68 protein-coding genes (1 of these 68 cut by a window edge) are annotated in these 54,403 nt (G+C 51.5%); 52 read left to right on the plus strand and 16 right to left on the minus strand.

Annotation, left to right across the window (positions count from 1 at the left end; genetic code table 11):
- Positions 1-191: EF-Tu C-terminal domain-related protein (locus tag ABWV76_RS20595; protein ID WP_502914819.1), on the plus strand; the 191-nt coding region annotated here is incomplete at its 5' end.
- A gap of 147 nt (positions 192-338) precedes the next feature.
- On the opposite strand, the gene ABWV76_RS20600 is transcribed toward ABWV76_RS20595, so the two are convergent.
- Positions 339-848, minus strand: a complete 510-nt coding sequence (locus ABWV76_RS20600; RefSeq protein WP_353377119.1) for an aminoacyl-tRNA deacylase — start codon at positions 846-848, stop codon at positions 339-341.
- Positions 849-990: 142 nt separating this feature from the next.
- Here ABWV76_RS20600 and rpsJ point away from each other — a divergent pair, with 142 nt between their 5' ends.
- The 30 genes from rpsJ (at position 991) to ABWV76_RS20750 (ending at position 16,229) form a co-directional block, all read left to right on the plus strand.
- Complete coding sequence (rpsJ, locus tag ABWV76_RS20605; protein WP_010133849.1) at positions 991-1,302, plus strand: 30S ribosomal protein S10; 312 nt, start codon at positions 991-993, stop codon at positions 1,300-1,302.
- A 110-nt stretch (positions 1,303-1,412) separates the two neighbouring features.
- Positions 1,413-2,048, plus strand: a complete 636-nt coding sequence (rplC, locus tag ABWV76_RS20610) for a 50S ribosomal protein L3 (protein WP_353377120.1) — start codon at positions 1,413-1,415, stop codon at positions 2,046-2,048.
- Between the two features lie 18 nt (positions 2,049-2,066).
- Positions 2,067-2,681: a 50S ribosomal protein L4 gene (gene rplD / locus ABWV76_RS20615; RefSeq protein ID WP_020411385.1), complete on the plus strand. Its 615-nt coding sequence runs from the start codon at positions 2,067-2,069 to the stop codon at positions 2,679-2,681.
- Positions 2,678-2,974 carry a 50S ribosomal protein L23 gene (rplW, locus tag ABWV76_RS20620; RefSeq protein ID WP_020411386.1) on the plus strand — a complete coding sequence of 99 codons (297 nt, stop codon included), beginning with the start codon at positions 2,678-2,680 and terminating at the stop codon, positions 2,972-2,974. The genes rplD and rplW overlap by 4 nt, the downstream gene beginning before the upstream one ends.
- Positions 2,975-2,988: 14 nt before the next feature.
- Positions 2,989-3,813 (plus strand): 50S ribosomal protein L2, encoded by an 825-nt coding sequence (gene rplB, locus ABWV76_RS20625; protein ID WP_020411387.1) that lies wholly within the window; start codon positions 2,989-2,991, stop codon positions 3,811-3,813.
- 37 nt (positions 3,814-3,850) lie between these two features.
- Positions 3,851-4,129, plus strand: coding sequence for a 30S ribosomal protein S19 (gene rpsS, locus ABWV76_RS20630; RefSeq protein ID WP_020411388.1), 279 nt, complete (start codon positions 3,851-3,853; stop codon positions 4,127-4,129).
- 15 nt (positions 4,130-4,144) lie between these two features.
- Positions 4,145-4,477, plus strand: a complete 333-nt coding sequence (gene rplV, locus ABWV76_RS20635) for a 50S ribosomal protein L22 (RefSeq protein WP_020411389.1) — start codon at positions 4,145-4,147, stop codon at positions 4,475-4,477.
- Between the two features lie 19 nt (positions 4,478-4,496).
- The gene (gene rpsC, locus ABWV76_RS20640) at positions 4,497-5,177 is read left to right on the plus strand and encodes a 30S ribosomal protein S3 (protein WP_020411390.1); all 681 of its coding nucleotides are present in this window, start codon (positions 4,497-4,499) and stop codon (positions 5,175-5,177) included.
- An 11-nt stretch (positions 5,178-5,188) separates the two neighbouring features.
- Positions 5,189-5,602 carry a 50S ribosomal protein L16 gene (gene rplP, locus ABWV76_RS20645; protein ID WP_020411391.1) on the plus strand — a complete coding sequence of 138 codons (414 nt, stop codon included), beginning with the start codon at positions 5,189-5,191 and terminating at the stop codon, positions 5,600-5,602.
- Positions 5,602-5,793: a 50S ribosomal protein L29 gene (gene rpmC, locus ABWV76_RS20650; protein WP_020411392.1), complete on the plus strand. Its 192-nt coding sequence runs from the start codon at positions 5,602-5,604 to the stop codon at positions 5,791-5,793. Before rplP ends, rpmC begins: the two co-directional genes overlap by 1 nt.
- Positions 5,794-5,795: 2 nt before the next feature.
- Complete coding sequence (gene rpsQ / locus ABWV76_RS20655; RefSeq protein ID WP_020411393.1) at positions 5,796-6,059, plus strand: 30S ribosomal protein S17; 264 nt, start codon at positions 5,796-5,798, stop codon at positions 6,057-6,059.
- Positions 6,060-6,105: 46 nt separating this feature from the next.
- Entirely contained in the window at positions 6,106-6,474 is a 369-nt protein-coding gene (rplN, locus tag ABWV76_RS20660) for a 50S ribosomal protein L14 (RefSeq protein WP_020411394.1), read from the plus strand.
- A gap of 20 nt (positions 6,475-6,494) precedes the next feature.
- Positions 6,495-6,806 (plus strand): 50S ribosomal protein L24, encoded by a 312-nt coding sequence (rplX, locus tag ABWV76_RS20665; RefSeq protein ID WP_020411395.1) that lies wholly within the window; start codon positions 6,495-6,497, stop codon positions 6,804-6,806.
- Between the two features lie 31 nt (positions 6,807-6,837).
- Positions 6,838-7,377, plus strand: coding sequence for a 50S ribosomal protein L5 (rplE, locus tag ABWV76_RS20670; RefSeq protein ID WP_020411396.1), 540 nt, complete (start codon positions 6,838-6,840; stop codon positions 7,375-7,377).
- Between the two features lie 9 nt (positions 7,378-7,386).
- Positions 7,387-7,692, plus strand: a complete 306-nt coding sequence (gene rpsN / locus ABWV76_RS20675; protein WP_020411397.1) for a 30S ribosomal protein S14 — start codon at positions 7,387-7,389, stop codon at positions 7,690-7,692.
- Between the two features lie 40 nt (positions 7,693-7,732).
- Entirely contained in the window at positions 7,733-8,125 is a 393-nt protein-coding gene (gene rpsH / locus ABWV76_RS20680; protein ID WP_020411398.1) for a 30S ribosomal protein S8, read from the plus strand.
- Between the two features lie 13 nt (positions 8,126-8,138).
- Positions 8,139-8,672, plus strand: a complete 534-nt coding sequence (rplF, locus tag ABWV76_RS20685) for a 50S ribosomal protein L6 (RefSeq protein ID WP_353377121.1) — start codon at positions 8,139-8,141, stop codon at positions 8,670-8,672.
- Positions 8,673-8,685: 13 nt separating this feature from the next.
- Positions 8,686-9,036 carry a 50S ribosomal protein L18 gene (gene rplR / locus ABWV76_RS20690; RefSeq protein ID WP_020411400.1) on the plus strand — a complete coding sequence of 117 codons (351 nt, stop codon included), beginning with the start codon at positions 8,686-8,688 and terminating at the stop codon, positions 9,034-9,036.
- A 10-nt stretch (positions 9,037-9,046) separates the two neighbouring features.
- Entirely contained in the window at positions 9,047-9,553 is a 507-nt protein-coding gene (gene rpsE, locus ABWV76_RS20695; RefSeq protein WP_020411401.1) for a 30S ribosomal protein S5, read from the plus strand.
- Between the two features lie 38 nt (positions 9,554-9,591).
- Positions 9,592-9,777: a 50S ribosomal protein L30 gene (gene rpmD, locus ABWV76_RS20700; protein ID WP_020411402.1), complete on the plus strand. Its 186-nt coding sequence runs from the start codon at positions 9,592-9,594 to the stop codon at positions 9,775-9,777.
- A gap of 1 nt (position 9,778) precedes the next feature.
- Positions 9,779-10,213 carry a 50S ribosomal protein L15 gene (rplO, locus tag ABWV76_RS20705; protein WP_020411403.1) on the plus strand — a complete coding sequence of 145 codons (435 nt, stop codon included), beginning with the start codon at positions 9,779-9,781 and terminating at the stop codon, positions 10,211-10,213.
- An 11-nt stretch (positions 10,214-10,224) separates the two neighbouring features.
- Positions 10,225-11,571: a preprotein translocase subunit SecY gene (gene secY / locus ABWV76_RS20710; protein WP_353377122.1), complete on the plus strand. Its 1,347-nt coding sequence runs from the start codon at positions 10,225-10,227 to the stop codon at positions 11,569-11,571.
- Between the two features lie 41 nt (positions 11,572-11,612).
- On the plus strand, positions 11,613-11,729 hold the full coding sequence (gene rpmJ, locus ABWV76_RS20715; RefSeq protein WP_010133825.1) for a 50S ribosomal protein L36: 117 nt from the start codon (positions 11,613-11,615) through the stop codon (positions 11,727-11,729).
- Positions 11,730-12,070: 341 nt separating this feature from the next.
- Positions 12,071-12,427 (plus strand): 30S ribosomal protein S13, encoded by a 357-nt coding sequence (rpsM, locus tag ABWV76_RS20720; RefSeq protein WP_020411405.1) that lies wholly within the window; start codon positions 12,071-12,073, stop codon positions 12,425-12,427.
- An 87-nt stretch (positions 12,428-12,514) separates the two neighbouring features.
- Complete coding sequence (rpsK, locus tag ABWV76_RS20725) at positions 12,515-12,904, plus strand: 30S ribosomal protein S11 (protein ID WP_020411406.1); 390 nt, start codon at positions 12,515-12,517, stop codon at positions 12,902-12,904.
- Between the two features lie 15 nt (positions 12,905-12,919).
- On the plus strand, positions 12,920-13,540 hold the full coding sequence (gene rpsD / locus ABWV76_RS20730) for a 30S ribosomal protein S4 (protein ID WP_020411407.1): 621 nt from the start codon (positions 12,920-12,922) through the stop codon (positions 13,538-13,540).
- A gap of 44 nt (positions 13,541-13,584) precedes the next feature.
- Complete coding sequence (locus tag ABWV76_RS20735; protein ID WP_026304886.1) at positions 13,585-14,589, plus strand: DNA-directed RNA polymerase subunit alpha; 1,005 nt, start codon at positions 13,585-13,587, stop codon at positions 14,587-14,589.
- Between the two features lie 123 nt (positions 14,590-14,712).
- On the plus strand, positions 14,713-15,099 hold the full coding sequence (rplQ, locus tag ABWV76_RS20740; protein WP_020411409.1) for a 50S ribosomal protein L17: 387 nt from the start codon (positions 14,713-14,715) through the stop codon (positions 15,097-15,099).
- A 74-nt stretch (positions 15,100-15,173) separates the two neighbouring features.
- Positions 15,174-15,428 carry a YeaC family protein gene (locus ABWV76_RS20745; RefSeq protein ID WP_353377123.1) on the plus strand — a complete coding sequence of 85 codons (255 nt, stop codon included), beginning with the start codon at positions 15,174-15,176 and terminating at the stop codon, positions 15,426-15,428.
- Positions 15,429-15,593: 165 nt separating this feature from the next.
- Positions 15,594-16,229: a hypothetical protein gene (locus tag ABWV76_RS20750; RefSeq protein WP_020411411.1), complete on the plus strand. Its 636-nt coding sequence runs from the start codon at positions 15,594-15,596 to the stop codon at positions 16,227-16,229.
- A gap of 57 nt (positions 16,230-16,286) precedes the next feature.
- Here the strand turns inward: ABWV76_RS20750 and ABWV76_RS20755 are convergent, their stop codons facing one another.
- From ABWV76_RS20755 to uvrA, 7 genes are all read right to left on the minus strand, one after another.
- On the minus strand, positions 16,287-17,741 hold the full coding sequence (locus ABWV76_RS20755) for a pectin acetylesterase-family hydrolase (protein WP_020411412.1): 1,455 nt from the start codon (positions 17,739-17,741) through the stop codon (positions 16,287-16,289).
- A gap of 408 nt (positions 17,742-18,149) precedes the next feature.
- Positions 18,150-19,127, minus strand: coding sequence for a 5-oxoprolinase subunit C family protein (locus tag ABWV76_RS20760; RefSeq protein WP_353377124.1), 978 nt, complete (start codon positions 19,125-19,127; stop codon positions 18,150-18,152).
- Positions 19,124-19,888 (minus strand): 5-oxoprolinase subunit PxpB, encoded by a 765-nt coding sequence (gene pxpB / locus ABWV76_RS20765; RefSeq protein ID WP_282951740.1) that lies wholly within the window; start codon positions 19,886-19,888, stop codon positions 19,124-19,126. Before pxpB ends, ABWV76_RS20760 begins: the two co-directional genes overlap by 4 nt.
- Positions 19,885-20,634 carry a 5-oxoprolinase subunit PxpA gene (pxpA, locus tag ABWV76_RS20770; protein ID WP_020411415.1) on the minus strand — a complete coding sequence of 250 codons (750 nt, stop codon included), beginning with the start codon at positions 20,632-20,634 and terminating at the stop codon, positions 19,885-19,887. The genes pxpB and pxpA overlap by 4 nt, the downstream gene beginning before the upstream one ends.
- A gap of 56 nt (positions 20,635-20,690) precedes the next feature.
- Positions 20,691-21,299: a hypothetical protein gene (locus ABWV76_RS20775; RefSeq protein WP_020411416.1), complete on the minus strand. Its 609-nt coding sequence runs from the start codon at positions 21,297-21,299 to the stop codon at positions 20,691-20,693.
- Between the two features lie 141 nt (positions 21,300-21,440).
- Positions 21,441-21,725, minus strand: a complete 285-nt coding sequence (locus ABWV76_RS20780; RefSeq protein ID WP_282951738.1) for a hypothetical protein — start codon at positions 21,723-21,725, stop codon at positions 21,441-21,443.
- A gap of 127 nt (positions 21,726-21,852) precedes the next feature.
- Positions 21,853-24,678: an excinuclease ABC subunit UvrA gene (uvrA, locus tag ABWV76_RS20785; protein ID WP_353377125.1), complete on the minus strand. Its 2,826-nt coding sequence runs from the start codon at positions 24,676-24,678 to the stop codon at positions 21,853-21,855.
- Positions 24,679-24,837: 159 nt separating this feature from the next.
- Between uvrA and ABWV76_RS20790 the strand changes: the two genes are divergently transcribed.
- The 4 genes from ABWV76_RS20790 (at position 24,838) to ABWV76_RS20805 (ending at position 29,130) form a co-directional block, all read left to right on the plus strand.
- Positions 24,838-26,244, plus strand: a complete 1,407-nt coding sequence (locus tag ABWV76_RS20790; protein ID WP_353377126.1) for a mannose-1-phosphate guanylyltransferase/mannose-6-phosphate isomerase — start codon at positions 24,838-24,840, stop codon at positions 26,242-26,244.
- Between the two features lie 90 nt (positions 26,245-26,334).
- Positions 26,335-27,516, plus strand: a complete 1,182-nt coding sequence (locus tag ABWV76_RS20795; RefSeq protein WP_353377127.1) for an MFS transporter — start codon at positions 26,335-26,337, stop codon at positions 27,514-27,516.
- A 147-nt stretch (positions 27,517-27,663) separates the two neighbouring features.
- A complete protein-coding gene (gene ssb, locus ABWV76_RS20800) occupies positions 27,664-28,272 on the plus strand; it encodes a single-stranded DNA-binding protein (protein ID WP_020411420.1) in 609 nt (202 codons plus the stop codon).
- A 9-nt stretch (positions 28,273-28,281) separates the two neighbouring features.
- Positions 28,282-29,130 (plus strand): sugar nucleotide-binding protein, encoded by an 849-nt coding sequence (locus ABWV76_RS20805; RefSeq protein ID WP_282951732.1) that lies wholly within the window; start codon positions 28,282-28,284, stop codon positions 29,128-29,130.
- 50 nt (positions 29,131-29,180) lie between these two features.
- On the opposite strand, the gene fabB is transcribed toward ABWV76_RS20805, so the two are convergent.
- Positions 29,181-30,404 carry a beta-ketoacyl-ACP synthase I gene (gene fabB, locus ABWV76_RS20810; RefSeq protein WP_020411422.1) on the minus strand — a complete coding sequence of 408 codons (1,224 nt, stop codon included), beginning with the start codon at positions 30,402-30,404 and terminating at the stop codon, positions 29,181-29,183.
- Positions 30,405-30,472: 68 nt separating this feature from the next.
- Positions 30,473-30,997 carry a 3-hydroxyacyl-[acyl-carrier-protein] dehydratase FabA gene (gene fabA, locus ABWV76_RS20815; RefSeq protein ID WP_020411423.1) on the minus strand — a complete coding sequence of 175 codons (525 nt, stop codon included), beginning with the start codon at positions 30,995-30,997 and terminating at the stop codon, positions 30,473-30,475.
- A gap of 274 nt (positions 30,998-31,271) precedes the next feature.
- On the opposite strand from fabA, the gene galU reads away from it, so the two are divergent.
- The gene (gene galU, locus ABWV76_RS20820) at positions 31,272-32,120 is read left to right on the plus strand and encodes a UTP--glucose-1-phosphate uridylyltransferase GalU (protein ID WP_020411424.1); all 849 of its coding nucleotides are present in this window, start codon (positions 31,272-31,274) and stop codon (positions 32,118-32,120) included.
- Positions 32,121-33,470 (plus strand): phosphohexomutase domain-containing protein, encoded by a 1,350-nt coding sequence (locus ABWV76_RS20825; protein ID WP_020411425.1) that lies wholly within the window; start codon positions 32,121-32,123, stop codon positions 33,468-33,470.
- 1,004 nt (positions 33,471-34,474) lie between these two features.
- Here ABWV76_RS20825 and ABWV76_RS20830 read toward each other — a convergent pair.
- A complete protein-coding gene (locus ABWV76_RS20830) occupies positions 34,475-35,437 on the minus strand; it encodes a polyprenyl synthetase family protein (RefSeq protein ID WP_353377128.1) in 963 nt (320 codons plus the stop codon).
- Between the two features lie 252 nt (positions 35,438-35,689).
- Here ABWV76_RS20830 and rplU point away from each other — a divergent pair, with 252 nt between their 5' ends.
- The 4 genes from rplU (at position 35,690) to proB (ending at position 38,924) form a co-directional block, all read left to right on the plus strand.
- Positions 35,690-36,001, plus strand: a complete 312-nt coding sequence (gene rplU / locus ABWV76_RS20835; protein WP_020411427.1) for a 50S ribosomal protein L21 — start codon at positions 35,690-35,692, stop codon at positions 35,999-36,001.
- 17 nt (positions 36,002-36,018) lie between these two features.
- Positions 36,019-36,276, plus strand: coding sequence for a 50S ribosomal protein L27 (gene rpmA / locus ABWV76_RS20840; protein ID WP_020411428.1), 258 nt, complete (start codon positions 36,019-36,021; stop codon positions 36,274-36,276).
- 192 nt (positions 36,277-36,468) lie between these two features.
- A complete protein-coding gene (gene cgtA, locus ABWV76_RS20845) occupies positions 36,469-37,674 on the plus strand; it encodes an Obg family GTPase CgtA (protein WP_020411429.1) in 1,206 nt (401 codons plus the stop codon).
- 113 nt (positions 37,675-37,787) lie between these two features.
- Positions 37,788-38,924: a glutamate 5-kinase gene (gene proB / locus ABWV76_RS20850; protein WP_353377129.1), complete on the plus strand. Its 1,137-nt coding sequence runs from the start codon at positions 37,788-37,790 to the stop codon at positions 38,922-38,924.
- Between the two features lie 65 nt (positions 38,925-38,989).
- On the opposite strand, the gene rpsT is transcribed toward proB, so the two are convergent.
- From rpsT to ABWV76_RS20875, 5 genes are all read right to left on the minus strand, one after another.
- On the minus strand, positions 38,990-39,256 hold the full coding sequence (rpsT, locus tag ABWV76_RS20855) for a 30S ribosomal protein S20 (protein ID WP_020411431.1): 267 nt from the start codon (positions 39,254-39,256) through the stop codon (positions 38,990-38,992).
- A 143-nt stretch (positions 39,257-39,399) separates the two neighbouring features.
- Positions 39,400-41,433, minus strand: coding sequence for an ATP-binding protein (locus ABWV76_RS20860; RefSeq protein ID WP_353377130.1), 2,034 nt, complete (start codon positions 41,431-41,433; stop codon positions 39,400-39,402).
- A gap of 41 nt (positions 41,434-41,474) precedes the next feature.
- Positions 41,475-42,164 (minus strand): proteobacterial dedicated sortase system response regulator, encoded by a 690-nt coding sequence (pdsR, locus tag ABWV76_RS20865; protein WP_020411433.1) that lies wholly within the window; start codon positions 42,162-42,164, stop codon positions 41,475-41,477.
- 219 nt (positions 42,165-42,383) lie between these two features.
- Positions 42,384-43,070, minus strand: a complete 687-nt coding sequence (locus ABWV76_RS20870) for an OmpA family protein (RefSeq protein ID WP_020411435.1) — start codon at positions 43,068-43,070, stop codon at positions 42,384-42,386.
- Between the two features lie 161 nt (positions 43,071-43,231).
- Positions 43,232-43,369 carry a hypothetical protein gene (locus ABWV76_RS20875; protein WP_157533299.1) on the minus strand — a complete coding sequence of 46 codons (138 nt, stop codon included), beginning with the start codon at positions 43,367-43,369 and terminating at the stop codon, positions 43,232-43,234.
- Between the two features lie 175 nt (positions 43,370-43,544).
- Between ABWV76_RS20875 and murJ the strand changes: the two genes are divergently transcribed.
- The 11 genes from murJ to ABWV76_RS20930 all read left to right on the plus strand — a co-directional run.
- Positions 43,545-45,155 carry a murein biosynthesis integral membrane protein MurJ gene (gene murJ / locus ABWV76_RS20880; protein ID WP_020411437.1) on the plus strand — a complete coding sequence of 537 codons (1,611 nt, stop codon included), beginning with the start codon at positions 43,545-43,547 and terminating at the stop codon, positions 45,153-45,155.
- Positions 45,156-45,192: 37 nt separating this feature from the next.
- Positions 45,193-46,257 carry a bifunctional riboflavin kinase/FAD synthetase gene (ribF, locus tag ABWV76_RS20885; RefSeq protein ID WP_353377131.1) on the plus strand — a complete coding sequence of 355 codons (1,065 nt, stop codon included), beginning with the start codon at positions 45,193-45,195 and terminating at the stop codon, positions 46,255-46,257.
- Between the two features lie 33 nt (positions 46,258-46,290).
- Entirely contained in the window at positions 46,291-49,095 is a 2,805-nt protein-coding gene (ileS, locus tag ABWV76_RS20890) for an isoleucine--tRNA ligase (protein ID WP_282951724.1), read from the plus strand.
- Positions 49,088-49,615, plus strand: coding sequence for a signal peptidase II (lspA, locus tag ABWV76_RS20895; protein WP_020411440.1), 528 nt, complete (start codon positions 49,088-49,090; stop codon positions 49,613-49,615). Before ileS ends, lspA begins: the two co-directional genes overlap by 8 nt.
- Positions 49,616-49,621: 6 nt before the next feature.
- Positions 49,622-50,062 (plus strand): FKBP-type peptidyl-prolyl cis-trans isomerase, encoded by a 441-nt coding sequence (gene fkpB / locus ABWV76_RS20900; protein WP_020411441.1) that lies wholly within the window; start codon positions 49,622-49,624, stop codon positions 50,060-50,062.
- Between the two features lie 54 nt (positions 50,063-50,116).
- A complete protein-coding gene (gene ispH / locus ABWV76_RS20905) occupies positions 50,117-51,049 on the plus strand; it encodes a 4-hydroxy-3-methylbut-2-enyl diphosphate reductase (protein ID WP_353377132.1) in 933 nt (310 codons plus the stop codon).
- A 324-nt stretch (positions 51,050-51,373) separates the two neighbouring features.
- Complete coding sequence (locus ABWV76_RS20910) at positions 51,374-51,910, plus strand: GspH/FimT family pseudopilin (protein WP_353377133.1); 537 nt, start codon at positions 51,374-51,376, stop codon at positions 51,908-51,910.
- Positions 51,903-52,373: a type IV pilus modification protein PilV gene (pilV, locus tag ABWV76_RS20915; protein WP_353377134.1), complete on the plus strand. Its 471-nt coding sequence runs from the start codon at positions 51,903-51,905 to the stop codon at positions 52,371-52,373. Before ABWV76_RS20910 ends, pilV begins: the two co-directional genes overlap by 8 nt.
- 3 nt (positions 52,374-52,376) lie before the next feature.
- Positions 52,377-53,369 carry a PilW family protein gene (locus ABWV76_RS20920; protein ID WP_353377135.1) on the plus strand — a complete coding sequence of 331 codons (993 nt, stop codon included), beginning with the start codon at positions 52,377-52,379 and terminating at the stop codon, positions 53,367-53,369.
- Positions 53,369-53,899, plus strand: a complete 531-nt coding sequence (locus ABWV76_RS20925) for a pilus assembly PilX family protein (protein ID WP_353377136.1) — start codon at positions 53,369-53,371, stop codon at positions 53,897-53,899. The genes ABWV76_RS20920 and ABWV76_RS20925 overlap by 1 nt, the downstream gene beginning before the upstream one ends.
- Positions 53,883-54,403: the 5' end (the start) of a pilus assembly protein gene (locus tag ABWV76_RS20930; protein WP_353377137.1), read on the plus strand. It continues 2,950 nt past the right edge of the window; 521 of the gene's 3,471 nt are visible here — the first part of the coding sequence; its start codon is at positions 53,883-53,885; its stop codon lies off the right edge, out of view. Before ABWV76_RS20925 ends, ABWV76_RS20930 begins: the two co-directional genes overlap by 17 nt.

Below are 54,403 nucleotides of genomic sequence, written 5' to 3' on the forward strand. Positions count from 1 at the left end.
ACTTCCGTACTACCGACGTAACTGGTGCGGTAGAGCTGCCGGAAGGTACTGAAATGGTAATGCCGGGCGACAACATTCAAATGGTTGTTACCCTGATCGCTCCGATCGCCATGGAAGACGGCCTGCGCTTCGCTATTCGCGAAGGTGGTCGTACCGTAGGTGCGGGCGTTGTTGCTAAGATCATCGAGTAATAGTTACTCGTGATCTGAAAAAGCCGCGGCGGAAACGCTGCGGCTTTTTTTATGCCCGAAATAGAGATTTGGAGTTAAGGGTTGGCGACATAATTGAAAGCACCCTTAATTACGGTTGGTCAGCTGCCTGATTGGTTGGGTGGTAATTTACGGCCAATCCTTGCTCAGGTCGGCTGTGTGGCTGCTGATAAAGAGCTTGGTGAATTGTGGTCCGTCCATTTCCACAAGTTCTTCGTGGTCACCGGCCTCGAAATAAATGGTCTCCTGGTGGCTGAGGCTGCTGTCCAGCAGGGTGGTGATGCCATACGCCTGGCCAATTGGGGGGAGGGCGCCCAGTTCACAATCCGGGAAGATTGAACCGAGTTCATTCTCCGCAACCATTTCCAGGCCGTTACGACCGGTTTCCATATGTACGGCGCGCATATCCAGGCTGCTACTGGCGGGTATCACCACCATTACATAGCCGTCATTGTCCTGCAGCATAATCGCCTTGGCTACCTGGTCCTCTCTAACATGGGCTGCGTGTGCGCTTTCGCGGCTGGTTCGTGTATGTGGGTGTTGAACCAGGTGGTAGTCGACCGACTGGTCGTTGAGGTATTGACTCAATTTTGCGGCAATAGTCATTTCTGTATCCTCGTTCCACTTTAGGTACTTCATTGTAGTTTGCGCAGATTGAAATTTGCGCAGGCTGTACAGTTGACAGCCTCCCGCGCTCCCCGTAGAATTCGCGCTCCTTTTCGCCCGCCCTCGGGGCTGCGGAAGAGGACGTTCTTTAGTTCATAAGTTGGAGTTTGATTCCATGCAGGGTCAACGTATCCGTATTCGCCTGAAGGCCTTCGATCACAAGCTGATCGACGCGTCCACTCAGGAGATCGTAGAGACGGCTAAGCGCACTGGCGCACAAGTTCGCGGTCCTATCCCGCTGCCGACTCGCAAAGAGAAGTACACCGTACTGATTTCTCCGCACGTTAATAAAGACGCTCGCGACCAGTACGAAATCCGTACTCACAAGCGTTTGCTGGACATCGTTGAGCCTACCGAGAAAACCGTCGACGCGCTGATGAAGCTCGATCTGGCGGCCGGTGTTGAGGTCCAAATTAGTCTCGGCTAACACTTTTACTAACTACCGAATCCCGGGCGAAAAAGGTCCGGGTAGTGTAACGCTCTGAAACTGGGCGGCCGCAGTGGGTTAAAGCCCCGTGCACTGAGAGGTTAATAAAGATGACTATAGGTATTGTCGGCCGCAAGAGCGGCATGACTCGCATCTTCACTGAAGATGGCGTATCCATTCCGGTAACCGTTGTTGAGGTTGCTCCGAATCGCGTCACCCAGGTGAAAACTCAGGAAACTGATGGCTATACCGCTGTTCAAGTAGCAGTGGGTAACCGCAAAGCTTCCCGTGTCTCCAAGCCCGAAGCGGGCCACTTCGCCAAAGCCAATGTAGAGGCTGGCACTAATCTTTTCGAACTGCGCACTGATGGTTCTGAAGAGACTTTCGAAATCGGTTCTGAAATCACTGTCTCCAGCTTTGAAGCTGGCCAGAAGATCGACGTAACCGGCACTTCCAAAGGTAAAGGCTTCCAGGGCGGCGTTAAGCGCTGGAATTTCCGCACCCAGGACGCAACCCACGGTAACTCCCTGTCTCACCGCGCACCCGGTTCTATCGGTCAGTGTCAGACTCCTGGCCGCGTATGGAAAGGCAAGAAGATGGCTGGCCATATGGGCGCTGAGCGCGTAACCGTGCAAAACCTGGAAGTGGTTCGTGTCGATGCCGAACGCAACCTGCTGTTGGTTAAAGGCGCTGTTCCCGGTGCACCCGGTGGCAACGTTATCGTTCGTCCGGCAGTTAAAGCCTAAGTCTGAGGGGAAATAGATATGGAACTGAATATCGCTACTCCCGAAGGCGCTAAAGGCACAGTAGCTGTCTCTGAAGTGACTTTCGGGCGTGAGTTCAACCAAGATCTGGTGCACCAGGCAGTAGTGGCCTATATGGCCGGCGCTCGCCAGGGTACCAAGGCGCAGAAGAATCGTTCCGACGTTTCTGGTGGTGGCAAGAAGCCATGGCGCCAAAAAGGTACTGGCCGTGCACGTGCCGGTACTATTCGCAGCCCGCTGTGGCGTTCCGGTGGCGTAACTTTCGCCGCTGATCCGCGCGATCACAGCGTTAAGCTGAACAAGAAAATGTACCGCGCTGCACTGCGTTGCATTCTGTCTGAGCTGGCTCGTCAGGAGCGCCTGGTAGTGGTTGAGTCCTTTGACGTGGATGCACCCAAGACCAAGCAGCTGGTAAGCAAACTGGCTCAATTTGACCTGTCCGACGCGCTGATCGTGACTGAAGAGGTTAGCGAAAACCTCTACCTGGCCGCTCGCAACTTGCACAAGATCGACGTCCGCGATGTACAGGCGATCGATCCCGTAAGCCTGATTCGCTTTGATAAGGTCGTGGTTACCGTTTCTGCGCTCAAGAAAATTGAAGAGGTGCTGGGATGAACCAAGAGCGACTCTACAAAGTACTGCTGGGCCCGGTAATTTCCGAAAAAGCTGCTGTGCTGGCCGATAGTGCCAACCAGGTGGTTTTCAAGGTTTCCACCGATGCTGAGAAAGCAGAAATCAAGGCTGCGGTAGAGAAACTGTTTAACGTTTCCGTTGAGCAGGTTCGCACCGTGAACGTAAAAGGTAAAACCAAGCGCACTCGCCACGGCATGGGCCGTCGCAGCGACTGGAAAAAAGCCTACGTTCGCCTGGCTGAAGGCAGCGACATCAACTTTGAAGCTGCTGAGTAAAGGGGACTGTTACAATGGCAATTGTAAAAACAAAACCGACCTCCGCCGGCCGTCGTCACCTGGTTAAGGTTGTTAACCCCGACCTGCACAAAGGTGCTCCTTACGCTCCTCTGCTGGAGAGTAAAAGCAAAAGCGGTGGCCGTAACAACAATGGTCGTATTACCACTCGCCATATCGGCGGTGGTCACAAGCAGCACTACCGCGTTATCGACTTCAAGCGCAACAAAGACGGTATTCCGGCTAAAGTTGAGCGCTTGGAGTACGATCCCAACCGCAGCGCGCACATCGCTCTGGTGTGTTATGCAGATGGTGAGCGTCGTTACATCATTGCACCGAAAGGCCTGAAGGCTGGTGCCACCATTCAGTCCGGCGATGCCGCACCGATTGCTGTGGGTAACACTCTGCCTCTGCGCAACGTTCCGGTAGGTTCTGTAATTCACGGCATTGAGCTGAAGCCTGGTAAAGGCGCTCAGTTAGCCCGCTCTGCAGGTGCCTCTGTACAGCTGGTAGCTCGTGAAGGCCAGTACGCGACTATTCGTCTGCGTTCCGGCGAAATGCGCAAGGTCCTCGCTGAGTGCCGCGCAACCCTGGGTGAAGTGAGCAACTCCGAGCACAGCCTGCGCAAGCTGGGTAAAGCCGGTGCTGCACGCTGGCGTGGTGTTCGTCCTACCGTTCGCGGTGTGGCGATGAACCCGGTAGATCACCCGCACGGTGGTGGTGAAGGTCGTACCTCCGGTGGCCGTCACCCTGTTACTCCGTGGGGCGTTCCGACCAAGGGTAAGAAAACGCGCAAGAACAAGCGCACCGATAAGATGATAGTACGTCGTCGCGGCAAGTAAGCCGCGCGATGTCTGAGCAGCTAGAGAGGAATCGACAGTGCCACGCTCATTAAAGAAAGGTCCCTTTATTGATCTGCATTTGATCAAGAAGGTGGAGGCGGCGATTGAAGCAAACGATCGTCGGCCGATTAAAACCTGGTCCCGCCGTTCCATGATTATGCCGGAAATGGTTGGACTGACGATTGCCGTACACAACGGTCGTCAACACGTGCCCGTTTTGGTTAACGAAGAAATGGTTGGCCACAAACTGGGCGAGTTCGCTGCTACCCGCACTTACCGCGGTCATGCTGCGGACAAGAAAGCGAAGAAGCGCTAAGCCGAGGTTAAAAAGATGGAAGTAGCAGCAAAATTACGCGGCGCACGTCTATCGGCGCAAAAGGCGCGACTGGTAGCTGATCAGGTTCGCGGCAAAGGCGTTGAAGAAGCCCTGGATATTCTTGCATTTAGCAATAAAAAGGGTGCGGCGATTGTCAAGAAAGTACTGGAATCGGCCATTGCCAACGCTGAGCACAACGAAGGTGCTGACGTTGACGAGCTGAAAGTTTCCACAATTTTTGTGGACGAAGGTATGACCATGAAGCGCATTAAACCGCGTGCGAAAGGTCGTGCAGATCGCATTCTTAAGCGTACTTGTCACATCACTGTGAAAGTGGCCGAGAAATAAGAGAGCAGGCGAGAAAACCATGGGACAAAAAGTACATCCTACCGGCATTCGTCTGGGTATCGTTAAAAAGCATACCTCTGTTTGGTATGCCGGCAGCGACGAGTACGCAGACAAGCTGTACACGGATCTGAAAGTTCGCGAATACATTCGCAAAAAACTGGCCCACGCTTCCGTGAGCCGTATCGAGATCGAACGTCCGGCAAACACTGCACGTGTGACTATTCACACTGCACGCCCCGGTATCGTAATCGGTAAAAAAGGTGAAGACGTAGAACGTCTGCGCAACGAAGTAAGCGCGCAGATGGGCGTACCTGTGCACATCGATATCGAAGAAGTGCGCAAGCCTGATATGGACGCGGCTCTGGTTGGCCAGAACGTTGCCCAGCAGCTGGAACGCCGTGTTATGTTCCGTCGCGCTATGAAGCGTGCGGTACAGAACGCTATGCGTCAGGGTGCCGAAGGTATCAAGATTCAGGTGAGTGGTCGTCTCGGTGGTGCGGAAATCGCACGTACCGAATGGTACCGCGAAGGTCGTGTGCCCCTGCACACCCTGCGCGCTAACATCGACTACGCCACTGCTGAAGCGATGACAACCTACGGCATCATCGGTATCAAGGTGTGGATCTTTAAAGGCGAAGTTATCGGTGACGAAGTTCCCGATGAGAAGCCGGCTAAGACCCGCAAGAAAGCTGCTAAATAAGGGGTACGCAGATGCTGCAACCAAAGCGTACAAAATTCCGCAAGGTACAGAAGGGTCGCAACCGCGGTCTTTCTCAGCGCGGCTCTAAAGTGAGCTTTGGCGAGTTTGGTCTTAAGGCTATCGGTCGCGGTCGCATTACTGCGCGCCAGATCGAAGCAGCTCGTCGCGCAATGACTCGTCACGTTAAGCGTGGCGGTAAAATCTGGATTCGCGTGTTTCCGGACAAGCCAATTACCAACAAGCCCCTCGAAGTTCGTATGGGTAAAGGTAAAGGTGGCGTTGAATACTGGGTGGCTCAGATCCAGCCGGGCAAAGTTCTCTATGAAATGGAGGGCGTGTCCGAAGAGCTGGCTCGTGAGGCTTTCGCACTTGCTGCGGCCAAGCTGCCTGTAAAGACAACTTTCGTTAAGCGTTCGGTGATGTAATGAAGACTGCAGATCTACGCGAAAAGTCAGTTGAAGAGCTGAACCAGGAACTGCTGAACCAGCTCGAAGCTCAATTTAAGCTTCGTATGCAAAAATCCACCGGTCAGCTGGCACAGACTCATCTGCTGAAGCAGACTCGTCGCGACATTGCTCGCATTAAGACTGTGTTGACCGAGAAGGCAGGTAACTAATCATGGCTGAAGCAAAACTGAAGCGTACTCTGACCGGTAAGGTCGTGAGTGACAAGATGGATAAAACCATCACCGTTTTGATCGAGCGCCGTGTTAAGCACCCGATCTACGGCAAAATTGTGAGCAAGTCCACAAAGCTTAAGGCTCATGACGAGAACAATGATTGCAGCATCGGTGATGTTGTAACCATCGAGGAATCTCGTCCGCTGTCCAAGAGCAAATCCTGGGCCTTGCAGAAAATTGTAGAGCGTGCGGCGAAGGTATAACCCCTAGCGCATTGACTGCCGAATTGAAAGGTTTCGGAGAGAGACAATGATTCAAGCGGAATCCTACTTAGAAGTAGCTGACAACAGTGGGGCTCGCCGCGTCATGTGCATCAAGGTGCTGGGCGGCTCCCATCGTCGTTATGCCGGCGTGGGCGACATTATTAAGGTAACCGTTAAGGAAGCCATTCCCCGCGGTAAAGTAAAGAAAGGTCAGGTAATGAACGCTGTTGTGGTTCGCACCAAAAAAGGTGTACGCCGTAACGACGGATCCCTGATTAAGTTTGACGATAACGCAGCGGTACTGCTGAACCAGCAATTGGCGCCGGTTGGCACCCGTATTTTTGGTCCGGTAACTCGCGAACTGCGCGGTGAGAAGTTCATGAAGATCATCTCGCTCGCCCCCGAAGTTATCTAAGCCTCGAGCGGAGAAGAGTTATGCGCAAGATCAAGCGTGACGATGAAGTGATCGTTATCGCCGGTCGCGACAAAGGCAAGCGTGGTTCAGTACGTAAAGTACTGAACGACGGTCGCCTGATTGTTTCCGGCATACAGATGATCAAGAAACACCAAAAGCCAAATCCCCAGCTGGGCGTTGCTGGCGGCATCGTTGAAAAAGAAGCTGCGATCCAAGCTTCCAACGTAGCCATCTTCAACCCCAACACCCAGAAGGCTGACCGGGTGGGCTTTAAAGTACTGGAAGACGGCACTAAGATTCGCGTCTTCAAATCCAGCGGCGAAGCCATCTAAGGCTCTTGACGCAAAAGCAGGTTGGTAGATCATGGCAAAGCTTAAAGAGCTCTACACTAAGGACCTCGTGGCCAAGCTGAAAGAAGAGCTTGGTCTCGAGAATGTGATGGCAGTGCCGCGCATCACCAAGATCACCATCAACATGGGTGTTGGTGAAGCGATTGGTGATAAGAAGGTGCTGGAGCACGCTGTTAATGATATGACAGCAATTACTGGTCAAAAGCCCATCGTTACTAAAGCGCGCAAATCTATTGCGGGCTTTAAGATTCGTGACGGTTGGCCGATCGGCTGCAAGGTTACTCTGCGCGGTGAGCGCATGTATGAGTTCCTGGAGCGTTTGGTTGACATCGCGATTCCGCGTATCCGTGACTTCCGTGGCATTAGCCCGAAGCAGTTTGACGGCCGCGGTAACTTCTCTATGGGCGTGACCGAGCAAATCATCTTCCCGGAAATTGACTACGACAAAGTAGACAAGCTCCGCGGTCTGGATATTTGTATTACCACTACAGCTGCAAACGACGATCAAGGTCGCGCGCTGCTGAAAGCGTTCAACTTCCCTTTCAAGGGTTAAGAGGATTCCATGGCGAAGAAATCCATGATTGCGCGCGAAAACAAGCGCGCTCGAACCGCAGCTAAGTACGCCGAGAAGCGTCAAGAGCTGAAGGCGATCATCGCCAGTTCCACTGCTTCCGAAGAGGAGCAGTGGGAGGCTCAACTCAAGCTGCAGAAAATGCCGCGCGATGCAAGCCCGGTACGTCAGCAACGCCGCTGTCGTATTACTGGTCGCCCCCACGCTGTATACCGCAAGTTCGGCCTGTGCCGTAACAAGCTTCGTGAAGCTGCGATGCGTGGTGATGTTCCTGGCCTCGTGAAGTCCAGCTGGTAATTACCAGCTGGTTTAAGGCAGATTTGAGGAGTCTCATAAGATGAGTATGCAAGATCCGTTGGCAGATATGCTGACTCGCATCCGCAATGCCCTGGCGCGCGGAAAGGCGGAAGTCACCCTGCCATCATCAAAATTGAAAGTGGCTGTAGCCAAAGTCCTGAAAGACGAAGGTTACGTTACTGACTTGAATGTAAGCGAGGGCGCTAAGCCTGAACTGACTATCGCTCTGAAATACTTCCAGGGCAAGCCGGTTATCGCTGAACTGGACCGCGTTTCCCGTCCGGGTCTGCGCTCTTACACTGGTAAGAAAACTCTGCCTACCGTACGTGGTGGTCTGGGTATCGCGATCGTTTCCACCTCTAAAGGTGTAATGACCGATCGCGCTGCTCGCCAGGCCGGTATCGGTGGCGAAGTGCTCTGCACCGTATTCTAAGCGGGGGGTCATAATGTCTCGAGTAGCAAATAGTCCGGTAGTTATCCCCGCAGGTGTTACCGTTGACCTGAAAGGTCAGAACATCGCTGTTAAGGGCGGTAGCGGTAACTTGGATATGGTTATTCACAGTGATGTAGAAGTGAGCGAAGGCGAGAGCCAGCTGACTTTTGCCGCGCGCAATAGCTCCAAGCAAGCCAGGGCCTTGGCGGGTACTACCCGTGCACTGGTCAATAACATGGTGATAGGCGTAAGCGCTGGCTTCGAGAAGAAGCTGCAGCTGCTGGGTGTTGGTTATCGTGCGAAAGCCGCCGGTAAAACGGTTAACCTGACCCTGGGCTTCTCCCATCCGATCGATTATCAGTTGCCGGAAGGTGTGACTGCGGAAACTCCCTCCCAGACTGAAATCGTACTGAAGAGCAGCAATAAGCAGCTGCTGGGCCAAGTGGCCGCTGAGATCCGTGCGTTCCGTCCGCCGGAGCCCTACAAAGGTAAGGGTGTCCGTTATGCCGATGAGCGCGTGTATCGCAAAGAGGCCAAGAAGAAGTAAATAGGGCATAGATATGAACGTTAAGAAAGCATCTCGCTTGCGTCGTGCACGTCGTGCCCGCGCCAAGATCAGTGAGCTGGGCGCCGTTCGCCTTACCGTGAACCGCACTCCACGTCACATTTACGCACAGATCCTGTCTGCCGAAGGCAATACGGTATTGGCTTCCGCCTCTACCCTGGACAAGGACCTGCGCGCTGGTAAAACCGGTAACGTCGACGCTGCTACCGCGGTTGGCAAGCTGATCGCTGAGCGTGCAAAAGCCGCCGGCGTTGAAGCAGTTGCCTTTGATCGCAGTGGCTTTAAGTACCACGGCCGTGTTAAGGCTCTGGCTGACGCTGCCCGCGAAGCCGGTCTGAAATTCTAAGGGTTGAGTTATGGCTAGAGAGAAAGACAAAAGCAACGACGAAGGCCTGCAGGAGAAGCTGGTCCAGGTCAACCGCGTTGCCAAGACTGTTAAAGGTGGTCGTATCTTCGCCTTTACCGCACTGACTGTCGTTGGTGACGGCAATGGCCGTGTCGGTTTCGGTCGCGGTAAGGCGCGTGAAGTGCCTGTAGCGATTCAGAAGGCGATGGAAGCTGCGCGCCGCAACATGGTCCAGGTAGAACTGAATGGCGATACCATCCAGTACGCTACCAATGGCCGCCATGGTGGTTCCAAGGTTTACATGCAGCCCGCTTCCCAGGGTACCGGTGTAATTGCCGGCGGTGCTATGCGCTCCGTACTGGAAATGGCTGGTGTACACAACGTATTGGCCAAGTGCTACGGTTCCACCAATCCGGTGAACGTAGTGCGCGCAACCTTCAAAGCTCTGGAGCAAATGCAGAGCCCTGAAGATGTTGCTGCCAAGCGCGGTAAATCAGTCGAAGAGATTCTGGGCTAATCACAGTCCAGATTTAAGGTTATTGGTGGGTTAAGACCATGGCTAAGAAGACCATTAAAGTCACCCAGACCAAAAGTATCAACGGACGCCTGAAAAGCCATCAGGCGTGCGTTGCGGGTCTGGGCCTGCGCCGCATCGGCCACACAGTGGAAGTGGAAGATACTCCTTCCGTGCGCGGCATGATCAACAAAGTAAACTACCTGGTTAAGGTTGAGGGGGAATAACATGCGTTTGAATGACTTATCTCCCGCACAAGGCCACAAGCACAGCGCAAAGCGCGTTGGTCGCGGAATAGGTAGTGGGTTGGGTAAGACCGGTGGCCGTGGCCACAAAGGTCAAAAAGCACGTTCCGGCGGTAGTGTCCGTCCAGGCTTCGAAGGCGGTCAGATGCCTTTGCAGAAGCGTCTGCCTAAGTACGGTTTCACCGCTCGTGTTTCTCGCTTCACCGCGGAAGTACGCTTGGCTGAGCTGGCCAAGGTAGAAAGTGACGTAATCGATTTGGCAGCGCTGAAGAATGCCGATATTATCGGCAGCCATATTAAACGCGCCAAAGTGTTCCTCTCAGGTGAACTGACTAAAGCAGTTACCGTAAAGGGTCTGGGAGTGACCAAAGGTGCAAAGGCGGCTATCGAAGCTGCTGGCGGTAAAATAGAAGACTAATCGAGGCGCCAATGGCACGACCAGGATCCGGTGGAAATCCCCTGGGCAACAGCAAGGGATTGGGCGAGCTTTGGGCTCGCCTTCGTTTTCTGTTTCTAGCGATTCTTGTTTATCGACTGGGGACGCATATTCCGGTGCCCGGTATTGATCCGGAAAAGCTGTCAAACCTGTTTAACCAGAACCAGGGGACCATCCTTGGCCTGTTTAACATGTTCTCTGGCGGCGCCCTGGAAAGGATGAGTATTCTGGCGCTGGGCATCATGCCCTACATCTCCGCGTCCATCATCATGCAGTTGATGAGCGCGGTGACTCCCTCTCTGGAAGCGTTGAAGAAGGAAGGGGAGGCCGGAAGGCGCAAGATCAACCAATATACTCGCTACCTCACGGTAGTGCTGGCCCTGATTCAGGGTATTGGTATGACTTTCGGGCTTGCTGGACAGAATCTGGCTTACTCATCTGAGCCTGCGTTTGGTTTTTACTTTGTGGCGGTAACGTCACTGGTGACCGGTGCCGTATTTATGATGTGGCTGGGTGAGCAGATCACCGAGCGCGGTGTTGGCAATGGCATTTCCATGCTGATTTTCGCCGGTATCGTCGCCGGTTTGCCCGGTGCCATCGGTCAGGCGTTTGAACAGGCACGGCAGGGTGAGCTGCATATCCTTATGCTGCTGATCATCGGCGTAATTGCTCTTGCGGTGGTGTTCTTTGTGGTAGTGATGGAGCGCGGTCAGCGTCGAATCACAATTAACCACGCCCGACGCCAGGCTGGTCGCTATTCTGCCGCACCGGCTGCGCAGGCGAGCCACCTGCCCCTGAAGGTGAATATGGCCGGTGTTATTCCGGTGATCTTCGCCAGTAGTATCCTGCTGTTCCCGGCTACGCTGGCGCAGTGGTTTGGTCAGGGCGGGGAAGGTATTGGTGCTCAGATTCTGCAGTGGATGGCATTGCAGCTGGGGCCAGGGCAGCCGCTGAACATTATTTTGTTCGCACTGCTGATCGGTTTCTTCTGTTTCTTCTACACGGCGTTGATGTTCAACCCGAATGAAGTAGCAGATAACCTGAAAAAGTCCGGTGCTTATGTGCCAGGTATTCGCCCTGGTGAGCAGACAGCCCGCTATATCGATAGCGTGTTGACCCGACTCACCCTGGTAGGTGCCGTGTATATCGCGCTGGTATCCCTGCTGCCGCAGTTCCTGGTAGTTGGGTTTAACGTTCCCTTCTATCTGGGGGGTACCTCACTACTGATCGTTGTAGTCGTAGTGATGGACTTTATGGCGCAGGTACAGTCGCATCTGCTGTCACACCAGTACGAAGGCTTGATGAAAAAAGCGAACCTGCAAAGCTACGGTCGTCGCTAGTGCGTCACCTGCTCGCAGTTTGATTGAATTGAGGTAAGGTCATGAAAGTACGCGCTTCTGTAAAAAAGATCTGCCGTAACTGCAAAATCGTACGTCGCAAAGGCGTTCTGCGGGTAATCTGCAGCGCTGAGCCACGTCACAAGCAGCGTCAAGGCTAAAAAGGGGCCAGCCCCTTCGGGGTGCGTCCATTGGGCGCCCCTGTAAAAGCTGGAAGAATTCGCTGATCGCTACAGCCCCGTATCGATTGGCAACACCTCAAAATTTTTGGGGTGGGGAGGAGGTGGTAAAGCCTTCTTCCAATTGGGGGCGTTGACTGTCGTCCGCAGCCGTTTCGGGAGGCCGAAACGGTCGTGGGCTATTGCAAATTAGTGTCTGAAAAGCTATTCTTGCGCGCCTTTTTGGTGGCGCCGCCGGTTTTTTAGTCGCTGTCAGCGCCGAAATCAAAGTAGAGCCACATACTTATTTATAGCAGTGGCTCCAATACGTGGAGTACGCCTCTATGGCACGTATTGCTGGTGTCAATGTACCAGACCACAAGCACGCCGTGATCTCCCTGACCCACATTTACGGGGTAGGTCTCACTAAGTCAAAGTCTATTTTGGCAGCGGTTGGTATCGCTGAATCCACCAAAATCCGCGACCTGTCTGAAGAGCAGATCGAAACCATCCGCGGTGAAGTTGCAAAACTCACTGTAGAGGGCGACCTGCGCCGTGAAGTATCCATGAACATCAAACGTTTGATGGACCTTGGATGCTACCGCGGTTTGCGTCACCGCCGCAGCCTTCCGCTGCGTGGTCAGCGCACCAAAACCAATGCTCGCACCCGTAAGGGTCCGCGCAAGCCGATTCGCAAGTAAGCCTGATTAAGGCGCGATATCGCGGTTTAACAAGCCCCTTCCCGGTAGTGAACCGAGGGGATTTGATACAGGATTTAGGATACTGGTATGGCTAAGCCAAAAACTACTGTTCGCAAAAAGGTCAAAAAGACCGTTGTTGACGGTATTGCCCACATCCACGCATCGTTTAACAATACGATCGTGACGATCACTGATCGCCAGGGTAATACCCTCAGCTGGGCCACCGCAGGTGGATCCGGCTTCCGTGGCTCAAGAAAGAGCACCCCGTTTGCAGCCCAGGTTGCCGCTGAGCGCGCAGGTACTGCAGCTCAGGAGTACGGCCTGAAAAACCTCGACGTAGAAGTAAAGGGCCCTGGCCCCGGTCGCGAATCCGCTGTTCGCGCACTGAACAACTGCGGCTACAAGATCACCAACATCACCGACGTGACGCCAATCCCGCATAACGGTTGTCGTCCGCCCAAGAAACGTCGCGTGTAAGAGGGGGCTGATAAAATGGCACGTTATATTGGACCAAAATGTAAACTGTCCCGTCGTGAAGGGACTGACCTGCAGCTGAAGAGCGGCGTTCGTCCGCATGACTCTAAGTGTCGCGCAGAATCCAAGCCCGGCCAGCATGGTGCTGGCCGTGGTCGTCTGTCCGATTACGGTATTCAGCTGCGCGAGAAGCAAAAGGTTCGCCGTATCTATGGCGTACTGGAAAAGCAGTTCCGTAACTACTATAAGGAAGCGGCGCGCCTGAAAGGTGCAACTGGTGAGAACCTACTGCAACTTCTGGAAAAACGCCTGGACAACGTGGTTTACCGCATGGGCTTCGGCTCAACGCGCTCTGAAGCGCGTCAGCTGGTTTCCCACAAGGCGATTCTGGTAAACGGCACAACTGTTAACATTCCTTCTTACCAAATTAAGGAAGGTGATGTAGTTGCTGTACGTGAAAAAGCTAAGAAGCAGCTGCGTATCCAGAATTCCGTTTCCCTCGCTGCCCAGCGTGGCGATGTCGAGTGGGTAGACGTAAACGCGAGCAAACTGGAAGGCACTTTCAAGCGCACTCCAGATCGTGTCGATCTGCCGGCAGAGATCAACGAAAACCTTATCGTGGAACTGTACTCCAAGTAACAATTAGTCCACTTTAAGGAATGCAACTGTAAACAGGTATGGCTATGCAGACTGCTGTCAACGAGTTTTTGACACCGCGTCGTATTGACGTCACCGAGTACAATCCGAATCACGCCAAGGTGATTTTGGAGCCCCTGGAGCGTGGCTTTGGCCACACTCTTGGCAATGCGCTGCGTCGCATCCTGCTGTCCTCCATGCCGGGCTGCGCCGTCACCGAAGTCGAAATCGACGGTGTCGAGCACGAGTACAGCGCGATTGAGGGTGTGCAGGAAGATGTTATTGAAATCCTGCTCAACCTGAAAGAAATCGCGGTTGTTATGCACGGCAAGGATCAGGCGGTATTGAGCCTGAGCAAGAAGGGCCCAGGTGCAGTGACTGCTGGAGATATCCAGGTAGATCACGATATCGAGATTGTGAATCCTGAGCACGTGATCGCCAATATCACTGGTGATGTGGAACTCAACCTGCGTCTCACCGTAGCGCGCGGTCGTGGCTATCAGCCAGCGGACGCTCGTCGTGACGAGGAAGAGGAAAGCCGTGCGATTGGCCGTCTGCAGCTGGATGCTTCATACAGCCCGGTACGTCGTGTTTCCTACAGTGTGGAAAGCGCGCGTGTAGAGCAGCGCACTGACCTGGACAAGCTGGTTCTGGACCTGGAGACCAATGGTACCCTGGACCCGGAAGAGGCAATTCGCCGCGCCGCTACGATTCTGCAGCAGCAGCTTGCAGTTTTTGTAGACCTGGAAGGTGAAAAGGATGCGCAACCGAAAGCTGAAGAGCCCGAAGTTGACCCGGTACTGCTGCGCCCAGTAGACGACCTGGAGCTGACCGTACGTTCGGCCAACTGTCTGAAAGCAGAAAACATTTACTACATCGGTGATCTGATCCAGCGCACCGAAGTTGAGCTGCTGAAGACGCCGAACCTTGGTAAGAAGTCTCTGACAGAAATCAAGGACGTACTCGCTTCCCGTGGTTTATCCCTGGGTATGCGCCTGGAAAACTGGCCGCCGGCCAGTCTGAAAGGCGACAGCAAGTTAAGCCCCCTGTAAGCATTTGGTAGTCGCGGCGGTGCCGCGACTAGTAGAAAGAACCCGAGCGGTGCCACAGCTTAGCGCGACACCGCTCCAGAACGACCTGCTGTGACAGCAACTTAGGTCGTAAGGAATTGAGTCATGCGTCATCGCTATAGTGGCCGTAAATTCAGCCGCACGAGCGCTCACCGCAAGGCCATGTTCAAGAACATGAGCGCCTCTCTGGTGGAGCACGAACTGATCAAAACCACACTGGCCAAAGCCAAAGAACTGCGCCGCGTTGCCGAGCCGCTGATCACTCTGGCTAAGAAAGACAGTGTTGCCAACCGCCGTCTGGCTTTCGCTCGTATCCGTGACAAGGATGCTGTGCGCAAGTTGTTCGACGAGTTGGGTCCTCGTTACGAAGCCCGTCCTGGTGGATATATTCGTATCCTGAAGTGTGGGTTCCGCGCTGGTGACAAAGCACCAATGGCTTATGTTGAGCTGGTAGATCGTCCTCAGGTTGAAGACGAAGCTGCGGAAGCGTAAGCTTGCCAACTAGCCATAGTGCTACGGAAGGCCGGTCATAGACCGGCCTTTTTTATGCGTTTAGAAGGGTTTGTATGTCTTTTGAACAATTACTGAGTAACTTGAACCCCCACATTGTAGCGAGCCTGAGGCGTGCTATTGAGTTGGGTAAATGGCCTAATGGTGTTGTTATTACCCCAGAGCAGCGTAGGCTTTGTGGAGAGGCTGTAGCCAACTGGGAGGTACGGAACCTGCCTAAGGAGCAGCAGGTAGGCTATGTAACTCCGAAGGCCTCAGAAGAACCTTGTGCGGGCAAAAAGGATGATGAGCAGCCATTGAACTGGGTTTAATATCGCACAGATTGAGATCATGGTTTTTGTTTTCAGCAGGCTTTAGAGATATTGGCGCAAATATCTACATCTGGGACGCCCTTTCCATTCATCACTTCAGCTTTCTCTGCTTATATAGTTACCGACATAGAAATATAAAATTTCCAATTTGCTCGGTAACTGATTATGAAAAAACTGATATTGCTTGCCGGCGCAGTAACTCTAGCAGTTGTTGGCATTGATCACTACGATATTGACGTGCAGGCCGGTGTTGCCAAAGTTCGGCAATTTATAACTCCTTTAACCGAAAATAGTGAATTAGCGAAGGATATTGCTGAGCGTATACCGTGGTCACAGCTGGAAAATGCGGAAGTGGAGGAGTTATTGGACCACCCCCGTGTGAAAGCTTACCTGGACCAGGAAAAGGCGAAGAAGGCTTTGCAGAACTATTTTGCAAATCTTGGAAACCTATCCAGTGAGGAGGCCTGGGATACGATAGAACAAGTGGAAAGTGAAAAGCGAGTTACCGGTTACGAGGCGCTGTCCTTAAAGCTCGCCTGGCTGGAAAAAAATAGTATCAACGAAGCTGAGTTCAAGCAGCGCGCGGAAGAGCTGTTTAATATCTACCGTGAGCAGGCCCAATCAGTTATTAGTCACTATGATCCCCATACAGAGGTGCCTGGCTTCTCAACATATAAAGATCTTGAAAGGTCTATTGTTGAAGAAGTGCAGCAAATGACCTCCTTCCCAGATGGAATGAGCAAACATGAGTACCTTCGTAAACGCCTGCAAGAAGCACGGGAAACTGTTTACGGCTCCTAATTAGATAGCAGTGCCGCTAGTAATAAACTAACAGCACTGCTTTCTTTCAGGCTTTACCTACATGAACAGGCCGATCAGGTCGTAAAACCAATTACTATTGTTTTCAAAGTCTGAAACTTTATCCGTTTCGTAGGCGCGAATCATACCCCCACCGTTATGGTTCACAATGTTGTTGAGAAAATCTTTTAACTCCAGTCCATGTTCTGCAATCTCACCATAGTGCAAGTCGATAATGGTAGTGCAATGGCTCTCGTTAAGATTACGGAACATCGGGAAGTAGTAGCCCCAATTACTGGTTTGGTCCAAGAGAGGGATTAGATTCTCATGGGTGTCCTTTTGCCAGCGTTGGCGCAGTTTATTTAAGCGAGAGTTGGCATCTGGATCATTGTAAATATCTTCGTAGAAGCGCTCATAGGAGTATGAAGAAAAATTACCGTCAGCCAGGAAGTGTGTGATACCAAGGCGATCTGTGGGAAATTTATTTGATAATGCACTGTATATCGAAGCCAGCTGATTGCTATCAAACCCTGGAGTAAAGGATTTTATCGCATTAATTGGGTTCTCTTCATTTGGGTCCCCGTCAGTTGTGTAAGTGGTCCAGGAGTGAAGAACTTCGTTATGTAACGGTAACGATGGGTACTCGGTGCTGTTATCACTATCTAAAGGTGCTTTATAAAGTGGGCCAGAGTCATCAATTAAATAACCATAGTCGACATCCATATCCTCGCGAAGTTTTGTATAATTTAACAGAGCCCCTACACTTCCAGCGCTGCATCCAGCAGTCAGCATTTGTTTAGGCTTCTGTAAATTATTTTTTACCCACGAAGTGACAGCCTGGACATTACGTAATCCATTATGGTGCCAAATTAAATCTGGATTTTGACCGCTGGAATCTTCATAAATCTCTGTTTTATCGCCAACATAAATATCACCGGTACAATAGGGAACATATACTAAATTCCACTCACCAGTCTTGTATTGGTTATAGGGATGGTGGGTGTAGATTAAGGGAGATACGCCGGCAGTCGTCAGGTTATCTAGATTACTGAAATCTAATAAATTTATGTTGCTGAGATAGTCGTCAGGAATGCCATTGGGGTTACGTGCCCCGCGAATGCCCGCCTGCCCTGAACAGCTCTCATAATCCCAGCATGCACCGCCACCCTCAAAATAGAAAACGGTGTTGCTGGTATCGGGCACTCGGTATACGAAGAATTTATAGGGGGAGCCGTTGCCGCACATGGCGCCTGTGTTGGCAGGAACGTCGATTTTTTGCCAGGTGTTGAAATCGCTGGGATCGAAGTCATCGTTAAAGCTGGGATCATCTATTGTTAATGGATACATCCCTTGGGCCTGCTCGGTAGTTACAGGAGCATTAGCACTGGGTGGATTAAATAAATGTTTTAAAGTTGTCCAAAAATTGTAATCTCCGGGCTCTGCTTGAGCATAGGAGGTGATTAGAAATGAGCTGGCAATCAGTGCCGTAATAAAACCACGGAGAATTCTTATCATTATTAATCCCCTTGAGGTAGTTGATATATTCTCTCTGGACCAGGTCGAATTGGGGGCGCTAAGTATAGAGGTCGGTTGTGGCCTCTACCCCTGCAAGTCAATTAGAACACTCGTCCAAATCGCTGCTTCGGTAAAACCCAAAGAGGTTAGTTAATATTGATCTTCTGGTCTAGCAGGAGCCGTATAAAAACTTATTGGTCATTAAGGACTGCTTGGTCCAGGCGGATTTATTGAAGATATTTTATTAATGTTTGAAATTTTTTGATTTTGGGTAAGATGTGTTTCTATTGAAACCGGTGATGCTAGAAGTGACAAGCTTTGGTTTTCAAAATAAAGAGGTATGTAAGGAGTGAGAATATTGTTTGCTCTATGCTCTTAGTTCGGAATTCTAAATAAGAAAAAATACTTTCAGAGAGTAAGTAAATCCCTGGTTTCTGTAGCAATCTCCCTTTGTAGTTTTTCCAAACTTTTCTGCTTTTCGCGTAGAATTATTCTCGCGTTTTCCAAGGTAATTACCTGAAAACTAATTTTATCTAATGCGTTTAGTTGACCCAATCTGTGGAGGTCTGCCCGGATGACATGGGCCAGCCGGGGATAACCTCCGATAGTTTGTCCCTCTATAAAAGAAATGATGGGTTCACCATTCTCGGGAATTTGGATGCTCCCCGGATATAGACCGGACGAGATCATTTTCCCTGAAGTTTCAGTAAGAGTTTCACGACTAGGATTAATTGAGGGAGATAGGCGTATCCCCATACGGTTACTCTGAGCGGATACCTGAAAAGAGGTCCCGCTGAACTTTTCCATGATTTCCTGGCTAAAACTACCAGCTTCCGGGCCATGTACCACCCTTATTAGGGGGCGTAATTTATAATTGGGTTGAAGTTCACGTTTTAGTTTTGCAGGCCTAGCTGTCCAAGTATCTACGAAGCCAATTCTATCACCATTTTCAATGGCTCTATCATGATGTCCGCCAAAACCACTGATTAAATGGGTTGCAGTACTGCCTAAAATCATAGGGGTCGATATCTTTGCAGAAATACCTATATAAGCACGCATACCGCTGATAAGTTTAGAAAAATTCAGAATATCTCCACGTTTTACCTGGATAACCTTGTAATACTCAATGGCCCTGTTATTTAAAGATGTTTTGAATTGCGCTCCGGTAATGGCTATTGAGACATCACAAGTGAACTCAATAAGGGGGCCGGTCAAGGTAATTTCCAGCACAGGGTTATTTAATGGGTTGCCCAGTAACATGTTTGCGAGTTTCATAGAGAGAGGATCTGCGGCCCCCCCAATGGGAATGCCATAGTGCATTAGGCCGGGACGGCCATAGTCCTGGATGCTAGTTTGTAACCCTGCCCGGATAAAGTGCATGCTCATGGATAGCTTTCCTTAGAGTATTTACACTGTACTTGCGGTGCTATGTCATTAAATTCTGACTCACTGATAGAGTAGAATTCGATGGTATCCAAGGGCTGGGCAATAAAGGGGGATGTACTGTAAGGCTGGAAGAGTTTGATAGGCGTTTGCCCAATAATTTGCCAACCACCTGGTGTGGCCTGTGGGTAGATCCCAGTCTGGCCGCCACCGATACCAACGGCACCTGCGGGAATGTGTAAGCGCGGCGCTTCTTTTCGCGGGCAATGTAGCTTGGGGTCCAGTCCACCCAAATATAAAAAACCGGGAGAAAAACCCAGCATATGCACTAAATAAACGGAAGTGCTATGTAGCTCAATAATTTCTTCAGGTGTTAGGCCTGTGTATTCGCTCACAGTAAGCATGTCTGGGGCAAAAGAATTTTCATAGCATACTGGAATGCGGATTACGCAGGGTTCTCTTTCCAGGAAGTGGGAGTTCGTGGCCTTTAAGAATTTTTTAGTCAGAGTTTTCACTTCCCGTGAAAGCGATTCGTCAAGATATAAAAGTGGATCAAAAGTAATAGTCAGGCACTGGTAAGCGGGAATCAGATCGATAACTTTTAGGTCGTCCTGCTTGAGAATGTACTGTCGCAATCCAATTATATATCGACTAAGGAGTTCACTGGGTTCAGCTGAAAAGCGAATATCCAGCGCGCAATCCCCATTTGCAATGATGTCAAACTCGAGTTTTAGGAAACGCGGCTTTTCTTGGGTAGATATCACGAGCCGATACTCAGCCCATGATGGTGTAGATGGTTGATCAGCCTCTGTGCAATATTAACCGCCTGGGGGTTGTCCCCATGTAAACATATTGTATCGACAGAAAATTTAAGGGGTGTGCCATGATAACTTGCAAATTTCTTTCCCTTAGCTAGCGCAACAGCCCGCTCAAGGCATAAATCTACGTTACTCAGTACGGAACCTGGCAGGGAGCGAGGCGCCAGTTTATCTGGAGTTAAATATTGCCGATCCATAAAGCCCTCTCGATAAAATATGCGGCCTTTCTCCTTGGCTATAACTTCCATTGCGCCATTGGCTAAGCCGATAATTTTCAGAGAGGGATATTCTTCATTGAGTAAGGAGGTAATTTTTCGTGCTAGCACTATATCTGCTTCTGCATCGTTATATAGAGCTCCGTGCAGTTTAATATGATCGAGATGCGCTCCTACTTCCTGAGTAAGGCCTTGCAATAGTTCAAGTTGCTCGTATAAAGAGTCGAGCAACTGATTGATGGAAATTTTTATTGATTTGCGCCCAAAATTTTCCCTATCAGGGTAGCTGGGGTGTGCGCCAACTTGTAACTGGTGTTTTCTTGCATTGATAACGGAGAGGCGCATTATCTCTAGGCTTCCCGCGTGCGCGCCACAGGCGATATTACAGCGGGAGATAAAGGGCATAAGTTGAGCATCCTTTTCACAGCTGGCTAGATCAACACCTTCACCTAGATCGCAGTTGATATCAATATGCACAATGCTTGCCTCTGAAGTCTTGATTGGCGCCGCTTAAACAAATAGGTTCTGTTTTTTTATTTTTTATTATGGGGGCAATGTTTTACTTCAGAGGAAATTTGAACTCCCTTTGATTCGTAACAATCACCCAAGGGTGAGCAAAAGCATGCTTCAACTTCAATATGGTTTCGAAGCATGTCGAGCTTTTCCCAGAGCGGGTCACTTGCCACTGTTCTTTGCAACGTTAAGAATTTTATAGATGCCTGAGCAGGAATGATGGCTTGTTCCAATATCACCGTGTTCAAACCGCTCTGGTTGGCAAGAATACTATCACCTTCTTTTTTAAGTTCACTTATAGCTTCATATAATTTCTTTTTTTCCTTGGCGCAGCAGCCGTCTAGAAAAGTATCTAAGTCAGGGTAGGTTTTATTTTGGTATGTGAACTCTAGGTTCTTTAGGATGGCAGGCCCTGCGCCGGCATTATGCAATGCGAAAATTATAGTTGCTTTTTGAGTTGATCCGTCAAAGTTGCCTTGGTCAAATTTAACGACTGGCATCGTCATTACTCTGACCTGTTTATTAGCTGCTTTAGCTTGAAGATAAGTGGCGTAAAAAGAGGCTATAGAAATAAAGATGGCGCTTAGTGCAATTATTAAGTTGAGCCTTTCCTTATTAAGATATTTCATAATTATGTGCCTACAAGTCAGTCAGAACTGGAGTGCGCTCTGTTTGTTTTCGATAGTGGAAAATCGGCGCCATTTGCTAATAAATATGTTAGCTGTTTTGGTGGTTTTTTACTTTACAGCAAATAATGGCGTGTATAGGTGTTAATCTGTTGGGCAATGATCTACCTCTGCAGACATTTTTTGAGAATTTGATTGATAACACTTTTCAAGTGGAGAGCAAAAATAGGAAGACACAGTAATGTTCCATCTTTCTTTGTTGAGTTTTTCCCATAGCTCAGCGGTTTCCTCTCCACGAGAGACTGCAAGAAGCGTGTATTTGTCCTGTGCTGGAATTATAAATTCCCTTCTCTCTCCAGACCATATGGATCCATTCTTGGAGAGAGAATAGGAGGAATTAGATTTAGCCTCTCTAATTTTCTGTCGCACTATCCTGAATTCTTCTTTGCAGCAGGCCTGTAGAAGCTCAAAGTAATTAGGATAGCTATTGCCACTATAATGGTATTCAATGGATTTCAGGATGCCGGTTTTTAGACTGGCACCCTATCTTACTTAACTAACTAAGCATCGGTTTCAGAAAACGTCCGGTATGGGAAACTTTTATTTCAGCAACTTCCTCAGGTGTCCCTGCAGCGATGATCTGCCCACCGCCTGAACCGCCCTCGGGGCCCAGGTCTACGATCCAGTCTGCAGTTTTGATAACGTCTAAATTGTGTTCTATTACAACTATCGTATTACCATGGTCGCGCAGGCGGTGCAGAACATCCAATAACAGTTGGATATCGGCAAAGTGTAGGCCGGTTGTGGGCTCGTCGAGGATATATAAGGTTTGCCCTGTATCTCGCTTGGAGAGTTCGCGGGATAGTTTCACTCGCTGGGCTTCACCGCCGGAGAGCGTGGTGGCTGCCTGGCCGAGCTTGATATAGGAGAGGCCTACATCCATTAGGGTTTGTAATTTTTTGGCGATTACCGGCACGGGATCAAAAAACTCCCGAGCATCTTCTACTGTCATCTCCAGCACTTCGTGGATATTCTTGCCTTTGTAGTGTACTTCCAAGGTTTCACGGTTATAGCGTTTACCATGGCAGGTATCACAGGGTACATAGATATCTGGTAAGAAGTGCATTTCCACCTTGATCACGCCGTCACCCTGACAGGCCTCGCAGCGCCCGCCCTTAACATTAAAGCTGAAACGTCCAGGCTTATAGCCGCGTGAACGAGCTTCTTGGGTGCCGGCAAACAGATCGCGAATTGGAGTGAAGATGCCGGTGTAGGTAGCCGGATTGGACCTTGGGGTACGCCCGATGGGGCTTTGGTCTATATCCACGCACTTGTCGAAGTTTTCCAGCCCATGGACAGCCTTGTAAGGGGAGGCCTTTAGGGTGGTGGCCTTGTTGAGGGCAGTGGCAGCAAGCGGGTACAAGGTGGTGTTAATTAACGTGGACTTGCCGGAGCCTGAAACACCCGTGATACAGGTAAATAGCCCAACGGGAATCTCTAAGTCAACATTCTGCAAGTTGTTACCGCTGGCTCCTTCGAGTCGCAGAACATAATCGGGGGCAGGGATGTAACGCTCTTCTGGTACGGCAATTTTCTTTTTACCTGACAGGTATTGGCCGGTTAGGGATTTCTTGCACCTGGCAATCTTATCAGCGGTGCCAGCCGCGACCACTTCGCCACCATGAACGCCGGCACCGGGGCCGATATCGACAATAAAATCGGCACTGCGAATGGCGTCTTCGTCGTGCTCAACAACGATTACGGTATTACCAATATCACGGAGGTGGGTAAGTGTATTCAGTAAGCGCTCATTATCCCTCTGGTGTAGACCGATGGAGGGCTCGTCGAGGATATACATTACGCCGACAAGGCCGGCACCGATCTGACTGGCGAGGCGGATCCGTTGTGCCTCACCGCCGGATAGGGTTTCTGCACTGCGGTTCAGAGTCAGGTAGTTCAGACCTACATCTACAAGGAAGCGAAAGCGGTCTCGCAGCTCTTTAAGAATCTTATCGGCGATCTCTTTCTGTGCGCCTTTGAAGGTCAGTTCGTGGTCGAAATAATCAAAGGCGTCGCCAACGGGTAACTCGGTAATCTGCGCCAGTGTACGGTTATCCACAAATACATGTCGAGCCTCACGGCGCAAACGGGTGCCGTGACACTCAGGGCACTTTTGTGTGCTCAAGTATTTAGCCAGCTCTTCGCGTACAGACTGGGATTCTGTATCCCTATAGCGGCGCTGGAAGTTGGGGATAATCCCCTCGAAGGTATGCTGGCGCACGGTGACATCACCGCGATCATTGACATAGCTGAAATCGATTTCCTCATCGCCACTACCCTGCAGGATAATTCTGCGATGGGTTTTACGAAGCTTTTTCCAGGGTTTGTCGAGGTCGAATCCGTAATGTTCGGCGAGGGAGTCGAGCATATGGTAGTAATAGATATTGCGTCGGTCCCAGCCGCGAATGGCGCCCTCGGAGATACTGCTTTCCTGGTCGAGAATCACCTTGTCTTCATCGAAGAACTGCTTGACTCCCAGGCCGTCACAGCTGGGACAAGCACCGGCAGGATTGTTAAAGGAGAACAGGCGTGGCTCCAGCTCATCCAGTGAGTAGTCACATACTGGACAGGCATGGCGGGCTGAAAAGAGGCGGTCTTCCTGGTCACCATCCATAAAGCTGATGGAAGCGATACCATCAGTGAGATTTAAAGCGGTCTCGAAGGATTCAGCCAGGCGCAATTGCAGGTCTTCACGTACCTTAAAGCGATCTACCACCACCTCAATGGTGTGCTTGCGGCGCTTATCCAGCTTGGGGGTATCGTCCAGGTCGCAGATAAGCCCATCGATACGTGCACGTACAAATCCGTCTCGACGCAGCTGCTCGAACACATGTTGATGCTCGCCTTTGCGATCGCGAACCACAGGTGCCAATAACATGATCTTGCTGCCTTCTGGCAGGGCTAATACCTGGTCCACCATCTGGCTAACAGTTTGGGCCTGGAGTGGCTCATTGTGCTCCGGGCAGCGAGGCTCACCTACCCGGGCAAATAATAGCCTTAGATAGTCGTAAATTTCAGTGATGGTACCCACTGTAGAGCGCGGATTGTGGGAGGTGGACTTCTGCTCAATGGAGATGGCAGGAGACAGGCCCTCTACGGTATCCACGTCGGGCTTTTCCATCATCGATAGGAACTGACGCGCATAAGTGGAGAGAGACTCAACATAACGGCGCTGGCCCTCTGCGTAGAGAGTATCAAATGCCAGGGAGGATTTACCGGAACCAGACAGTCCGGTTATCACGATCAGCTTGTCGCGGGGAATGTCGAGATCGATATTCTTCAGGTTGTGGGTGCGCGCACCCCTTACATAAATCGTGTCCACGCTCTACCTATCTACTGATAATACTGGGCCGGACTTCGAACTTGTTACGCTCAGGGCGATCACAACTGCGGTGCCGGAAAAACAGCCAAGTATAAACTCGCTACCCGATGTGCCAAAATCGTCTGCCGCAAATATCCAACAGCCAAGCAGATTGAATTGATGATTCCCGTAATTCTCTGTGGCGGCACAGGTTCTCGTCTGTGGCCGCTCTCCCGTGAAGCCTACCCAAAGCAATTTTTACCTTTAATTGGTAGCGAGACCATGTTGCAGGCTACGGTGCGGCGCTTGGAGGGAATACAGCAGCTGCAGGCCCCCATTTTGGTGTGCAATGAGGAGCACCGCTTTGCAGCTGCAGAGCAATTACAGGAGATCGGCCATGGAACTCAGTCTATCCTGCTGGAGCCCTGTGCGCGCAATACGGCGCCGGCTATCGCTCTTGCGGCTTTAGCGGCTCTGGAGGGTGGTGATGACCCGTTGCTATTAGTATTGCCGGCGGATCATGCTGTGGCTGATGTCACGACTTTCCAAGAGGCTGTGCAATCGGCAAGTGCCTTGGCGGAGCAAGGGCACCTGGTAACATTTGGAATTGTGCCAACACGTGCTGAAACGGGATATGGCTATATTCGCCGTGGAGAGCTCTTGACAGCAAAGGCCTGGAAAGTGGCGGAATTTGTCGAGAAGCCTGACTCCGAAACGGCTGAGTCTTATCTGGCAGGAGGTGAGCATTGCTGGAACAGTGGCATGTTCTTATTTCGCGCTTCCCGTTACCTGGAAGAGCTGGGGCAGCACCGTGGAGATATACTCACCGCCTGCCGAGAAGCCTATAAAGGTGCTGTTAGGGATTTAGACTTTACACGTGTGAATAAAGTCGCTTTTGCTGCCTGTGCTGATGAGTCCGTGGATTATGCGGTGATGGAGCTCACTGAATCTGCCGCGGTGGTGCCAATGGATGCGGGCTGGAGCGACGTAGGTTCTTGGCTCGGACTCTGGGAACTGGCAGAACGGGATACCGATGACAATCTGCTACATGGAGATATCCTGCTGGAAGAGAGTGAGGGTTGCCTGGTGCGATCAGAGAGCCGTTTGGTAAGCCTGTTGGGAGTGAAGGATCTGATAGTTGTAGACACTGATGATGCTTTGCTGATCGCTGAAAAACAGCGGGTTCAGGAGGTTAAGAAGCTGGTTAACAGTCTCAAGCGCTCTGGCCGCAGCGAGGCCCAGCGCCATCGCAAAGTCTATCGTCCCTGGGGCTATTACGACTCTATTGATGCCGGACCGCGCTTCCAGGTCAAGCGTATTGTAGTTAAGCCGGGACAGCAGTTGTCCTTGCAGATGCACCACCACCGCGCCGAGCATTGGATCGTAGTGCGGGGTACCGCCAAGGTAACTCGTGGTGAAGAAGAGCTGTTGATCACAGAAAATCAGTCCACTTATATCCCCTTGGGGGTGGTGCACAGATTGGAAAACCCTGGAACCATTCCCCTGGAATTAATTGAAGTCCAATCCGGCAGTTATCTTGGAGAAGACGATATAGTCCGCTTTGATGATGACTATGGTCGCGGTTAGAAAAGCCCGAAAGTTGTACGCCTTCCACTACAGCCTGGCGGCTGCTCGCTGTACAATGCGCGCCCAATTTAACGCTGTTCCGGGAACTGCATGAATTCCACTGAGCGCCGGGCCCTGGGCGGGCTGGCTTCCCTTTATGTCTTTCGCATGCTCGGCCTGTTTATGGTATTGCCGGTTCTCACAATTTACGGTGAGGGTTATCGCGATAGCACACCGATGCTATTGGGATTGGCGATGGGTGCCTATGGGCTGAGCCAGGCACTGTTACAGATTCCTTTGGGCCTTCTGTCCGACCGCTGGGGACGTAAGCCGGTTATTTATACTGGCCTCGCGGTTTTTGCCTTAGGCAGTGTTATTGCCGCGCAGACAGACTCTGTTTATGGCCTGATTGTGGGTAGGATTCTACAGGGATGTGGGGCGATTGCCGCAGCAGTGATGGCGCTGGTTGCTGATCTCACCCGGGATGAGAAGCGAGGCATTGCCATGGCTATCATAGGGGCCTCTATAGGGGTGGCATTTATGCTGGCGGTAATATTGGGCCCTGCTCTCGCGGGAGCAGGGGGACTCCCGGTTATCTTCTGGGTGACAGCAGGGCTGGCAATTCTGGGGATGTTGCTGGTCTGGCGAGTGGTGCCCACTCCCCAGGTGGCAAGGCGCCCAGCGGTTTTCAGCGGTGGTTTTCGTAAGGTTTTGGTTAGTGGCCTTACCTGGAGATTGGTTTCAGGAGCGTTTTTTTCTCATCTCTTATTAACAGCTATGTTTGTCGCCCTTCCATTGGTGTTGGTCGACAGGCTTGGCTGGCCGGCGGGAGAGCATTGGAAACTATATGGCCCGCTGATGCTGGGTACTTTTATCCTGATGCTGCCTCTGATGCGGGCGGCAGAGCGCAGCGATAGAGTGGGGCTCGCTTTGAATTTTGCCTGTGTTGCCCTGGTGGGGGGGAGCGCGGCATTGCTGCCTATAAATGGCCCCGTAGCTGTTGTGCTACTGCTAGGTATTTTCTTTACTGGTTTTAACCTGCTTGAAGCTCTGTTGCCAGCCCAGCTGACTCGCAAAGCACCTGAGAATGCCCGTGGCGCAGCTTCAGGGCTCTATGCCACACTGCAGTTTTTCGGCACTTTTGTAGGCGGTAGTTTGGGGGGATACCTTTTTGGCCTTGGGGGTGCCAGTGCCGTAGCATGGCTCGGTTTTTCCGTTCTGTCTGTTTGGATTCTGCTTTGGTGGTTGTTGCGGGAGCGGGAGCCAAAAGCTCGAGAGGGTAGTGCTTACTAACTGGTGGTGTCTGTTGTATGCTGCTGGATAAAAATACACTGGTCGCCAATCTGGGCGGTCGCGCATTGTTGGTGTGAGTCACCTCACATCTTAAATATTGAATGATTATTGCCTGGGTAGGACCTGGGTCGAAGAGAGGAGAGGGCCATGGCCAGGGGGATCAACAAAGTAATTCTGATTGGTAATTTGGGTAATGATCCAGAGACCAAATATATGCCGAGTGGCGGTGCGGTCACTAATGTGAGCTTGGCAACCAGTGAGAGCTGGAAGGACAAGCAGACCGGTCAGCAGCAGGAGCGCACTGAGTGGCACCGGGTGGTATTCTTTAACCGCCTGGCCGAGATTGCCGGTGAGTACCTGCGCAAAGGCTCTAAGGTGTACATTGAGGGCTCTCTGCGCACCCGCAAATGGCAAGATAAGAATACTGGTCAGGACCGTTACACTACCGAGATTGTTGCCAGTGAAATGCAGATGCTCGACGGCCGTGGGGAGCAAGGAGGCTTCGGACAGGGTATGGGTGGTGCCGGAATGGGTGCTGCTGGCATGAGCGGCCAATCTATGGGCGGTAGCCAGGGTGGCTACGAGCAACAACAGAGTGGTTTCCAGGGCGGTTATCAGCAGGGAGGTCAGGATTCCTTTGCTCAGGGGCGCACGGCGCCATCACCAATGGCACCGTCCAGCAAACCGCAGCCGCAGCCTAACCAGGGGCCAGCGGGTGGTTTCGATAACAGCTTTGACGACGATATTCCCTTCTAAGCCCATCCAGTGTCTGATCTACATACCGGTTATAAGCCGGACACGGTAGCGGTCATTACTGCTGGTAACGATATCGACAGCGCTCTGCAGAAACGCCTGCAGCGCGCTGGCTTTCGTGTTCAACAGCTTTTACCCGCAGAGCTCGACCAGCTGCGACCAAGCTCGATTGTTATCAATGCCTCGGCCTGCGCAGACAGCCAGGGCATGCCAGAGTCTCTGCAGGTGGCTAAGCAGCTCGCGAGAGGACTCTGTCAACATGTTATTCACCTTTCCTCTTATCAGGTATTCGCTGGAGGTGAACAGCGGAGATATGATGAGGATGAAGTGGCGGATCCACAGGCTCGAAGTGGTCGCCAGTGGTTGGCTTGTGAGCGTGCCCTGAGTGGATTAGAAAACCTGACTATCCTGCGATTTGGCTGGATGGTGGATAGCAACCTGGAAGCCCTGCTTGCGCGGGTATTACGGGGCTTTATAACTGGTGAACCGCTCGAACTGGATGGTATCAATAACGGTAATCCGGTTACTGTTCTCGATTTGTCTCGTGTGACGGTAGCGATAGCACAACAGCTAGCCAGTGGTGCCTTTGCTCCAGGGGTTTATCATTACGGAAGTTCAGACAGCTGCACCGCTATAGAGTTTGCGTTAGAGGTTGTGGAGCGGGCACAGTCATTTCACGATGAAGAGCGGTTTGTGCAACTCAGTGCATTAGAGGATTCTGGTCAAAAGGATCGCAGTGTTGTGCTGGCCTGTGGAAAATTGAGGGATGTGTTTGGCATTCAGCAGCACAGCTGGCGCCAGGGGCTCACCCGACAGGTAGAGCTTTGGTTAGAACGTTTGGGTGCAGAAAAGTCTGGTTAGGTTTCTATCAGCAAAGATAAAAAAGGCGCCTATATGGCGCCTTTTTTTGTTTAGATCTTGTCGAATACTAGGCAGGCGTTAGTACCACCAAATCCAAAACTATTAGACATGGCCCGCTTGATCTCACTGTCGCGAACTTCGGTCACCAGATCCATACCCACAGCTGCAGGGTCCAGATTCTCTACATTGGCAGATGCAGCGATAAAGTTGTTTTGCATCATCAGTAGACTGTAAATCGCCTCTTGTACGCCAGCGGCGCCGAGGGAGTGGCCTGTAAGGGACTTGGTAGAGGCAAATGCTGGAACTGTGTCACCAAAGACTTCACGCATAGCCTTCAATTCAGCCACGTCTCCAACTGGGGTTGAGGTGCCGTGGGTATTAATGTAATCCACGTTACCTCTCAGTCCTTTGCCGTCCATTCCCGCTAACGCTTGTTGCATACAGCGGGTTGCACCCTCACCACTGGGGGCGACCATATCGTAACCATCAGAGGTTGCGCCGTAGCCGGTCAGCTCGGCATAGATGGTGGCTCCACGGGCTACAGCGTGCTCCATTTCTTCCAATATCAGGCAGCCGCCGCCACCGGCGATAACGAAGCCATCCCGGTCGGCATCGTAGGGACGTGAGGCCTTCGTTGGGGTATCGTTATATTTGCTTGATAGGGCGCCCATTGCATCAAAAAGGTGAGTCAAACTCCAGGCTAGCTCCTCACCACCACCTGCAAAGACAATGTCCTGCTTACCCATCTGGATCAGCTCGGCCCCATTCCCTATACAGTGCGCACTGGTGGCACAAGCGGAAGAAATGCTGTAGTTCACTCCCTTGATCTTGAATGGGGTGGCTAAACAAGCGGAAACGGTACTGTTCATTACCTGAGGCACCCGGTAGGCGCCCACGCGCCTTACGCCCTTTTCCTTGAGGGTATGGGCCGCATCAATAATTTGCTGGGTGGATGTGCCGCCTGAGCCCATCACAATACCTGTGCGCGGGTTGGATATCTGATCCTCCTGCAGGCCTGACATATCAATGGCCTCTTGCATGGCTATATATGCGTAGGCGGCTGCATCACCCATAAAGCGGAGCTGCTTTCTATCGATATGTTCCTTGAAGTCGATATCGACCTGGCCCGCTACCTGGCTGCGCAGGCCGAGCTCCCGGTACTCCTCCTGAAAGCGGATTCCGCTGCGTCCTTCTCTCAACGAGGCGGTGACTTCTTTTGTATTGGTGCCGATACAGGATGTAATACCCATTCCGGTAATGACTACCCGACGCATAGTGGTCTCCAGCATAGCTTGTCGGTAGAGGACTACATGATTTCTACCGACAATGGTTTACGGTGTGTTTAAAAATTATCGGTACGGGTAAATAAGCCTACGCGAAGATCCTTAGCTGTGTAAATTTCACGGCCGTCTACAGCAACGGTACCATCGCCAATTCCCATAACAAGCCTGCGCTCAACAATACGGCTCATCTGGATGTGATAGGTGACTTTCTTGCTGGTGGGCAAAATCTGACCGGTAAATTTGACCTCGCCACAGCCGAGTGCGCGACCGCGCCCGGGGTTACCTTTCCAGGCCAAAAAGTAGCCGAGTAGCTGCCACATTGCATCTAACCCGAGACAACCGGGCATTACCGGATCGCCTGGAAAGTGACAATCGAAAAACCAAAGGTCGGGGTGAATGTCCAGTTCCGCAATCAGTTCTCCCTTACCGAAGGCTCCGCCTTCCTTTGAGATATGTGTGATGCGATCCAGCATCAGCATATTGGGAGCGGGCAGTTGTGCATTGCCAGGGCCAAACATCTCGCCCCGGGAGCAGGTCAGTAGCTCCTCTCTGCTATAGGTGCTTTTTTGAACAAAATTACTCATTTTTTCCCCGTTGGTGGGTGGTTACGCAATCCATACTGGGCGTTTTTGTAAGAGCGGGCATTCTAAGGGCTCTGTGTCGCTTGTCTAGTCGGTCAGGGCTGTTTTTGTGACTGGCGCTGGAATTGCTTTCACAATCTTAGAGCATTCAGTAGTAGATTTTATGGTCCAATAAGGGATTTTAGCGTCATTATCTGTAAGTGAATGACCCTAACAACTATGATAAGTTGCCGGCCAAGCACTGGGTGCGCTCGTTTCAAAATTATGGGGGAGCATAATGCTCAAGAAATGTTTATTCCCGGTTGCCGGTTACGGCACCCGCTTCTTACCTGCTACGAAAGCCATGCCCAAAGAGATGCTGCCTCTGGTGAATAAGCCACTGGTGCAGTATGGCGTAGAGGAAGCGATAGAAGCCGGGCTGACGGAAATCGGCTTTGTCACTGGTCGGGGCAAGCGCGCCATCGAAGATCATTTCGACACCAATTTTGAGTTGGAACACCAGATAGCGGGTACTGGTAAGGAGCGATACCTTGATTCCGTTCGCAAAGTCATTGATAGCGCCAGTTTTTCCTATACGCGCCAGGGAGAAATGCGCGGTTTGGGGGACGCAATTCTTCAGGGGCGCCGCTTGGTAGGGGACGAACCATTCGCTGTAGTGCTGGCAGATGACCTGTGCCTGAATGAGGAGTTAGGCGTACTTGCGCAGATGGTGCAGTTATACAAGCAGTTTCGCTGCAGTATTGTTGCTGTCGAAGAGGTGCCTACTGAACATATCCACAAATTTGGTGTGATTGCGGGCAATGAGATCAAGCCCGGTTTGTACCAGGTTACCGATATGGTGGAAAAGCCGACGGCCGAAGAGGCGCCAAGCAATAATGCGATTATTGGTCGCTATATTCTGACTCCAGATATCTTTGACCTGATACGCGATACTCCTCCTGGCAAGAATGGAGAGGTACAGATTACCGATGCGCTGCTAGCCCAGGCCCGCCAGGGCTGCGTTTTGGCCTACGCATTTAAGGGGCGCCGATTTGATTGTGGTTCGGTTGAAGGCTTTATCGAAGCTACGAACCATGTCTATGAGAATGTTTACCTGCCCAAGCAGGCTGCCCAGGAGAAGAAGTAAGTGGCTGAGCTTACCTGTTTTAAGGCCTATGATTTACGCGGTCGTGTGCCGGAAGAGTTAAATCCAGATGTTGCGTATCGTGTGGGGCGTGCTTTTGCCCAATTCCTCGGAGCGCGACGGGTTGTAGTTGGGCATGATATTCGTTTGACCAGCCCTGAACTGACCGATGCTCTGGCGAATGGTTTACGCGATGCCGGTGCTGACGTATTTCATATTGGCGAGTGTGGCACTGAAGAAGTTTATTTTGCCACTTCCCATGGGGATTTTGATGGCGGCATCTGTGTAACCGCGAGTCATAACCCTATGGATTACAATGGTATGAAATTTGTCCGTGCAGGAAGTAGTCCAATTAGTGGCGATACTGGTCTGTTGGATATCAAGCGATTGGCAGAGCAAAATAACTTTGCCTCAGCACCAAGGCGAGGTGATCTATATCGCTTTGAACACCGTGTCGATTTTGTAAAACATTTGCTGTCTTATATCGATAGCACGGCTTTGAAGCCACTCAAGCTAGTGGTAAATGCTGGTAATGGCGGCGCTGGTGCAGTGGTTGATGCCTTGGCACCGCATCTGCCATTTGAATTTGTACGAGTACACCATCAGCCGGATGGTAACTTCCCGAATGGTATTCCCAATCCAATTTTGCCGGAAAACCGTGCAGCGACTGCGGAAGCTGTGAGAGAGTGTGGTGCCGATTTCGGGATTGCCTGGGATGGCGATTTCGACCGCTGTTTCTTCTTCGATGAAAAAGGTGAATTTATCGAAGGTTATTATGTGGTAGGCCTGCTTGCAGAGGCATTTTTGCTCAAAAATGATGGTGCGAAAATTGTTCATGATCCACGCCTGCTGTGGAATACCGAGGACATTGTCCATGCAGCTGGCGGGGAGCCCGTGCAGAGCAAGACCGGTCATGCATTTATCAAAGAGCGCATGCGTAAAGAAGACGCTATCTATGGCGGTGAAATGAGTGCGCACCACTATTTCCGCGACTTTGCTTACTGTGACAGCGGTATGATCCCCTGGCTTTTAGTGGCAGAGCTGGTAAGTCGCAGTGGTAAGTCTTTGTCTCAGTTGGTGAGTGAGCGTATGGCTGCTTTCCCCTGTTCTGGGGAAATTAATTCTAAGGTGAAGGATGCCGCTGAATTACTAAAAATGGCCGAAGCAAAGTATGCTCCGGGAGCTGAGAGCGTTGAGCATGTAGATGGCTTGAGTGTGGCTTATCCCGATTGGCGCTTTAACTTGCGTATGTCCAATACCGAGCCCGTAGTACGCTTAAATGTTGAGTCCCGTGGGAATGAGGCGCTAATGCGTGAAAAAACTCAAGAGCTTCTTGATTTAATTCGCGCTTGAAAAAGATAGAGTAAATACAGTAGTTAAAATTTAAGAGACCTGTTTAAGGTCAGTCAAAAATTTGGCTGGCCTTCCCTGCCTAAATTAATACTATAATTACTAGTAAATAAAATTTCATATTTTAATCTGTTGTCCCGTAAGTCTAAAGCGGGCGGGTCTTTCTGGTAATAGAGTTTTGCATGGTATTTAAATATTGTGCATAAATTTTCCACCGTTCATGGACGCATGCAACAATTGCTGTCGCATAGACCAAATATTCATACTGATGCCTGTTCAATTTGAACCGTCCAAATGACCTTCTGACTTTACCAAAAAACCAAAGCTTCCTTTGTTGATTACAGCTGTATCCAGTATTTTTTTGCAGCTATAGGGTCCTTAGTATATATAGAGGAATATTGTGTATTTGCAAAATTAAAAATTCCAGCTTATTGCTGCGAGGATTGTTGTCATGCAGGAATTTGTAATCCACTACGTATAATGAAGTTAGTCCACCTCTAGTGATTACAAGGTTATTTTGTGGGAATTTTTCAGGTGCTAATCTGAATTGATATAGGGCAGTGGATGGCCTCATAATTTTTCTTCTGGGTATTTTCCATTGGGTGAAACTTTGAAGCTGTTTTCCTTCAAACTGATGGTGCTAAAGTTTCGTTTGGTATTTATGGGCTAAAAATAATAAATGCCTAAATCTTTGATATGGCTAAGTTTTGGTCCTGCTTATTTAATTTTTCGGATAAGTAGTGCAATAGCTTGGCTACAGGTGGTGGTGTTGCATTTATAGGGAAGTAACCTGGCTCGATTTTTGTAAAGCTGTGATTAAGAGTTATAGAGGCTGCTATCTGGAGGACGACTCTTTAATTCGCAACGTATTGTTACAAATATTGCCCACCTTGTAAGTGAGGGGAGTGCACTCAGGTATGGGGAGTACTTATGTTCTTGGGGGCGTATTTGAGTGATAGGGCCACTAACTAATATAGTTGGTGGCCCGGCTGCTGTGGCTAAAAGTGCTATACGCTTCTCTCTACGGCAAAGCTGGCCAGTTGTTGCAGAGCCAGCTTTTGTTCGCAGTTGGGTAGGAACTCCAGCTGCTCTTTAGCGTTGTTAACAGCGGCACGTGCACGCTCCATGGTGTAGTCCAGGGCGCCGCAGGCTTCAATCGCGTCGACTATCTCGGATAGTTTTTCCGCGCTGCGTTGCTCTATCGCTTCTTTTACCAATTGGGCCTGATCTTTGCTGCCATTGGCCATGGTATAGATTAGTGGCAGGGTTGGTTTGCCCTCCGCCAGGTCGTCACCTACATTTTTCCCAAGTTCTTCTGGGTTGCCACGATAGTCGAGAGCATCATCCACAAGTTGGAAGGCAAGGCCCAAGTGGCGGCCATAGAGTTTCAGGGCCGTTTGTTCCCCGTTGGTGCAGTTAGCCATTACGGCGGCAGTTTCACAGGCGGCTTCAAACAGGGCGCCGGTCTTTTTGTGGATAACCGTAAAGTAATTGCCCTCGCCCACCGCGGGATCACCAGCATTTACCAGCTGCTGAACCTCACCCTCAGCAATAGTATTGGTGGTGTCGGAGAGGATTGCCATGATATCCATATCCCTGAGGGCTACCATCATCTGGAAGGCGCGGGAATAGAGGAAGTCCCCCACTAGCACGCTAGGAGCATTGCCCCATTTTGCGTTAGCTGTGAGGCGGCCACGACGCATGTCGGATGTGTCCACCACATCATCGTGCAGTAATGTGGCGGTATGGATGAACTCGATGATAGTCGCGAGGTCAATGTGGCTCTCCCCCTTATAACCACAGGCACGTGCACAGAGAAGCACCAGAAGAGGGCGCAAGCGCTTGCCGCCGGCTTCGACCAGATAGTGCCCTATGTTTTCCACCAGAGGAACGTCCGAGTGCAGTTGATCGAGAATGCGCTGGTTGACCGCGGCAAAGTCTTCGGCGGCGACCCGGTGAAAAGGCAGCATGTGAGAGTTCCTTATACGACTAGACTGGCGCCCCCCGGGGCCCGGGCAGCAAAGGGGCGCTATTGTATCAACCCGACGAATTGATTAGAATCTGCGCCCCGTCAATTGCGGGCTTCATGTGGCTATTCAGCTGCTTTGGGGTCGTTTGGCGAATATAGATGTTAAACAACACGGCGCAAGCTCCCGAAATGCGGAGCAGTGACTCAATAGTCCTCCCGCTGCTTCGTGTCGTCCATATCGGAGCATAGAAATATGTACGCTGTTTTTGAGAGCGGTGGTAAGCAACACCGTGTAGAAGAGGGCGAAGTTCTTCGCCTGGAAAAGCTGGAAGTAGCTACCGGCGAAACCATTGATTTCGACAAAGTGCTGATGGTCGTTAATGGCGACAAGATTAACATCGGCGCTCCCGTTGTAGAGGGCGCTAAAGTATCGGCTGAAGTAGTGAGCCACGGCCGCGGCGAGAAGGTGAAAATCATCAAATTCCGTCGTCGCAAGCACTCCATGAAGCGCCAAGGCCACCGTCAGTGGTATACCGAAGTCAAAATCACTGGCATTAAGGCATAACAGAGGAGTAACGACTCATGGCACATAAGAAAGCTGGCGGTAGTACGCGAAATGGTCGCGATTCCGAGAGTAAACGCCTGGGCGTGAAGCGCTTTGGCGGCCAGTCTGTAGCAGCAGGCAATATCATCGTTCGTCAGCGTGGCACCAAATTCCACGCAGGTATTAACGTTGGTATGGGCAAAGACCACACCCTGTTCGCCACTGCGGACGGCGTTGTGAAGTTTGAAGTTAAGGGCCCCAACAACCGCAAGTTTGTTTCTATCGAAACTGCTTAAGCGGTCATTAGCCCAAGCTTCATAAAAAGCCCCGCTATTGCGGGGCTTTTTTGTTGGAAAAGTCGCAGAAAAGCGGCGGCGGGAAGTTAGGGTGGCAGGTGCCCACAGGGGGCGGCTTGTCGGCTGGTATGATGATAGGGGTGCGCGGATGCGCGTACCGGATAAGGCAACCGCTATAGCGGTGGAGAGATTATGAAGTTTGTCGATGAGGCGCCCATCGTTGTCCAGGCAGGTAAAGGCGGTAACGGTTGCTTGAGCTTCCGTCGGGAGAAGTTTGTAGAAAAAGGAGGCCCGGATGGCGGTGATGGCGGCGATGGCGGTTCCGTTTACCTGGAAGCCGATGATTCCCTCAATACCCTGGTAGATTACCGCTATCAACCTCGCTATGCAGCTGAAAGTGGACAGCCGGGCCGCGGGCGCAACTGTACGGGGGCCAAGGGAGAAGACCTGGTGCTGAAAGTCCCCGTGGGAACCACTGTGATTGATGTGGATAGTGGCGAAGCGGTCGGCGACATGACTGAGGCCGGCGAGCGCCTTCTGGTTGCCCAGGGCGGCTTTCACGGTCTGGGTAATACTCGCTTTAAGTCCAGTACCAACCGCGCTCCCAGGCAGACAACAAATGGTACTGAGGGGGAGGTGCGCAGTCTCAAGCTGGAGCTGAAGGTTCTCGCCGATGTAGGCATGCTTGGACTCCCCAATGCGGGTAAATCCACCTTTATTCGTGCAGTTTCCGCAGCCAAGCCCAAAGTGGCCAACTATCCCTTTACTACCCTGGTACCTAACCTCGGTGTGGTACAGGTGCAGAAGCACCGAAGCTTCGTGATTGCCGATATTCCCGGCCTGATTGAGGGGGCAGCAGAGGGGGCGGGTCTTGGGATTCGCTTCCTCAAGCACTTGACCCGCTGTCGTGTGCTGTTGCACTTGGTGGATTTGGCACCATTTGATGGTTCTGATCCGGTGGAAAATGCCCGAGCTATTGAGCATGAGCTCTCCAGCTTCAGTAAGACACTGGCTGGACGTGAACGCTGGTTAGTACTGAACAAAACTGACTTGGTACCGGCGGTAGAACTGGAGGAGCGTTGCCAGGCAATTGTAGATGCGCTGGGTTGGACCGGTCCTGTTTTCCGTGTGGCAGCAATCCGCAAAGAGGGCACTGATATCCTCAGTGGTCGTTTAATGGATTACCTCGAGGAGCGTCAGGAAGATGAGGACCGTGACCCTGAGTTGGCGCAGGCAGAACTGGAGTCTCAGCGCCAGATGCAGCGTGAGGCCCGTGAGCGTATTGAGGAGTTGCGTGAGAGCCATAGGGCTAAACGCAAGGCAGCCAGGGAGCATGTGGATGATGATGAGGATTGGGATGACGATGAACACGATGTCGATATTGAGTATCGCCCCTGAGTTATCTCATTTGGCAAAGTCCCTCCTGAGCTGCCCCAGGTTCTAATTATTGTGGGCTTCTGAATAATAAAAATGGTTTAAATGACCCTTAGGGGCGATATCCAGGGGGGAGCATGGGCTCTAATTCAGATTCCCGTCGTGAGCTGGCGAATAGCCAGCGCTGGGTTGTCAAGATTGGTAGTGCCCTTTTGACCGATAACGGTCGAGGTGTAAATAGCGTGGCTATCTCTGCCTGGGTTGAGCAGATAGCCGAACTGCGACAGCGTGGTATTGAGGTGGTACTTGTATCTTCTGGCGCCGTCGCTGCAGGTATGGATCGTTTAGGTTGGGGGCGAAGACCGGAGTCTATTCATCAGTTGCAGGCCGCTGCGGCGGTGGGGCAAAGCCATTTGGTGCAGGTTTATGAGCAGGCTTTTGGGCGCTTTGATTTACGCAGTGCACAGATTCTGCTGGACCATGATGACCTTTCCAACCGTACCCGCTACCTCAATGCACGTAGCACCCTGAAAACCCTGCTTTCTTTGGGTGCCGTGCCCATTGTCAACGAAAACGATACGGTGGTCACCGATGAGATTCGTTTTGGTGATAACGATACGCTTGCTGCACTAGTCGCCAATCTAGTGGAGGCTGATACGCTGCTGATTCTGACGGATGCGGATGGGCTGTTTACTGAGGACCCCCGTGATAATCCCCAGGCGGAATTAATCGAGAAGGCCTCTGCCCTGGATCCTAGCTTGCTGGCTATGGCGGGGGATTCGCGCAGTGGGCTTGGGCGCGGTGGCATGACTACCAAGGTGCGCGCTGCGCAATTGGCGGCTCGCTCCGGTGCCTGTACCGTGATAGCTGGTGGGGTACAGGAAAAAGTAATCATGCGCACATGGGCAGGGGAGTCTCTGGGTACCCTGTTGTTGCCAGACGCTGATCCTTTAACAGCTCGCAAACGCTGGCTCGCCGGCCAGCTGCAGGTGCGCGGTACCCTGGTGCTCGACAGCGGGGCGGAAAAAGCTCTTTGCGAGAGTGGCGGCAGCTTACTGGCGGTGGGGGTGACTGAAGTGGAAGGGCGTTTCCAGCGGGGGGATCTGGTTTCCTGTCGCAGTGGTGAAGGGCGGGAAGTTGCCCGCGGGCTGGTCAATTACGATAGCAGTGAGAGTGCCAGGATTCTTGGTCGCGCATCGGAGAAGTTTGTTGAGTTGCTCGGTTACCGCGATGATGATGAGTTAATTCACCGGGATAATCTGATCTTGCTTTAGAGTTAAATGACAGACACAAAAAAGCCCCGCAACGCGGGGCTTTTTTGTGTCTGTTGCCTAAAGAATTAGGCTGCCAGAGCTTTAACCTGTGCGTTCAGGCGGCTCTTATGGCGAGCGGCTTTATTCTTGTGAATAATGCCTTTGTCTGCCATGCGGTCGATAACAGGTACCGCTTCTGCATATGCAGTTTTTGCTTTTTCAGCGTCGCCTGCATCGATGGCCGCAACTACCTTCTTGATGTAGGTGCGCACCATGGAGCGCAGACTGGCGTTATGCATGCGGCGCTTGTCGTTTTGGCGCGCGCGTTTCTTCGCTTGAGGTGAGTTGGCCACCGGTTGCTCCTGTCTGGAATCTGTAAATCTGTAACTAACAGGCCCTGGGGCCCGATCGGGACGCGACATTATCCCCACAGTTGGTTGTTTGTCAACCATAGCCGGTTGCGTCTTGTGGATATGGCTAGAAACTCTGATATGTGTCAGCGGTTTGGTAGCTTAAGGCTGAACTCTACGCCGCTGTTATCGGTGCGGTTGCGAGCCTGCAAGCGACCGCAATGATAGTCAGCGATTAGCTTGGCGATATGTAATCCGAGACCAAGGTGGCCTGCATTATCACCATCCTTGCGCACAGACACGAGGGAATCGAATAGTTTGTGCGCATAGCCGCTGGGTAGCAGTGGGCCATCATTGCTCACCGTGATCAGATAACTGTCATCATATGTGTGAGCGGACAAGTGGATATCACTGCCTTCCGGGGCGAAGCTACAGGCATTGTCTACCAGTTTGTCCAGTAGTTGCGCAAGTAACTCCGGGGCGCCGTGACAGTGTAACTCTCCCGGGGGCTTATCCAGCGTGAAGTGGTGTTTAGGGTGAGCATCGCCATAACACTGGACCATAACTTCAAGGAGGTCGGCGAGATCAAACGTTTCGCGCTCAGCTTGATGGATACTGGCCTCGAGGTTGCTCGCGGCAGAGAGGCTGTTGAGGATGCTGGAAAGGCGTTCACTGCCGTCTAATGCGCGCTCAGCGTAGCGGCGGCTGTGGGAATCCAGTTCGCCAGCAGAAAGGTTATCCAGGGAAGAGCGAACTACAGCCAGGGGTGTGCGCAGCTCATGTGAGAGCTTGCTGGCTAATGTGCGCAGGTACTGATGATATTGGTCCAGTTCACCGAGCAGGCTGGCAAAGGCGCGATTTAGGGCGCCCAGCTCATCGCTGGCCTTTGAATGAGGGAAGTTACCGCGCAACTTGCCGCTTGCGTCTACGGCGTGGCGTGCGGCGCGGTTCAGTTTGCGTATACGCCAGGATAGCAAGCTGGCATAGCCAAGTAGAAACATCAATGCAGTGGCTGCGGCAGCACAGCTAATCAGCCAAAGCCGGTGGGCAGCGCCCTCTGTCATGGACTGTATGGCTTCGCCGGATTGAAGCACCAATACCCGACCTAGCATTGGCCGCTCGATTACTTCGTCGGCTCGAGTGACAACCGGGACGCTGACAACACCAATGCGTGACTGTAGGGGACCGCCAAACCACTGCTCTTCGGTATCGCGGTTAGGTGCATGACTCAATGGCAACCTATCCACAGGTAGTGGCGGTAAAGTTTCCCGCGCCAATAACTTGCGGTAAATCCAGCTGCGCAACCAGGGAGTGGTGGTTACCTTCTCGGAGGGCTCTGGCTGCAGCTGCCCGCTGCTTGCGAGAAGGAATCCTTCGTTATCCACTACGGCTAGGCGCAGACTCGGGCGGGCAAAATGATCCAGCTCGGCCTGTAGTTGAGGCAGGGGGGCTGTCAGGCGACCGGGCTGTCCATCGGAGGGCAATGTGCTGGAACTGCGAACAGGCGCTACACCGTCACTGCGGTTGCGATCCAGGATGCGAATTGAAAGGCCTCCCTGAGTTAGATCGTAGGGAAGGGTTAATTCGAGCTGGTAGCCATCAGGAGAGGAGGTCCAGCGTCCGCGCAGGCGCAGCTCACGTTCGTATCGCCCCTCTCTTGGATTATGCCACATGGCGCTTGTGGTGCCCCGGCTTGCCACTGGCAATATGTAATGCCGGCCACCAGTGAATAGTTCGACAGTATCACCACCGGCCAGCAGGCCGGTTCGGGGGTCGCGGTAAGCCGGCGTGGAGTCACTGACAGTCAGAAGCATGAAAACCTGTTCGCTATATTGCCCGAAGGTTACCTGTGCCAGCGGGTTAAGCTTTTCGTCGAGTAGCTCTCTGGGTTTCAGGCCCAAGGGGCGCCAGTCATCGCCATAGCCATCGACCATAGGGGGCTGTGAAAGCGGGTTTAGGTAGAGTTGAGCGCCAGGAGGGCGAGCGTGGCGCAGGGGATCAGGGGCAATCAACTGCGGTGCACTGGCTAAACGGGCGGCAATTGCCGCGGCGGTCGCTTCTAGTGCCTGTAACTGTCCCTGCGCCAGGGCCGCATCCACTTGGCGCAGATACTGGCAGCCGGCCCATGGAAGGGCCAGGGCGACAAGGCTGACAAGCAGGAGTTGGCGGCGAAGCTTCATGGGCGGTGCTCTTTAAATCTTATGCGCCGAGGCCAAAATTATTAAAGTTGCCAGCGATAACCCATACCGTAGGCAGTGCCAATGGAGTTGAACTCTCCGTCCAGGGTCTGGAACTTGCGGCGAATACGCTTCACATGAGACGTGATGGTGTTGTCATCCAGAACCACTCGCGCAGCTTCCATAAGTTGGTTGCGCGACTTGACGTGCCCGGGTCTCTTAGCCAGTGCGTGAACTATCCAGAATTCAGTAACGGTCAGGTCTACTGGCTGTCCATCCCAGTGGCAGTGAAGCCTGGATATATCCAGATCCAATTTACCTTGGGTCAGGCTCTCCCCTTGATCACCTTGGTCTCGCAGAACACTCACCCGGCGTAGCAGCGCGTTGATGCGTGCCTGCATGTGCGGCAGAGAAATATCCTTGGTCAGGTAATCGTCGGCACCGAGGCGCAGCCCGGAGATAATATCCAGCTCCGAATCTCTGGCTGTAAGGAACAGGATTGGCAGGCTAGGTGCCATGGCTCGTAACTCGCGGCACAGTTCGAACCCACCCTCCACTTCGCTGCCTAGGCCGACATCGATCACAGCGAGGTCCGGCAAACGCTGGCGAAAGGCATCCATAGCCTCGGCTCTCGCACTATAGAGATCGACCCGATAACCGCTGCGGCGCAGAGCGTCGCGATAATTTTCGGCGATAACGCGTTCGTCTTCGACAATGGCGATAGTTGCACTCATGGCTGATTCCGGCTGCTTCCTTTTTATGGTTGAGAATCATGCACGAAATTGCGGGTTATTGGCAAAAAGGCGGGCGCAGATCGCTCGCAAGCACAACAGGGTTTCTTTGGAGGGGGGGCAGGTGAGCGTATTTGTAATCCGCCCACCTGATACCAGTGCATTTTATATCTTGACTTACGATAGCGGATTTACAGTCCGCTAGGGCCCGCCGATGCAGGTTCAGAAACTGCCGGCAACAGATTCCGGCATAGAGAAACGGATGTCTACCCGGCGTTCCATCGCATAGGCATCTACATCGCCGCGAGTCGCCTGGGAATAAGTGGAGCCCATAGCGCGGCGATTTATACGGGAGGCGTCGATACCCAGAGATACCAGAGCCTGTTCCACACTCAGGGCGCGCTGGTCTGACAGCACGTTGTTGTAGCCATCACTACCCCGAGGGTCGGCATGGCCCTCCAGTTGAATTTGCAGGTGCGGGTGGCGCTTGAGGAAATCGGCCATGGCACCCAATTGTTGGAGTTGGCCCTCCTGAAGCTCGTCTTCTCCGGTGGTAAACAGCATTTGGAATTGGAGGGAATCCAGTGCCAGTTGGCTGGCATCGTTCGCGGACAGTCGAGCCGCATCCAATTGCTGTGCCAGGTTGCTGAGCCCTGCACGGCTCTCTGTCAGTTGTGTTGCCAGCATATCTGCCTCGTCTGCTTGCTTGATCTGCTCGCCGAGCCAAGCCCCGCCGAGTGCTCCAGCGATAAATCCAACCGGTCCACCAACGGCTGCGCCGGCAACCGCTGCTGAAGTAAAGACCGTGGCCTGTTTGGCCGGGGTCAGATTTGATTCATTGTGTTCCTTTGCCTGGGCACCGGAAGCGATCAGGGAAGTCAGGGCTGCTACCAATAACGCTTTTTTCATTGCCTTTCTCCTTGGGGGCTTTTTTTCTTACTCGTTGGGGTCGGGGTGTTCCCGGCCCGTTTGAGTGTTATTAAAAAGCCTCATGGAGGCGCTGGCGTGGCGCTGCAGTGGCAAACTGCAGAGCAAATATGGCGAAATGTGGCAGGTGGCCAAGTGGCCAGTTACAGCAGGCGACGGTAGCGCCGGTCGCGAGGTGAATCCACTCGAACTCGGACTCGCCGGGGACGGGGACCGCGCATCACTGCTATATAGAGCACAATCGCCAGTGCCAGAGCAATAATTAAAGCGTTAATGGTCATCCTTTATCTCCCCGCGCCACCTGATCCGTGGGACGCGTGACTAGCTCATTGCTAGTATAGGCTCGCAGGCACTATGTCGTAGGGCCGTGGACTCCTCCTGATCTTCCAAAGTTACTGTTGAATTGCGGTAGACTTGCCGTCCAAATGATCCTACCTATTGCCAGGAGTTGAAGTTTTGTCCCAGCAGCCCCCTGTTCAGCAGCAACCCGTTGAAAAATCTGGCGCCTCGCGACTGCTGCGTGGTAGCTCAGTGGTTGGCGCTGCGACAATGCTGTCACGGATTGCCGGTCTGGCGCGGGATATGGCTCTGGCCCGCTTTGCTGGGGCGGGAGATGCCGCCGATGCCTTCTTTGTCGCTTTCAAAATTCCCAACTTCTTTCGTCGCCTGTTTGCTGAGGGGGCATTTGCCCAGGCGTTTGTGCCAGTACTAGCTGAATACCGCCAAAAAGGGGGAGTAGCGGCGGCAAGGGAGCTGAACGACAGGGTTGCCGGTGCTCTGGGTGGAGTGCTGCTGCTAGTGACCCTGTTTGGGGTGCTGTTCGCGCCAATAGTGACGGGTATTTTTGCTTTTGGTTGGTGGTGGGACGGCAGTGAACGGGAGAAGTTCGATCTAGCTGCAGATATGTTACAGATTACTTTTCCCTACCTGATGCTGATTTCCCTCGCCGGATTTACCGGCGCAATCCTGAATACCTTTGACCGTTTTGCGATTCCAGCACTGACTCCGGTAATGTTGAATTTGGTATTGATCGGGGCTGCGACGGTGGCCACTTCCTGGTTTGATCCGCAAATCTTGGCGCTTGCCTGGGGGGTGTTTGTGGCTGGAGTTGTGCAACTACTGTTCCAGTTGCCTTTCCTGGCCCGAGAGGGTTTGCTGCCAAGACCCAAATGGGATTGGAGTCATCCCGGGGTGCGCAAGGTCCTGCGCCTAATGGCTCCGGCCATATTTGGGGTTTCGGTTACCCAGATCAGTTTGGTTTTGGATACACTGCTCGCGTCATTCCTTCCCAGCGGCAGTGTATCCTGGTTGTACTTTTCTGACCGCCTTACAGAATTGCCTCTGGGAGTATTTGGGGTTGCCGTGGCCACGGTGATACTGCCGAATCTCTCTCGCCAGCACAGTGATGGGGACCCTCGCCGTTTTCGGCACACCCTCGACTGGGCATTACGCAGCGTCACTCTGATCTCCCTGCCTGCGGCAGTAGCCCTGATTGTACTGGCTGAGCCCTTGCTGACCACGCTGTTCCAATACGGAGAGATGCAACCGCGAGATATGCAGATGGCGGCTTGGTCCCTGCGCGCCTATGCCATGGGGCTCTTGGCCTTTATGTTGATCAAAGTTTTGGCACCCGGCTACTTTGCACGCCAGGATACTTATACTCCAGTTCGTTTTGGGTTAATTGCGATTTCGGCCAAGATGGTTTTGAGCCTCTTATTTGTCATTCCGCTGAATCACTATTTCAAGCTGGGTCATATGGGGCTGGCCCTTGCCACTGCCTGCCAGGCGGCTATTAATGCTTGGCTATTGTACAAGGGGCTGCGCAGGGATGACGTCTATACCCCTGAAGCCGGTTGGGTGGGTTATTTGTTGCGCCTTGTAGTAGCGAATCTGCTCATGGTGGCAGTATTGCTCGGGGTGCTGCATTTCTGGAGCGGTTGGAGTGAGTGGGGTTGGTTTACTAGGGCTTGGCGTATGGGCCTGCTGGTTGCGGCTGGAGGCCTGACTTACCTCCTGGTGCTGCTTGCATCGGGCTTGCGCCCGCGCCATTTCCGCGCGACGAGTTAAGGTCTTCAGGCGTAGATGTCTTTGTCCGGCGGTAAATATGAGCGACCACTGGCCGCCAAGTGGGAATCCGCTATACTGTGCGGCTCGATTTTGTGAGGATGGGAAGATCGTTTTGGCCCAGGAGCGCGAACTAATCCGCGGGTTGCACAACCTGCGCCCCCGCCACCGGGGAAGCGTGGCGACGATCGGCTCGTTCGACGGTGTGCATCTCGGTCACCAGGCAATAATTTCGCAGTTAGGGCAGCGTGCGCTGGAACAAGGTCTGCCCTCAGTGGCGATTATTTTCGAGCCTCAACCCCACGAATTTTTTTCTAGCGATAAAGCCCCCGCGCGACTGATGCGTTTTAAGGAAAAAGTGCTGGCGCTATTCGAGGCTGGTGTCGACCGAGTTCTGTGTCTTCAGTTTAATGAAACCCTGCGCAACCTCAGCGCCGAGGCATTTGTCCGGCGTATACTGCTCGACGGACTGGACATTCGCCACCTGGTAGTTGGCGATGATTTCCGTTTTGGCTGCGATCGCAGTGGCGATTATGTTCTGTTACAAAAAATGGGGGAGCAGCACGGGTTTACCGTTGAAGATACGGCAACCTTGGAAATACGTGGGGCCCGGGTTAGCAGCACCCGCATCCGTGAGGCCCTGCAGCGGGGGGATTTTGAGCTGGCACAGGCACTACTGGGCAAACCCTACCGGATTACCGGCCGGGTTGCCCCAGGTCGTGCCCTGGGACGTCAGTTGGGCGCGCCTACAGCCAATGTCCGCTTGCGCCGCTACCGCTCCCCGTTGGTGGGAGTTTATACGGTTCGTACCACTGCCACTGACGGTAGAGATATGGCCTGTGGATATGCGGAACTGGATGGCGTAGCGAACGTAGGCTTCCGCCCGACAGTCGAAGGTGAAGGTGCCAGGCCGCTACTGGAGGTTAACCTGTTCGACTTTAGTGGCGATCTATATGGTCGTGAATTGGCGGTAGAGTTCTGCCATAAATTGCGCGATGAGGAAAAATTTGCCTCTCTGGATATCCTCAAGGCCCGCATTGCCGAGGATATTGTTAATGCCAAGTGTTGGTTCGAGCAAAACCCCCGAAAAACTGACAAGAAATAATTTATTTTCTACTAGAGCTGAAGTAGACACCCAATGACTGATTATAAAGCGACCCTGAATTTGCCTGAGACCGACTTTCCCATGCGTGGCAACCTGCCGCAGCGTGAGCCGGCAATTCTGAAAAAATGGCAGGACAATAAGCTCTATGAAAAAATTCGCGAGGCACGTGCCGGGCGTGAACAGTTTATTCTGCACGATGGCCCTCCCTATGCGAATGGTGACATCCATATTGGTCACTCAGTCAACAAAATTCTCAAAGACATTATTATCAAGTCGAAAACCTTGAGTGGTTTTGATGCTCCCTATGTTCCGGGGTGGGATTGTCACGGCCTGCCGATCGAGCACAGGGTAGAGAAAAAAATTGGTAAGGCCGGCACCAAGGTAGACTTTAAGACTTTCCGCCAAAAGTGCCGCGAGTACGCTGCCAAACAGGTGGAAGGGCAGAGGAAAGATTTCATTCGCCTGGGGGTGTTCGGCGAGTGGGATAACCCCTACCGCACTATGGATTTTCAATTTGAGGGCGATATTATCCGCGCCCTCGGACGTGTGGTGAAGAACGGCCATTTGGCACGCGGCTTCAAACCTGTCTACTGGAGTGTTGTGGGTGGCTCAGCCCTGGCAGAAGCGGAAGTGGAATACCAGGATAAAACTTCCTACTCCATTGATGTTTGCTACCCAGTGAGTGAAGAGGCCGCCCTGGCTATTGCGGACGCCGCCGGTGGCCATGCCGGTGACGGTCCTTTATCTGTGGTTATCTGGACAACGACACCTTGGACCCTGCCTTCGAGCCAGGCTGTTTCTGTGAATGGTGAGCTGGAATACGTGGTTGTTCAGACTGGCGATCGCCGTCTGCTGGTTGCTGAAGCCCTTCAGGAAACTGTACTGAGCCGTGCCGGTTTGAAGGGTGAGGTGGTTGGTCGTATCCGCGGTGCGGCTCTGGAGCACTTGAAAGTACATCACCCCTTTTACGATAAGTTACTGCCGATCGTCCTTGGTGATCATGTTACAACGGATGCCGGTACCGGCTGTGTACACACGGCACCGGATCACGGGCCGGACGACTTCCAGGTGGGTAAGCGCTATGGTATCGAGACTCTCAATTACATCGATAATAACGGTGTATATCGCGATAGTGTGCCGTTGTTTGCCGGTGAGCATGTCTACAAGGTTGACGATAAAATTGTCGCCCTTCTAAAGGAGCGTGGCGTACTACTACACCAGGATAAATTGGAGCACAGCTATCCGCACTGTTGGCGTACCAAGACCCCACTGATTTACCGCGCGACGCCCCAGTGGTTTATCAGTATGCAGCAAAACGATCTACTGGAGCAGGCACAAAAAGCGGCTGATGACGTGCAGTGGATACCCGGTTGGGGTAAAGCCCGTATAGACGCCATGCTGGACGGTAGCCCGGATTGGTGTATTTCCCGTCAGCGCACCTGGGGTGTGCCGATCGCGTTGTTTGTGAATAAAGAAACCCATGAGCTGCACCCAGATACCCCAGCACTAATGGACAAAGTCGCTGAGAAGGTAGATGTTGCAGGTATGGATGTCTGGTTTGACCTGGATCCCAGTGAACTGCTGGGTGATGACGCCGATCAATATGAGAAAGTGACAGACACTCTCGATGTGTGGTTCGATTCAGGTGTAACTCACTACGCTGTTTTGGAGCGCCGTGAAGGACTGCGTTTCCCTGCTGATCTGTATCTGGAGGGCTCTGACCAGCATCGCGGATGGTTCCAGTCCTCCCTCAAGACCTCTATCGCCATCAACGATTGCGCCCCCTACAAGCAGGTGTTGACTCATGGTTTCACCGTGGATGCCCAGGGACGCAAAATGTCAAAATCTATTGGCAATACCGTTGCGCCCCTGGATGTGATTAACAAGCTGGGTGCTGATGTTCTACGACTGTGGGTGTCGGCCACGGATTTTAGTGGTGAAATGGCTGTCTCCGATGAGATTTTAAAACGCACAGCTGATTCCTATCGCCGTTTGCGCAATACGGCGCGCTTTTTCCTATCCAATCTGGCAGGTTTTGATCCGGCAAAAGATTTACTCCCTGAGGATGAGCTATTGGCTCTGGACCGCTGGGCTCTCGACAAGGCAGCGCGCCTGCAGGATGAGATCCTGGTTGCCTATGACAACTACCAGTTCCACCAGATTTATCAGAAGTTGCATAACTTCTGCGTAGTGGATATGGGCGGTTTCTATCTGGATATCATCAAGGATCGCCAGTACACCACCAAGGAAGACAGTGCCGCGCGCCGCTCTGCTCAAACAGCCCTTTATCATATTGTGCAGGCTTTTGTACGTTGGATAGCCCCTATCCTTAGCTTTACTGCAGAAGAGCTTTGGCAATTCATTCCTGGTGCCAATGCCGATAGCGTATTTATCGAAGAGTGGTACCCATTGCCTAAACTGCCGGCTGAGGCAGGTAAGGGGGCGGATTATTGGGCTGCTATTGCCGAGGTAAAAACAGCGGTTAACAAGGTGCTGGAGGAACAGCGTGGGGCTGGCGCCATAGGTGGGTCCCTGCAGGCAGCGGTGACCCTCTATGCGAGTGATGACCTGCGCGAGAAATTACTGGAGTTGGAGAATGAGCTGCGTTTTGTGCTGATTTGTTCCTCTACTTCGGTTCAGCCTCTCAGTGATGCGGCCGGTGCTGAAGCCACCGAAATGGAGGGTTTAAAGGTTAGCGTAAGTAAGGTTGATCACCCCAAGTGTGCGCGCTGCTGGCATTACCGTGCTGATGTGGGCGGAAACAGTGATTACCCGGATATTTGTGGGCGCTGCGTGGAAAACGTAGCTGGCGAAGGTGAGGTGAGGCACTATGCCTAAGTCCAATCTTCTTCTAGGGCACCCCTGGCGTTGGTATTGGCTGGCGCTGGTGGTGGTGGCTCTGGATGTGGTTACTAAAGTATGGGCTGTGGATATGTTTATGCACGGCCCGGCGATGCAGATAATCCCGGGCTTACTGCAATTTACCTATGCAGAAAACTACGGTGCAGCTTTCAGTTTATTGGCTGACGCTGGAGGTTGGCAACGCTGGTTCTTTGGCATTATCGCTTTGGGCTTTAGTGTTGTGGTTACTATCTGGTTATGGCGACTGCCCTCTAGGAAACGTTGGGAACCCTGTGCCCTGGCGCTGATCCTTGGCGGTGCTCTGGGTAATTTGTGGGACCGTATTTTATTGGGCTATGTGCGAGACTTTATTTCCGTTTATTACGGCAACTGGCACTTCCCAGTATTTAATGTAGCGGATATGGGTATCAGTATCGGCGCGGCCATGCTGGTTATCGAGCTGCTTTTTTTTGCGGAAAAAGACAGCGATAAAGCAAAAAATAATGCGGAAATTTAATAAACTATGAGCAATAGCGTTATCGGCGAACATAGCCGGGTAACCCTACATTTCAGCCTGAAGCTGGATGATGGCACCGAAGTGGACTCTACGTTTAAAGGCGATCCTGCTTCCTTTAGCGTTGGGGATGGCAGTCTTCTACCGGGTTTTGAGAAAGCCCTATTTGGCCTCAAGGAAGGCGATGAAGCTGAAATTGAGATTCCACCCGAGTTAGGGTTTGGCCAGCGTAACCCCGCGAATATGCAAAAGGTGCGTCGTGATAGCTTTTCCCCAGATATTGAGCTTGAAGCGGGTTTGGTTGTGTCTTTTGACAATGGCAGTGGTGAACTCCCCGGCGTTATTCGTGAGATTGGTGAAGACGAAGTGACAGTTGATTTTAATCATCCACTGGCAGGACAGACCCTTAATTTCCATGTGAAAATTATTGCGGTGGACTCAATCCAATAAATATTGGGCCGGGTTTCACGCTGAGCTGATTATCTAGAGAGTATTGAAGTAAAGATGCAAATCCGACTGGCTAATCCCCGCGGTTTCTGTGCCGGAGTCGATCGTGCGATAGATATCGTCAATCGAGCCCTGGATGTTTTTGGTGCGCCCATTTATGTTCGCCATGAAGTCGTACATAACAAGTTTGTGGTTGAAAGCCTGCGCGAGCGCGGTGCCGTGTTTGTGGATGAGCTGTCGGAAGTACCGGACGATGTTATCGTTATCTTCAGTGCCCATGGAGTATCCAAAGCGGTGCAGGGGGAAGCGGAAAGCCGCGGACTTCGGGTCTTTGACGCCACCTGCCCACTGGTTACTAAGGTGCATATTGAAGTCAGCAAGTTCAGCAGTGACGGTGCTGAGTGCATATTGATTGGCCATGCCGGACACCCGGAAGTTGAGGGCACCATGGGCCAGTATGATAATACGACCGGGGGTGCAATTTATTTGGTCGAAGATGAAGAGGATGTGGCCAGATTGCAGGTTAAAGATGAAAACAATCTTACCTATGTTACCCAAACAACACTCTCGATGGACGATACCGCAAGAGTAATTAACGCCCTGAGACTACGCTTCCCCAACATTCGTGGCCCACGTAAAGACGATATTTGCTATGCAACACAGAACCGCCAGGATGCAGTCAAACAACTGGCTCTGGAAAGTGACTTGGTGCTGGTGGTAGGAAGTCCCAACAGTTCTAATTCTAATCGCTTGCGTGAATTGGCTGAGCGATGTGGTGCTACTGCTAAGTTGATTGATGGAGCGGCAGATGTCGATGCCAATTGGCTTGTTGGTAAGCAATCCATTGGTATCACTGCCGGCGCCTCCGCTCCAGAGGTATTGGTACAAGAAGTGATCACGAGGCTGCAAGAACTTGGGGCTAATCTGCCCGAAGAGATGGATGGGTGCGAAGAGAACATCCGTTTTTCCCTTCCCAAAGAGCTGCGTTAATACGCAGCTCTTCCATTTCTCAGCCCTCTTGTTTTTAACTGCCCGCCCGTCGCTTTAGTGAAGCCGCCTGTCGGCAACTGACCAAACCCTCGACCCCATCGCTCAAAGCATAATGATAAATTGATATACATACGTTATAGATAGTGTTTAGCGATATTGATATCTGGCCGTCTAGCTTCTAAGCACCCCGTAAGGTAATACATGCCTAGAGTGGTGTAGCCGTGTGTAGTCGATGCGGTTTGTCTTTATTAATTGAAGCGAGCTACTGGTATTGAAATTATCGATTCTACTGGGCCACAAGCCTGTTTTTAAAGGTAAAGCAGCATGAATAATCCTGAAGGAATGCAGGGTTTCACCCTGATTGAGCTGATGGTTGTAGTTACTGTGCTAGGCATAATTGTCGCCGTTGGAGTTCCGTCCTTTAGCACGCTTATAGATAACAATCGTATGTCAACAATGACAAATGACTTGAGTAGTACTTTGCAATATGCACGTTCTGAAGCTGTGCGGCATAGAGGTGCAGTTCAGGTATCGGCAATTGATGGTGATGTAAAAGATGGCCTCAGAGTCTGGATTGATGTTGATGGGAATGGTGCTTTTGGCAGCGGTGACACGGAGTTGCGGGTTTTGGAAGTTGATCCAGCAATGATCACGCTTGCCGCAGAGTTAAATAGCGGTGCGTTGAAAAATGTAGCTTTTTCATTTAATGCCCGAGGTGAGAGTAGCTTGGTAAGCCCATTAATGCTTAGTCTTTGTGATGATCGAAAAGGAGATTATGGTCGCCAATTGGAGCTATTAGCTTCTGGGGCATTACGACTAATAAAGTCTGCTGACTGCAGCGGAGGGTCTGCCAATGCATAAACAAAACGGCGCAACATTAATTGAAGTTCTGGTATCTGTTTTAGTTCTCGCAATTGGTTTGTTGGGATTAGCCTCGACCCAAATGATGAGTCTAAAAAATGGTAATGGTTCGCATCATCGTTATATGGCAGCTCTGGCAGCACAGGAAATTATTGAGCGGATGAGAGCTAATCCCACCGGCTTTAAGTCGGGGGATTATGATAGTTCCGATATAGGTTCGAGTGTTGGTAGTTCCCCAGATTGCAGTAGTGGCTGTCAACCCTCACAGCTGGCAGGCTTGGATTTATATGAGTGGGGATTATTACTTTCCAATAACCTACCCAGCGCGACAGGGGAAATTGTAAGTAACGGGGGGCAAGTTACGGTAACTATCAATTGGAAGGAACAGCATACAGGGGAAGATTATGCTGGTAGTAAAGCTGATTTAGATGATGCGATTTTTGAAATGAGCGTGGAGCTGTAAATTATGAATTTATTTATATCGCAGCGAGGTCTTTCATTGATTGAGCTGATGATTGGTATTTTATTAGGCTCTTTATTACTACTTGGTGTCCTGCAGATCTTCCAGAGCAACAGCGATACATTGCGTATGCAGAATGGCTTTTCAAGAGTGCAGGAAAGTGGGCGTTTTGCAGTTGATATGCTCAGCAAAGAAATTCGCCAAGCCGACTTTTGGGGATGTGCTGAAAATAAAAATATAGAAAATTTGTCTGCTTCTGCAGATAAATTTTATTCAAGTATTGGTGGAGATGATATTGGCGTGGCTGGTCAGGACAATGTTGCCACTAATACTAAGGTTGAAAATATCGCAGTTATCGAGGGAACGGACGTTTTGACTCTTAGTGGCGCTGAAGATGCATGCGCTGGAGAAGGGCGAATGCTAAATGGTACAGATAAAGGGGATATTGTTGTTAGTGATAGTTGCCCAATTAAAAATAACGATATCGTCATAGTGTCAAACTGTAAATCTGGAAGTGTATTTACTGTTACGAGTACTACTGAAACAGCTGGCCATAAAAAACTGAATTATCCAGCTGGAATAGTTTTCAAAGAGGAGTATGGGGTTGATTCAAAAATTCTTACCCCTTATGAAAAAGTGTTTTTTATCGCCTCAGGTGCTCAGAATACTAATTCTTTGAATACTAATTCTTTATTTATGAGGGATGAGGCTGGAAATGTTCAGGAGCTCGTCCCCGGAATAGATGATATGCAGGTTTCATATGGTGTAGATACTAATGGTAACGGTATCGTTAATCAGTGGCAGACTGCTAATGATGTTATAAGCATGGCTGAAGTAACTGCAATAAAAATAGAGTTATTGGTATCTAGTGATAGTGTCGCTGGGGTCGATAAGCAGACTATTACACGCCTGGATGGTAGTAAAAAAGAATACGATGATGGTCTGCTGCGCAAATTGTATGTTGCTACGGTCAAGGTACGTAATAGAGGAAGCATGTAATGGGGATAATAAAGAATCAGCAAGGTGCAGTGCTGATGGTCAGCCTGATTATTCTTTTGGTTTTAACGTTAATTGGTATTTCTGGAGCTCGTGGGGTTTTGATGGGGGAGCGAATGACCTCGGCTTCACGAGATGCGAAAGTCGCTCTGGAAGTTGCCGAATCCATGGCTCGTTTTGGCGAGCAAGAAATAAACGCGCTTGGTAAAAGTAGCGATTTTGGGGCAGCCGCCTGGCAGCATAATGAGGGTGAGGGCCCTGAAGATATATTTGCAGAGGAAACCTGGGAAAACAGTAATTCCATTGCCAGAGAAGTTTACATGCTTGATTCCAATGGAAAAAAAATGAAAGGGCGGATGTATATCGAAAGATTCGGGTTGGCCTCAAGTGATAACGTTGGTGATATTAATATTGGTGTGGGGCAAACCGGTGGTGAGGAAACCATTGTCGAAGTATTTAAGATCGTCAGTCGCGGGGTAGGTAACAGCGGTACCGAGAGGATTATTGTTACTTTATATGGAAAAGAGTTTTGAGGACTTTGCTGTGAAAATAAAAAATCAAAAAAAACAATATTTCCCATTGCGTTCATTAAGTGCCGCCTTTTTTATGATATTGGCAACACATTCATCTGCTGCGCCAGGGGAGCTATCTGATGTACCTTTGTACTCGCGGGGGTCGGCTGAGCCCAATATTATGTTTGTATTAGATTCCTCGGGATCTATGGAAGAAATGGTTCTTCCTGCAGATGGTTACAGTGCCAGTAACCCTTCAAGTTTTAATTGTAATAATCCTGTCTCAACAGAATATACATATCGGCATAGTAATGGAAGTTATTCCACTCGACATTATGATGAGGTTGAATATCGTGTAAATGTAAGCAGTGGTAATGTTCAGTTTCGATTAGTAGAGCGATATAACGGTTCTGTAATCGCAACGGGTGATTGGCGTACGTGGGATACTAATGGCGATTGCTTTGATGAAGATGAGCAGTATACCGCATGGCTATATGCAGCTGGAGGAGGAAATAATAGTACTTA

It is taken from the genome of Microbulbifer sp. NBRC 101763 (assembly GCF_040371615.1).
Classification (GTDB): Bacteria; Pseudomonadota; Gammaproteobacteria; order Pseudomonadales; family Cellvibrionaceae; genus Microbulbifer; species Microbulbifer variabilis.

Coding starts and splice junctions, on each gene's coding strand:
- rpsC (WP_020411390.1), top strand. CDS start 4,497: ATGGGACAAAAAGTACATCCTACCGGCATTCGTCTGGGTATCGTTAAA.
- secY (WP_353377122.1), top strand. CDS start 10,225: ATGGCACGACCAGGATCCGGTGGAAATCCCCTGGGCAACAGCAAGGGA.
- pilV (WP_353377134.1), top strand. CDS start 51,903: ATGCATAAACAAAACGGCGCAACATTAATTGAAGTTCTGGTATCTGTT.
- ABWV76_RS20920 (WP_353377135.1), top strand. CDS start 52,377: ATGAATTTATTTATATCGCAGCGAGGTCTTTCATTGATTGAGCTGATG.
- rpsE (WP_020411401.1), top strand. CDS start 9,047: ATGGCTAGAGAGAAAGACAAAAGCAACGACGAAGGCCTGCAGGAGAAG.
- rplE (WP_020411396.1), top strand. CDS start 6,838: ATGGCAAAGCTTAAAGAGCTCTACACTAAGGACCTCGTGGCCAAGCTG.
- ABWV76_RS20875 (WP_157533299.1), bottom strand. CDS start 43,369: ATGACCATTAACGCTTTAATTATTGCTCTGGCACTGGCGATTGTGCTC.
- ABWV76_RS20910 (WP_353377133.1), top strand. CDS start 51,374: ATGAATAATCCTGAAGGAATGCAGGGTTTCACCCTGATTGAGCTGATG.
- ABWV76_RS20755 (WP_020411412.1), bottom strand. CDS start 17,741: ATGATAAGAATTCTCCGTGGTTTTATTACGGCACTGATTGCCAGCTCA.
- ABWV76_RS20795 (WP_353377127.1), top strand. CDS start 26,335: ATGAATTCCACTGAGCGCCGGGCCCTGGGCGGGCTGGCTTCCCTTTAT.
- rplQ (WP_020411409.1), top strand. CDS start 14,713: ATGCGTCATCGCTATAGTGGCCGTAAATTCAGCCGCACGAGCGCTCAC.
- rplB (WP_020411387.1), top strand. CDS start 2,989: ATGGCAATTGTAAAAACAAAACCGACCTCCGCCGGCCGTCGTCACCTG.
- fabB (WP_020411422.1), bottom strand. CDS start 30,404: ATGCGTCGGGTAGTCATTACCGGAATGGGTATTACATCCTGTATCGGC.
- rpsN (WP_020411397.1), top strand. CDS start 7,387: ATGGCGAAGAAATCCATGATTGCGCGCGAAAACAAGCGCGCTCGAACC.
- pdsR (WP_020411433.1), bottom strand. CDS start 42,164: ATGAGTGCAACTATCGCCATTGTCGAAGACGAACGCGTTATCGCCGAA.
- ileS (WP_282951724.1), top strand. CDS start 46,291: ATGACTGATTATAAAGCGACCCTGAATTTGCCTGAGACCGACTTTCCC.
- rplU (WP_020411427.1), top strand. CDS start 35,690: ATGTACGCTGTTTTTGAGAGCGGTGGTAAGCAACACCGTGTAGAAGAG.
- rpsJ (WP_010133849.1), top strand. CDS start 991: ATGCAGGGTCAACGTATCCGTATTCGCCTGAAGGCCTTCGATCACAAG.
- proB (WP_353377129.1), top strand. CDS start 37,788: ATGGGCTCTAATTCAGATTCCCGTCGTGAGCTGGCGAATAGCCAGCGC.
- rpmA (WP_020411428.1), top strand. CDS start 36,019: ATGGCACATAAGAAAGCTGGCGGTAGTACGCGAAATGGTCGCGATTCC.
- ABWV76_RS20775 (WP_020411416.1), bottom strand. CDS start 21,299: ATGAAATATCTTAATAAGGAAAGGCTCAACTTAATAATTGCACTAAGC.
- ribF (WP_353377131.1), top strand. CDS start 45,193: ATGAGCGACCACTGGCCGCCAAGTGGGAATCCGCTATACTGTGCGGCT.
- rplX (WP_020411395.1), top strand. CDS start 6,495: ATGCGCAAGATCAAGCGTGACGATGAAGTGATCGTTATCGCCGGTCGC.
- rplV (WP_020411389.1), top strand. CDS start 4,145: ATGGAAGTAGCAGCAAAATTACGCGGCGCACGTCTATCGGCGCAAAAG.
- rplC (WP_353377120.1), top strand. CDS start 1,413: ATGACTATAGGTATTGTCGGCCGCAAGAGCGGCATGACTCGCATCTTC.
- galU (WP_020411424.1), top strand. CDS start 31,272: ATGCTCAAGAAATGTTTATTCCCGGTTGCCGGTTACGGCACCCGCTTC.
- rpsD (WP_020411407.1), top strand. CDS start 12,920: ATGGCACGTTATATTGGACCAAAATGTAAACTGTCCCGTCGTGAAGGG.
- ABWV76_RS20790 (WP_353377126.1), top strand. CDS start 24,838: ATGATTCCCGTAATTCTCTGTGGCGGCACAGGTTCTCGTCTGTGGCCG.
- ABWV76_RS20600 (WP_353377119.1), bottom strand. CDS start 848: ATGAAGTACCTAAAGTGGAACGAGGATACAGAAATGACTATTGCCGCA.
- ABWV76_RS20830 (WP_353377128.1), bottom strand. CDS start 35,437: ATGCTGCCTTTTCACCGGGTCGCCGCCGAAGACTTTGCCGCGGTCAAC.
- rpsK (WP_020411406.1), top strand. CDS start 12,515: ATGGCTAAGCCAAAAACTACTGTTCGCAAAAAGGTCAAAAAGACCGTT.
- cgtA (WP_020411429.1), top strand. CDS start 36,469: ATGAAGTTTGTCGATGAGGCGCCCATCGTTGTCCAGGCAGGTAAAGGC.
- fkpB (WP_020411441.1), top strand. CDS start 49,622: ATGAGCAATAGCGTTATCGGCGAACATAGCCGGGTAACCCTACATTTC.
- ABWV76_RS20925 (WP_353377136.1), top strand. CDS start 53,369: ATGGGGATAATAAAGAATCAGCAAGGTGCAGTGCTGATGGTCAGCCTG.
- rpmD (WP_020411402.1), top strand. CDS start 9,592: ATGGCTAAGAAGACCATTAAAGTCACCCAGACCAAAAGTATCAACGGA.
- ABWV76_RS20860 (WP_353377130.1), bottom strand. CDS start 41,433: ATGAAGCTTCGCCGCCAACTCCTGCTTGTCAGCCTTGTCGCCCTGGCC.
- rplD (WP_020411385.1), top strand. CDS start 2,067: ATGGAACTGAATATCGCTACTCCCGAAGGCGCTAAAGGCACAGTAGCT.
- ABWV76_RS20750 (WP_020411411.1), top strand. CDS start 15,594: ATGAAAAAACTGATATTGCTTGCCGGCGCAGTAACTCTAGCAGTTGTT.
- rplF (WP_353377121.1), top strand. CDS start 8,139: ATGTCTCGAGTAGCAAATAGTCCGGTAGTTATCCCCGCAGGTGTTACC.
- rplO (WP_020411403.1), top strand. CDS start 9,779: ATGCGTTTGAATGACTTATCTCCCGCACAAGGCCACAAGCACAGCGCA.
- rpsM (WP_020411405.1), top strand. CDS start 12,071: ATGGCACGTATTGCTGGTGTCAATGTACCAGACCACAAGCACGCCGTG.
- rpmJ (WP_010133825.1), top strand. CDS start 11,613: ATGAAAGTACGCGCTTCTGTAAAAAAGATCTGCCGTAACTGCAAAATC.
- rplN (WP_020411394.1), top strand. CDS start 6,106: ATGATTCAAGCGGAATCCTACTTAGAAGTAGCTGACAACAGTGGGGCT.
- rplR (WP_020411400.1), top strand. CDS start 8,686: ATGAACGTTAAGAAAGCATCTCGCTTGCGTCGTGCACGTCGTGCCCGC.
- ispH (WP_353377132.1), top strand. CDS start 50,117: ATGCAAATCCGACTGGCTAATCCCCGCGGTTTCTGTGCCGGAGTCGAT.
- fabA (WP_020411423.1), bottom strand. CDS start 30,997: ATGAGTAATTTTGTTCAAAAAAGCACCTATAGCAGAGAGGAGCTACTG.
- rpsH (WP_020411398.1), top strand. CDS start 7,733: ATGAGTATGCAAGATCCGTTGGCAGATATGCTGACTCGCATCCGCAAT.
- ABWV76_RS20735 (WP_026304886.1), top strand. CDS start 13,585: ATGCAGACTGCTGTCAACGAGTTTTTGACACCGCGTCGTATTGACGTC.
- lspA (WP_020411440.1), top strand. CDS start 49,088: ATGCCTAAGTCCAATCTTCTTCTAGGGCACCCCTGGCGTTGGTATTGG.
- ssb (WP_020411420.1), top strand. CDS start 27,664: ATGGCCAGGGGGATCAACAAAGTAATTCTGATTGGTAATTTGGGTAAT.
- rpsQ (WP_020411393.1), top strand. CDS start 5,796: ATGGCTGAAGCAAAACTGAAGCGTACTCTGACCGGTAAGGTCGTGAGT.
- ABWV76_RS20760 (WP_353377124.1), bottom strand. CDS start 19,127: ATGAGCATGCACTTTATCCGGGCAGGGTTACAAACTAGCATCCAGGAC.
- ABWV76_RS20745 (WP_353377123.1), top strand. CDS start 15,174: ATGTCTTTTGAACAATTACTGAGTAACTTGAACCCCCACATTGTAGCG.
- ABWV76_RS20870 (WP_020411435.1), bottom strand. CDS start 43,070: ATGAAAAAAGCGTTATTGGTAGCAGCCCTGACTTCCCTGATCGCTTCC.
- rplP (WP_020411391.1), top strand. CDS start 5,189: ATGCTGCAACCAAAGCGTACAAAATTCCGCAAGGTACAGAAGGGTCGC.
- rplW (WP_020411386.1), top strand. CDS start 2,678: ATGAACCAAGAGCGACTCTACAAAGTACTGCTGGGCCCGGTAATTTCC.
- rpmC (WP_020411392.1), top strand. CDS start 5,602: ATGAAGACTGCAGATCTACGCGAAAAGTCAGTTGAAGAGCTGAACCAG.